Raw genomic sequence first — 57671 nt, 5'->3', positions numbered from 1 at the left:
GTCGGGAGCGATATCACTCGCCTGATGCAGGTAATTCTATCAGCTTCTCTAATTTCTGATGGATGAGGCTAGCGGGAATCGTCTCCATTTTCTGGTTTTCAGACATTTCCACCACCTGATTCATCCCATAGCCGCCAATTAACCCTGGATCGGTGGGACCGTATAAGGTGATATTTGGACGATCCAATGCCGCTGTCAGGTGACTCAGCCCGGTATCGACGGAGACAACAGCACTGGCCCCAGCGAGAACTTCAGCGACTTGCTGCAACGTGAGGCGCGGTAAGACATCAACATATGGGAACCCTTCAGCCAGCCGTAACGCACGTTGGTGCTCATGTTCCGCTCCCCAGGGGAGCTTGATGTGTAGTCCGCTTGATGCGAATAGCGCAATCAGTTCACGCCAGTGCGCTTCCGGCCAGTGTTTTTCATCCCGCGTCGTGGCATGGAGAAACACCAGATAGCGATTGGCGTCTGCGAGCGGTTGGGAGAGAAAACGCTGGGCAATTGCATAATCGCCGTGTTCGATCGGTTTCCGATAACCCAGACTGGCGGCAAATAATTCCCGAACACGCTCTACAGCGTGTTGTCGGCGGCTTATCGGATGGCGATAGTTATAAAACCAACTGGCTAGCGGCTCACGCGCGCTTTTGCAATCCAAACCGTGTTTCTTGCCGTTGGCGAGCCGCGTAACCAGCAGTGCGCTTTTAATGAGTCCCTGTGCATCAATCACCGCATCGTAGCGGTATTGGCGTAGTTGACGCTTAAATTCTGCACGTTCCTGACGTATCGGGGCACTGAACCAGTTTTTCCGCCAGCGGCGTATCGCCACCGGGATGACGCGGGAAACCGCCGGATGCCAACTTGGAATTTGTGCGAAACCTTCTTCAACGACCCAGTCGAACTGGATACCGGGAATAGCCTGCATCGCGTCGGTTAAGGCTGGTAACGTATGTAGTACATCGCCCATCGACGACGTTTTCACAATCAGTACTCTCATGCGCCTGCTCCCGGCACCCGGTTTTCTCTCTGAACGAGACTTCCTTTCGACGTTAGATACTTATCCAGTGCGCTAAGCACGCGTTCGGGCTGAATATCGATCAAACTTTGGTGATAACCTTGTTCGGCATCCCCTTTACGCACCCTGTGATAACCGGTAATCAGGCGAATCACTTCAGCCTGATGGGACAACGGCGGAGTAAAATCGGGGCTGCTCGGGCCATAAAGCGCGACAAGCGGACGATGAAGCGCCGCAGCGACGTGCATTAGCCCAGAGTCATTGCTTACGACGGCATGGCAGGCTGCAATCAAGACAACAGCCTGTTCCAGCGAGGTTTGCCCTGCCAGATTGGCACAGTGTTGGCGGGCATCTTCCGTCAACCCCTGAAGAATATCGTCACAGGCTGAACGGTCATTGGCGGAACCGAACAGTGCTATCTGATAACCGCGCTCAATCAGTGATTGTGCTAACGCAGCATAGTGATAATGCGGCCAGCGTTTGGCAGGGCCAAATTCGGCACCGGGGCAAAAACCGATGATGGGGTGTTCATCGCTGAGGTTAAAGGCTTGCGCCATGTCCGCAATTTCGGCCTGATTGACCTGTAACTGTGGCCAAAGTAACGGCTGCGGCAAATCCTCGGCACGATGAATACGGCTACGGTCATAAGCTAATGCGGCGTAGCGCTGAACCATCAGCGGAAATGCGGCTTTATCCAGCACGCGTAAGTCGTTCAGCAGTCCGTAACGCATTTCGCCGCGCCAGCCTGTGCGCTGTGGAATGTTGGCAAAGAACGGCACCAGCGCAGATTTGAAGGAGTTGGGTAGCACGTAAGCGCGGTCATAGCCCGTATCGCGCAGCGATACGCCAAGACGACGGCGTTCGCCCAGTTCAAGTGCGCCGTGACCTAGTGGCATGGCTAGCGCCTGATTGACTTCTGGCATCCGCGCCAGCAGAGGACGGCACCATGCCGGGGCCATCACGTCAATGACCGCTTCCGGGTGTTCAGCCTTCAACGTGCGATAAAGGCTGTGCGACATCATCATATCGCCGACCCAGGAAGGGCCGATGACCAAAATTTTCATACCGCTTATGAATCCTTATCCGATTAAACGGTACGGTTCAGCCAGGCCATGTATTCCGCTACGCCTTCGGCGACGGTTTTGAACGGCTTATCGTAGCCAGCGGCACGCAAATTGGTGAGATCGGCCTGTGTATAGGCCTGATAGCGGCCTTTCAGCTTCTCAGGGAATTCGATGTATTCCACGCCACCTTTATTATGGAAGGCCAGTGTGGCGTCGGCGACGGCTTGGAAGGATTCGGCACGGCCAGTGCCGCAGTTGAAGATGCCCGAAACACCGTTCTGCCAGAACCACAGGTTGACGGCGGCGACATCACCGACGTAGATGAAGTCACGTTTGAAGTTCTCGCTACCGGAGAACAGTTTCGGACTTTCACCCTGATTGATCTGGTTGTTCAGGTGGAATGCCACGCTCGCCATACTGCCTTTGTGGCCTTCGCGCGGTCCGTAGACGTTGAAATAACGGAAACCGCAGATCTGAGATTCCGCTTCCGGCAGAATCTCACGCACGTACTGATCGAACAGGAATTTGGAGTAGCCATAGACGTTTAGCGGCTGCTCGTATTGACGCGCTTCGATGAAGTTATCGTTACGACCGCCGTAGGTGGCGGCAGACGAGGCGTACAGGAACGGAATGTTGCGATCGAGGCAGTAGTGCAACACATCTTTGGAATACTGATAGTTGTTATCCATCATGTATTTGCCGTCCCACTCGGTGGTGGAAGAGCAAGCACCTTCATGGAATATGGCATCAATATCGCCCAGATCGTCGCCTGCAACGATGCTGGCGATGAAATCTTCCTTATCCACGTAATCTGCAATATCCAGATCGACCAGATTGACGAACTTGGTGCCGTCTTTCAGGTTATCGACAACCAGAATGTCCCGGTAGCCGATGTCATTCAGAGATTTTACGATATTGCTGCCGATAAAACCGGCACCGCCAGTAACGATAATCATGGATGCGACCTTTGTTAATCTTGCCGGTGAGGCACCGCGCCCCACACTGTTTATGACCGCTATAATAGCATTTCATTTTACCGCAAGCAGCCAGAGGTTAATTTATCCCGTGTTGTCCCCGTCTTTTTAAGATGATTCAGGCCGTGACGAAGCCAGCATTTTCGGACTGTTTACCCCGCATTTCTGCCCACATCCGCTAGCTTAAAAACCATAAAGCGATCTTTTTATGGGAGAGTAATGCTATGCCTGCTGCTTTTTATCAACAACTTACTACACAAATCATGGCCGCACGCATTGAGGGGGTATTCAAGGAGGAGCGTATTATTACCTCTGCTCAGCAGGCTGAAATCGAGGTGACGGACAGCGATCATCTGCTCAACTTCTGTGCCAATAATTATCTTGGCCTTGCGGATAGCCCTGAGCTGATTGCCGCGGCAAAAGCTGGGTTAGACAGCCATGGCTTCGGCATGGCATCGGTGCGTTTTATCTGCGGAACGCAGGATATCCACAAACAGCTGGAGCGCAATCTGGCGGATTTTCTGGGAATGGAGGACGCGATTCTCTATTCCTCCTGTTTTGATGCCAACGGCGGGCTGTTTGAAACGTTAATGGGCGCGGAGGATGCGATTATTTCCGATGCACTTAACCATGCCTCGATCATCGACGGTATTCGTCTATCGAAGGCGCGGCGCTACCGTTACGCCAATAATGATATGAGCCAACTGGAAGCGCAGCTGCAACTGGCCAGAGCGGAAGGGGCGAAACATATCATGATTGCCACCGATGGCGTTTTCTCGATGGACGGCGTGATTGCGGATTTACGAGGGATCTGTGATCTGGCAGATCGTTATGATGCGTTAGTGATGGTTGATGATTCCCATGCGGTGGGATTTGTGGGTGAACATGGGCGCGGGACGCATGAACATCGTGGGGTAATGGATCGTATCGATATCATTACTGGCACGTTAGGCAAGGCGTTGGGTGGCGCATCGGGCGGTTATACGGCAGGCAAACGTGAGGTGATCGACTGGCTACGCCAGCGCTCTCGCCCTTATTTGTTTTCCAACTCGCTCGCGCCTGCCATTGTCTCCGCATCGCTCAAGGTGCTGGATCTACTGGAACATGGCGGAGAGCGACGTGAGCGGTTGTGGGAAAATACCCGTCTGTTTCGTGAAAAGATGGCTGCCGCAGGGTTCACGCTGGCGGGGGCCGATCACGCCATTGTTCCCGTGATGCTGGGTGAGGCACAACTGGCGCAGGATTTTGCACAGGCGCTACAGCGGGAAGGCGTTTATGTTGCCGGCTTTTTCTATCCCGTTGTTCCCCTTGGTCAAGCGCGTATTCGTACCCAAATATCGGCTGCTCATACGCCGCAGCAAATCCAATTTGCCGTCGAGGCTTTTATCCGCGTGGGCAGACGTCTTGGTGTGATCATATGAGGATACCGTCATGAAAGCATTGGCAAAACTGCGACCAGAAGAAGGTATCTGGATGATGGATGCCCCCACGCCAGATCTCGGGCATAACGACATCATGATTAAAATCCGCAAAAGCGCGATCTGCGGAACGGATGTGCATATTTATAACTGGGACGAATGGTCGCAGAAGACTATTCCCGTACCAATGGTTGTTGGGCATGAATACGTGGGTGAAATTGTCGCTATTGGTCAGGAGGTTAACGGTTTTCATATTGGTGACCGGGTTTCTGGCGAGGGGCATATTACCTGTGGTTATTGCCGCAACTGTCGTGCCGGACGGCGTCATCTATGCCGCAACGCCATCGGCGTCGGGGTAAACCGTCCCGGTTCGTTTGCGGAATATCTGGTTATTCCTGCCTACAACGCATTTCGCATTCCCGACAATATTTCTGACGAGTTGGCCGCCATCTTCGATCCTTTCGGTAACGCCGTACATACCGCCCTTTCCTTCGATTTAGTCGGGGAAGATGTGTTGATTGCCGGAGCTGGGCCGATAGGAATAATGGCGGCAGCGGTGTGCCGTCATGTTGGCGCAAGGAATGTCGTGATTACGGATGTGAATGCGTACCGTCTGGCGCTGGCCAGTAAAATGGGAGCAACGCGCGCCGTCAATGTGGCAGAGGAAAGGCTGGCTGACGTGATGATTGAGCTGGGAATGACTGAGGGGTTTGATATTGGGTTAGAGATGTCGGGCGCGCCATCGGCCTTTCGCGCCATGTTAAAAGCGATGAATCACGGTGGGCGTATCGCCATGCTGGGCATTCCGCATGAACCGATGTCTATTGACTGGGGGGATGTGATTTTTAAGGGATTGTTTATCAAAGGCATCTACGGTCGGGAAATGTTCGAAACCTGGTACAAAATGTCGGCGCTGATTCAGTCCGGGCTGGATTTGTCACCGATTATCACCCACCGCTTTCACATTGATGAGTTTCAGAAAGGGTTCGATGCCATGCGATCGGGTCAGTCGGGTAAGGTTATTCTCAACTGGGACGCAAGATAACCCTGCCGTGGAGAACCCGATAGATAGCAAAAGGGAACGCGCGTCTGAAATTACGGCTGCTTGTGCGTTTCGGTGTCGGCAGGGGTAATCCAGGTCTGCCAGCGATGCTTGATAAACAGTACGGGTGCACTATCCCGGATGCTGCTGCTTACGAGTTTGAAGAAAACATCGTTCTTCACCGGTTCCGGTAGTTTTTTGACCTGACATTGCGGTATGCCGCGGAACGGATTACGCGGCTTGGTTGGCTGCTGTGGCTGAGGCTCATAATGCTGCGCAGGCTCATTCAGCAACTGGCTGGGGCGTACTAAGACGATATCGGCATCTAGCGTGGGCAGCATCTGCTGCAAGACGCGTATAGTTGAAGGATGCGGATGCCCGATAGCAATAGCGGAACCGCTGCGGCGAGCGATTTGCACCGCACGGGTAAACTGTTTACGAATCTCAGCTTCGTTTTGTGAATCATCCAGAAAAACTTTGCGTTTGATGACTTTGACGCCTGTTCCTGCCGCGGCCTGACTCGATTGGCTGCTGCCAATGGTCATACTATCGAGGAAATAGAGTTGGTAAGCGCTTAGCGCCTGCATGACTTTTTGCATACCGGGCAGGCTGGCGGTCATCGCGCTGCCCATATGGTTATTCAACCCCACTGCGTAAGGCACGTTATTGACCGACTGGCGAATGATGCGCTGAATTTCATCGCTGCCCATATCGGGGCGTAATGTGTCACGCTCCAATGGCTGCTTGCTCATCGGTGCCATCGGCAGATGGATCAGGACTTCTCGCCCTTGCTGGTGGGCTTTGGTCGCCATTTCACGGGCGTATGGCGCGTTGGGTAATACCGCGACAGAAATCGCCGTTGGCATTGCAAGAATCTGGTTTTCATTATGCGGGCGATAGCCGAAATCATCGATGACGATGGAAAGCTTGCCAGCTAGTGCCAAAGGAGACAACGCGAACAGACTCAATGCTAATAACGGTGCTTTGGTTAAATAAGACAAAACTATCTTCCCAGCCAAGGTTGTGGATTGACCGCCTGACCCTGACGACGGATTTCAAAATACAGCCCGGGCTGGCTTTGCCCGCCGCTGGTACCGACCAGCGCAATCGGCTGACCGGCTTTGACCTGAGCGCCAACGGAAACCAATGCGCTCTGGTTATAGCCATACAGGCTCATATCGCCTTTGCCATGCTGCACAACCACGACCAGTCCGTAGCCCTGTAGCCAGTCGGCCATCAGGACAGTACCGTCGGCAATGGCTTTCACTTCTGTCCCTTCCGGTGCAGTAATCACCAAGCCTTTCCAACGTAGCTCACCCTGTAGCGGCTCGCCGAAGCGATGCTCAATACGGCCGTTAACGGGCCATATGGCTTGACCAGAAGGTCGCCCTAAACCGCCAGTGCGCGCCATAAGTGAGCGTTCACCTTCAGTGGGTTTGTAACTGCTGCCGCTGCGTTTGGCTTGTTCTTCTTTGGCTCGAACTTTGGCAGCCTCGCGTGCTTCCCGTTCAGCACGGGCTTTCGCTTCTCGCTCGGCGCGAGCGATCTGATCGCGCAATCGGGTTTCATTCTGGCGCAATTCCGTTAGCTGTTGCTGATCTTTTTCCAGCGAACTTTCCAGCGTCGACAGCGTTTTCTTTCGATCGGACTGCGCCTGTTCCAGCGTTTGCTGTTGCTGCTGTTGGTCACTTAACAGCGTTTTTTGCTGCGCCTGTTTTTGTTCTAACTGACGCCGCTGATTTGCCAGTTCTATGCGAGTTTGCTGCAACTCGTTGATGGATTTCTGCCGTGCTTCATTCAGATAGCCGAAGTAGGCGAGGATGCGTTCGTTGCGCTGGCTTTCTTCTCCGCTCAGCATGAGTTGCAGTGCGCTGTGCTGACCTTGTCGGAAGGCGGCATCAAGCTGACGGGAAAGGAGCGTTTGTTGCTTATCCTGCTGAGATTGCAGTTTTGCGATAGAGGCGCTGAGGCTGGCTAATTCTTTATTCAGTGTGGACAGCGTATTGCGCGTTTCATGCAGTTGACGGCTTGCCTGAGAGATAGACTGCTCTTGCTTTTTCAACTGCTGGACTAATGTACTGCGCTGCTTTTGTTGCGCTTGAACGCTTTTTTCTTTTGCGGCGATATCTTGTTGCAGGGTCTTAAGCTGTGCCTGATTATCTTCCGCCTGGCCGAGCGCGGGCAACAGCAAAACGCCAACGCAGAGTGCGCTGACGCAGCGGGTGAGCAGCCTTTGTAATGCGGATAACTGGCGATCTGCGCTACATACCACTCGACTCTGTACAAATAACGCGTTTTTACTCATATCGATAAATTATTCCACGATGAACAGCGGCTTACCAGTTGTCTCTTGTCTGATTTCTATTTCCAGACGTGACAAGCATGGCACAAAGGCGCGTCTCTATGCGTATCAATATATAGATAAATGGAAAGCGCGCCGCAGATTCGATACGCTATGTTGGCTTACTGGCTGTAATTGCCGTATCGCGCAGGTATACTCAGGAACCTTATATTTTTGTTGCTTAACTGATCCGGGAGCCGTTACACCCCATGCAAGAGATTATGCCATTCGTTAGCAAGAACCCTATTTTGAGCATCGCCTGGGTTGCGCTGTTGGTTGCGGTAATTGTACTTACTGTGAAGAGTAAACTGTCGAACGTGAAAGAAGTGGTTCGCGGTGAAGCGATCCGACTGATTAATAAAGAAGATGCTGTCGTCGTTGATATCCGTAACCGCGATGACTATCGCCGTGGCCATATTGCCAGCGCATTTAACCTGTTGCCAGTCGACATTAAAAACGGCAGCGTAGGTGAACTTGAAAAACATAAGTCGCAGCCGATTATCGTGGTCTGCGCCAACGGCCTCTCTTCACGCGAAGCGGCCGAGAATTTGCACAAAGCCGGTTTTGAGCGTGTGCAGGTACTGAAAGATGGCCTGGCTGGCTGGAGCGGTGAGAATCTGCCTTTAGTCCGCGGCAAATAAAACGGTTTGTGGTAAAACTATCCGCATCGTGCCACGTGCAGTAAGTCATACACAGCGAAATGGCAACGATTTTGCAGGATAATCGACAGGCCGATTGCAGTACGACAATGACAGAAATGTGCTGACGTCCGCCTACTCATGACGACGGAAGACGTCAAGAAAATCTAACAAAAGGGTATTACTCAACATGTCTGAACAAAACAACACAGAAATGGCTTTCCAAATCCAGCGTATCTACACCAAAGATATCTCTTTTGAAGCGCCGAATGCGCCTCAGGTGTTCCAGCAGGAATGGCAGCCGGAAGTAAAACTGGATCTGGATACGGCCTCTAGCCAACTGGCTGATGACATCTATGAAGTTGTACTGCGTGTGACTGTAACGGCTTCTCTGGGTGAAGAAACTGCATTTCTGTGTGAAGTTCAGCAAGGTGGTATCTTTACCGTTGGCGGTATCGAAGGGACCCAACTGGCACATTGCCTGGGCGCATACTGCCCGAACATTCTGTTCCCTTACGCGCGTGAGTGCATCACCAGCCTGGTTTCTCGCGGTACTTTCCCGCAACTGAACCTGGCACCGGTTAACTTTGATGCGCTGTTCATGAATTACCTGCAACAGCAGACCGAAGGTGAAGGCGCTGCGCAGCATCAGGATGCCTGATGAACGCGTCTGACGCATCTATGACCGTCATCGGTGCCGGTTCATACGGCACCGCATTGGCCATTACGCTGGCGCGTAATGGCCATCGAGTTGTGCTATGGGGTCATAACCCTACGCACATTCAGGCGCTACAGGCCGCCCGCTGTAATCAGGCATTCCTGCCGGATGTACCTTTCCCCGATTCGCTACAGTTGGAAACGAATCTGGCGCGGGCGCTCGCTGCCAGCAGAGACGTGCTGGTTGTTGTGCCGAGCCATGTATTCGGTGATGTTCTGCGTCAATTGAAACCTCACTTGCGTGCCGATGCGCGTATCGTGTGGGCGACCAAAGGGCTGGAAGCGGAAACCGGGCGTCTGTTGCAAGATGTCGCACGCGAAGCGCTGGGCGAAACCATCCCGCTTGCGGTGGTATCCGGCCCGACCTTTGCCAAAGAATTAGCCGCTGGCATGCCGACGGCTATTGCTCTTGCAGCAACGGACAGTGAATTTGCTGATGACCTGCAACGGCTACTGCATTGTGGGAAGAGCTTCCGTGTTTACAGTAATCCAGATTTTATCGGCGTACAGTTAGGCGGAGCAGTGAAAAACGTCATTGCTATCGGTGCCGGGATGTCAGACGGCATTGGGTTTGGTGCTAATGCTCGTACCGCATTGATCACCCGTGGGCTGGCTGAAATGACCCGACTTGGCGCGGCGCTAGGCGCTGATCCTAGTACCTTTATGGGGATGGCTGGGCTTGGCGATTTGGTGCTGACCTGTACTGATAATCAGTCCCGCAACCGACGCTTCGGCATGATGTTGGGGCAAGGAATGGATGTACAGAGTGCGCAGGATAGTATTGGTCAGGTTGTTGAAGGGTATCGCAATACGAAAGAAGTTCTGGCACTAGCGCAGCGCTACGGCGTTGAAATGCCGATAACTGAGCAACTGTGGCAGGTTCTGTATTGTGGGAAAGACGCCAGAGAAGCGGCGCTGAGCCTGTTAGGGCGCACACGTAAAGACGAAACCGCCAAATTATAAAACACGTCGTTCTCTGCTGGGCTTCCTAATCCTGGAAGCTCATAGTATCTTCATTTTCTTGTACGTGAGCGGTGGGCTAACAAGCCTGTTGTTTGGAACTGATATACGTTGTGGTGTGTGGTCTCTCGGAGAGTAAGGCAATGTCGACAGAAGAACTGGAACTGGTCTGGACCAATATCAAAGCAGAAGCGCGCAGTCTCGCGGACTGTGAACCGATGTTGGCCAGCTTTTTTCACGCCACATTGCTGAAGCACGAGAACCTGGGTAGTGCGCTGAGCTACATGCTGGCGAATAAGTTAGCCAATTCGATTATGCCTGCGATTGCTATTCGTGAGGTGGTCGAAGAAGCCTATAGCGCCGACCCGCAGATGATTGTTTCTGCCGCTCGCGATATTCAGGCCGTCTGCCTGCGCGATCCCGCGGTGGATAAATATTCAACGCCTCTGCTCTACCTGAAAGGGTTTCATGCATTGCAGGCTTATCGCATTGGTCACTGGCTTTGGTCTCAGGATCGTAAAGCGTTGGCGGTCTATTTCCAGAATCAGATCTCAGTTTCTTTCGGTGTCGATATTCACCCAGCGGCGAGAATCGGTTGTGGGATCATGCTCGATCACGCAACAGGTATTGTGATCGGTGAAACGGCAGTGGTTGAAAATGATGTATCCATTCTGCAATCTGTGACGCTGGGCGGTACGGGTAAAACCAGTGGCGATCGTCACCCTAAAATTCGTGAAGGCGTCATGATTGGTGCAGGCGCTAAAATTCTGGGGAATATCGAGGTGGGATGTGGCGCAAAAATTGGTGCCGGTTCTGTCGTACTGCAATCTGTTCCTCCCCATACGACGGCGGCAGGGGTTCCGGCTCGTATCGTCGGTCGCCCGGAAAGCGATAAACCTGCCATGGATATGGATCAGTATTTCAACGGCATCAACCGTGGTTTTGAATATGGTGATGGCATCTAACCTGCTACGCCAGTGATTCACGCTATTCAATCTGAAGCGAGATACGGCGCTTAACCCCCACCAGAATATAAACCACCGACAAATAAGGTGGTTTTTTGTTATTTTGGCTAAGAAACATCTGAAAGCATCTCTGTATTCACCATCTATTTAGCCAAAGTTGCTGTTTATCCCTTCATAATAGGCGGCCTTGGTTTCCCGGTTATATAGGCAGATTACACAAACTGAGCTATATATTTTGGTAACTACAAAATAGTTTTGTTCGGATCACCTTTGTTTGAATGGAATCGTGACGCTGTTACAGAGAATCTTATATGTATTTGAAGCGAATTTTAATCACGTTAAGTTTGATTACACTACCCGTTGTTCCTTTTTTAAGCTACGCAGCAGAAAGCATAAATAATGTAGGGACAAATAATACGAGTAGCACAGCAAATCTCGCATCCACTGCGTCTGATTCCAGTGACTTGGTGTCGGATAAGCATGAGGAAAGCTGGTGGCAGAGAAGTAAAAACAATCTGTCTACTACCTGGAATTCGCCACAGAGCCACGATATTTACATTCCGACCATCACTTGGCATAACCGTTGGACGTACGATAAAGAAAAGACTGACAGATATAATGAAAGGCCATGGGGCGCGGGCTACGGTGTTTCCCGTTTAGATAAGGACGGGGACTGGCACGGGCTTTATATCATGGCGTTCAAAGACTCTTATAACAAATGGGAGCCTATTGGTGGCTATGGTTATGAAAAGCGTTGGCGGCCAACCAGCGATCAGGATTTTCAATTGGGCCTGGGCTTTACGGCGGGTTTCACGATGCGTGATAACTGGAACTATATTCCAATTCCCGTCTTGTTGCCTTTGGCATCAATAAGCTATAGCAAGCTCTCTTTCCAGGCGACTTACATCCCTGGAACATACAATAACGGCAATGTTTTCTTTGCCTGGTTCAGATGGCAGATTTAGTGGCCTTTTATTTTTTTTCGAGAATATTTTTTTCGTAAAAAAGAAAAACCTAATATAAAGTAGTATCGATGCCATATTTTTTGGGATCGTTACTACTTTATTATTATATTTTATAATTCCTATAACATATATTAATGGGAAAAGCTCGGAGCTCCCCTTAATGCTTCTCTAGCTATCTATATCGAATGATACTATTCGTGGTTTTATTATATGGAGAGTCTATTGAATATTTCATATTGACTAAACTATAATCATAAAATGATTTCAATTTTTTAGAATTAAATGTATAGCAGGCTGATATTTTTATTGATTTAACGTGATTTTTAGTAAGTTACTTGAGTAAGTAAGCGGTCTTTTTACGTCTATAGTTAATGTGTTTTCCATTGTTAAATTCGTAAACTTTAAGAATTTATGGATTAAATAATATAAAAGGATTTTATATGGCGAATAATATTTATTTAACATTAACGGGTAATCAACAGGGAAAAATATCTGCTGAGTGTGGCACTGTTGACTCGATTGGGAATAAATATCAGATAGGACATAGAGATCAAATCTTTGTGTTACAGTTTGATCACGCTATCAGCCGAAACCAAAATATTAGTCATCAACCTATAACCTTTTGTAAACCCATCGATAAATCTTCCCCACTCTTGGGAAATGCCATATCAAAAAACGAAAAACTCGAACTTTTATTCGACTTTTACCGTACGGCGAATACGGGTACACAGGAAAAATATTATTCTGTGAAACTCCTTGGAGCAGTTATAAGGAACATTACCGTTTCTTATCCGCATGCCTTGACCCATGCAGAGAATCAGCCAGAAGAAATGATATCTATTGCGTATCAAAGCATAGATTGGCAACACCATATTGCTGGAACTGGCGGTTATAGTTTATGGGAAGAGCAAGTGTACTAATATACAGGTAACGATTATGATAGGTGATGTTATCGTACGAAATAAATTTTGTGATATTTCTAAAGTTAGATTTAGAAAATGGGATGAAATTGATGTTATTTTTTGGAAGTTTGGTAAAAGCAATCCTGAAAGGAAGAGTGGCGGATATTATTTAAACGCATATAAAGATGCCTATATCCAGTACAACAAAGAAAGAATCATAAAATATGCTAACCAAGCTGGAATTCTTCCTGAGTTACTTGGTGGTGTTGCTTGGATTGAGTCAGGCGGAATGCCAGAGGAATATAAATTCCAGGTATTTGAGATAAAACGGCTTTTGAAACTAAAGTCATCTCCTGAAAATCAAACTTCTTTTGGTTCTGTTGCTATGCAAATTCAGGTAGCAGCTAGAACCTTGGGATTAAATCCTGATATTTTGACAACGCGCGATCAGCTGGAATTAGCAACTTGCCTGATGGAGGATGATTTTAACCTCTGGCTTGTTGCGCAGCACCTAAGAGATATGATCCTCTATGATTATCCGAGCGTTGCTGCACTTTATTTGACTGATGAACAATACATAATGGCGGGGATTCGTTATAACCGAGGTATACAAAGAAAGTTGAGTGAATTTATTCGTTTTATCGATGCTAAGCCAGAACGTAATTCTGCAGAATTCGACTACATTTCTTATGGGATACGACTACTACAAATTAGAAACCATATAAGAAAACTTCTGGAGCTTAGTACCTGAATGAACATAAGTAAGGAAAAGATCGTCGATGTTATCTCTATGGTAGGGTATTTTGTATTCGCCTATTTTGTGATGGGGTTACTCTCGATCAACAAATATGATTGGATGATTGAATCGGGAGACTCTGTCTGTAGCATTCCCCACCAATCTCTCAGTAACCGTATCTTACAAGCGGGTGTGTCGGCTCTATTGTTGATAATACCTTTATTTATTGCGTTAGTACGTAACATTTTCATAAAAAATCGCTATAAAATAACCTATTACATAGTTGGTATACTGTGCGTCATTCTGTATGGCGGATGGCTTTTCTTTGGTCGATTTTTTTTATGTTAATTGACTGACTCCGTCAAAATGCTCTGATCTCATTGTGATTAACGCTCATTTTAAAAAAAGTGTTCAATACCCTCATGAATATAATGGAATAACTATTTATCCTCAGGGGATAAATGTATGAGCACCCGATGCTTTCACTTGGTTATTATTTAATCTAATGTAAACCATATTGACTGAAATTCATTCAGCCATCTCCGCTACAATGGCGCTACTTTTTTCTCAGTGGATGCTGTCGTGCCATTACTCATTATCACCACTATTTTGTGGGCATTTTCATTCAGTCTGATTGGCGAATATCTGGCTGGTCAGGTTGATAGCTGGTTTTCTGCGATGTTCCGTCTGACGGCGGCGGCTGTGGTGTTTTTGCCATTCCTACGTTGGCGAGGTTACGCGCCACGCGTCATTTTTTTGTATATGTTAGTTGGTGCTTGCCAACTTGGTATCATGTACCTGTTTGTGTTCCAGGCTTACCTGTACCTGACCGTACCTGAGTTTTTGCTTTTCACGGTGATGACGCCGCTTTACGTCACGCTGATTTACGATTTGCTTGCCCGGCAGCACCTGCGCTGGGGCTACGCGATGAGTGCGCTGCTGGCGGTATTCGGGGCGGCAGTGATCCACTATCATGGCGTGAGTGAGCACTTTTGGTGGGGGTTCCTGCTGGTGCAGGTGGCTAACGTGTGTTTTGCCGCAGGTCAGGTTGGCTATAAGCGTCTGATGGAGGTTCATCCTGTGCCACAGCACTGCGCATTTTCCTGGTTTTATCTGGGGGCTGCGATCGTGACAATAGCCGCATGGCTGCTCTTCGGCAATATGGATAAATTACCCACCACAACCATGCAGTGGGGCGTGTTGGTCTGGCTGGGTATTGGCGCTTCTGGTCTTGGCTATTTTATGTGGAACTACGGCGCAACGCAGGTGGATGCCGGAACGCTCAGCATAATGAATAACTTTCACGTGCCAGCCGGTCTACTGGTCAACTTCGCCATCTGGCACAAAACGCCAGACTGGCTGAGCTTTATCGTAGGGACGGCGATCATTACGTCCTCACTGTGGGTACACCAGCATTGGGTCGTGAAGCGTCCTTTACGAACGGCAAATGATCACAAGCGTGCTGACGCGCCGAACGAATAAATGCATCAATGACCGGTTGGCGCTGTTCTCCGTCGCGGACGGCGGCGTACAACCGGCTCCAAAGCCCATCCCCCAACGATTTGGTCACAATCAACCCTTGGCGTTCAAAGCTTTCCACCACCCAGTGCGGTAACGCGGCGATGCCCATACGGGCGGCGACCATCTGAATCAACAGCAGTGTATTATCCACACTTTTCAGTGCAGGACTGATGCCTGCTGGTTGTAAAAAGTGACGCCAAACGTCCAACCGCTGCCGTTGTACCGGGTAGATCATCAGGGTTTCTGCGCTGAAATCTTCCGGTTCGATTTTTTCTTTTTGTGCCAGTGGATGTTCGGGAGCCAGCACTAGCCTGACTTCAAAATCAAACAGAGGTGAATAGTGCAGGCCACTGCGTGGCATGATGTCTGAAGTCATGACCAGATCCAGCTCGCCTTGCTGGAGCGCGGGCTGCGGATCAAACGTCACACCTGATTTAAAATCCATTACGACCTGCGGCCAATGTTGATGAAACTCGTCTAGCGCAGGCGTCAGCCACTGAATACAGCTATGGCACTCAATAGCCAGGCGCAGCGTGGTTTGGTGCGGTTCATGGCACGCCTGCAACGCCTGCTGAATTTGCGGTAACACCTGCTCTGCCAACTGCAACAAAATTTCTCCCTGAGGCGTAAAGCGCAGCGGCTGGCTTTTACGCACGAATAGCCTGAACCCAAGGCGCTGTTCCAGATCGCTGAACTGATGGGATAACGCCGATTGGGTTTGATGAAGTGCAGCGGCAGCGGCGGCTAACGATCCGGTATTGCGCAGTGCTTGCAGCGTTCGCAGGTGTTTAAATTCGATCATGAGAGTCCTTCACAGTGACAGTGAACAAATTGCGCTTGTGCTTACTACAGTACCTGCGGATTATGGATGTGTAAACATCTGGACGGCTAAATGAGGAATTAACGATGGCGATTGTGAATCACACACTGGGTTTTCCGCGCGTTGGACTACGCCGTGAACTGAAAAAAGCGCAGGAAAGCTATTGGGCAGGTAACGCGACACAGGAAGAGTTGCTGACCGTTGGACGTGAGCTGCGTGCGCGTCATTGGCAACAACAGAAGGATGCTGGCGTTGATCTGCTGCCAGTGGGTGATTTCGCCTGGTACGACCATGTACTGACGACGAGTCTGCTGCTGGGTAACGTACCAGCGCGTCATCAGAATGAAGATGGCTCGGTCGATCTGGACACGCTGTTCCGCATTGGTCGTGGACGTGCGCCAACTGGGCAACCTGCCGCGGCGGCAGAAATGACTAAGTGGTTTAACACCAATTATCACTACATGGTGCCGGAATTCACCAAAGGGCAGCAGTTCAAGCTGACCTGGACACAACTGCTGGATGAAGTTGATGAAGCGCTGGCGCTGGGCCATAAAATTAAGCCTGTGCTGTTAGGCCCGGTTACCTACCTGTGGTTAGGTAAAGTGAAAGGCGAACAGTTTGATCGTCTGTCACTGTTGCAGGATATTCTGCCGGTTTATCAGCAGGTGCTGGCTGAATTGGCAAAACGCGGCATTGAGTGGGTGCAGATCGATGAACCTGCGCTGGCGCTGGAACTGCCGCAAGAGTGGCTGGCCGCGTTTAAACCGGCTTACGATGCGCTGCAAGGTCAGGTGAAACTGCTGCTGACGACCTATTTCGATAGCGTTAGCCAGAATCTGGAAACCATCAAAGCGCTGCCAGTTCAGGGGCTGCATATCGATCTGGTTCACGGTAAGGATGATGCTGCTACGCTGAATGCCCAACTGCCTGCTAACTGGGTATTGTCTCTGGGTGTGATTAACGGTCGTAATGTATGGCGTGCTGACCTGAGCAGTTGGTTCGAGCGTTTGCAACCGCTGGTGGGGACGCGCGATCTGTGGCTGGGAAGTTCATGCTCACTGCTGCATAGCCCTATCGATCTGAGTGTGGAAGTGCGTCTGGATGATGAGGTGAAAAGCTGGTTTGCCTTTGCTATTCAGAAATGTGCGGAGCTGTCACTGCTGTCTCAGGCACTGAACAGCGGGAACGGTCAGGCACTAGAAGCCTACAGCGCGCCGATTCGCGCCCGCCGTACCTCGACCCGTGTGAATAACGCCGCTGTTGCACAGCGTCTGGCGGCCATCACCTCGCAGGACAGTCAGCGTAAGAACGCCTATTCAGTGCGTGCCGACGCTCAACGCGAGCGCTTTAATCTGCCAGCATGGCCAACAACCACGATTGGTTCTTTCCCGCAAACCACCGAAATTCGCGGCCTGCGTCTGGATTTCAAACAGGGTCGTCTGGATGGTAATAACTACCGTACTGGTATTGCCGAGCATATCAAGCAAGCCGTGGTTGAGCAGGAGAGTCTAGGTCTGGACGTACTGGTACACGGTGAAGCCGAACGTAACGACATGGTGGAATACTTCGGTGAGCATCTGGATGGGTTTGTCTTTACCCAGAATGGCTGGGTGCAGAGTTACGGTTCTCGCTGTGTGAAGCCGCCAGTCATCATTGGTGACGTGAGTCGCCCAGAAGCGATCACCGTTGAGTGGGCGAAATACGCACAGTCTCTGACTGACAAACCGATGAAAGGCATGCTGACAGGTCCGGTGACGATCCTGTGCTGGTCTTTCCCGCGTGAAGACGTCACTCGGGAAACCATCGCTAAGCAGATTGCGCTGGCGCTGCGTGATGAAGTAGCCGATTTGGAAGCCGCAGGCATTGGCATCATTCAGATTGACGAACCAGCGCTGCGTGAAGGTCTGCCTCTGCATCGTTCGGATTGGGATGCTTATCTGGCTTGGGCTGTGGATGCCTTCCGTCTGAATGCCGCTGTGGCGAAAGATGATACGCAGATCCATACCCACATGTGTTATTGCGAGTTCAACGACATCATGGATTCTATTGCCGCTCTGGATGCAGACGTGATTACGATTGAAACCTCTCGCTCCGATATGGAGTTGCTGGAGTCGTTTGAAGAGTTCGAATACCCGAATGAAATCGGTCCAGGCGTTTATGATATCCACTCTCCGAACGTACCGAGCGTGGAATGGATGGAAGCCCTGCTGAAGAAGGCGGCACAGCGTATTCCTGCTGAACGCCTGTGGGTAAACCCAGACTGTGGTCTGAAAACGCGTGGCTGGCCGGAAACGCGTCAGGCTCTGGCGAATATGGTTCAAGCAGCACAGCGTCTGCGTGAAACTCAGTAATGTTTAATTGCTGGTGAAATCGGGGAGGCGATGGCCTCCCCGATTTTTTTACCGCTGACTAATAGATAAAATACGTATTATTTCTTTTAACCCCGATTGTTTATTATTTCCTCGTCAATACTTCTCCCTTCCTGAAAAAAAATGCCGTTATCTTTATTTTAATAAAATCGCATTGCCTCCCATTTTTTCTGCATCGATGGGGCGGTTATTCGTCGAAAATGAATATTTTCATGTTGTTGGTATCTCTATTTTCGACGGCTTTAATCGATATCGTTATAAAGCTCAGAAATCTTGTGCCGATAAGGTAAACGGCATGGATGCAGCTCAGGATGTGAGGTTGTTTGTATTTTTTTATGTTTTATTTACGTTGAAAACACAACTGTAATTACTCTCTTATGGGTATTTTTATATACCCATAAAGCCTATTTATTTTTCCGAAAAACAATTATTTCCCCACTCTGCGACGTTATTAGACGATGACTGTGCGCAGTAATCATTATTATGTATTACCTAAAAGGAGTGAGATGTGAATTTAGCGAATTGGCGTATTGGCTATCGATTGGGTGGCGGATTTGCCATCTTGATTCTGATGTTGTTTACCGTGAGTATTTTTTCTCTGTCTAAACTGTCCGGCTTTCAGGATGGTGCCAGAGATATCGTCAAAGAGGTTTATCCACAAACGGTGGACGCGAATGACCTCATCGATAACGTTAATGGGCATTTTGTCGCTTATTTGCAGATGATGCTGGTATCCGGTAAGGAACAGCGTCAGGGGTATGTCGATCGGATCATGGCGTACCGCAAGGAGATTGGCCGCCTGCTTGATAATCTGGAACGCAATGTTTCAGGAGAACTTTCTCGTAAACAGGTAGGGACTATCCGTGTACTGCGTGCCGAGTTCATAAAATCCGGTGATAAAATTATTAGTGATGCGTTGGCGGGTAATAACGACGTCGCCGTAGAGGAATTCAATAGCAACCTGAATGTGATTCAACGCAAGTACCGTGATTCGGTGAAACAGTTGGTGAATTACCAAAATGATGCGATGGATAATTCTGTCGAGACCATGGCTGAGGTGTATAACAATACTCGCATGATTTTGCTGATTATTTTGGCTATGGGTGCTGTATTTGGGGCGCTGATTGCCTGGGCGATCACGCGTAGCGTAACCCGACCGATCGAGCAGGCTTTGCAAGTGGCAGACCGAGTGGCGCAGGGCGACCTGACCTCACGTATCACGGTGACCAACAAGGATGAAACTGGATTGCTGCTGCAATCGTTGGATCGTATGAACACCAGCCTGAGCTCGATTGTCGGTCAGGTGCGCGATGGTGCCGAAACGATTTCGACAGCGGCATCGCAAATTACGGCAGGGAATCAGGATCTGTCATCGCGCACTGAAGAACAGGCGAGTTCGCTGGAAGAAACGGCGGCTTCAATGGAACAGTTGGCGTCCACCATTAAAAACACCGCGGAAAATACCCAGCAGGCGACGGAGATTGCTAATAAGGCGACCGGTGCTGCCAAACAAAGCGGCGATGTCATGCTTTCTGTTACGCAGAAAATGCGCGGTATTCGTGATTCGTCTCAGCGTATGGCGGAGATCATCGGTGTGATTGATGGCATTGCGTTCCAGACCAATATTCTGGCACTTAATGCGGCAGTTGAAGCGGCGCGTGCGGGCGAACAAGGGCGTGGTTTTGCGGTAGTAGCGGGAGAAGTCCGTTCACTGGCACAGCGCAGTGCAACCGCCGCACGGGAGATCAAGGATTTGATCGATGACTCCGTGAGCAAAATTCGTGAAGGCATGGATCTTGTTGATACCGCTGAAGAAACGATGGGGGGATTAACGGCCCACGTGAGGGATGTACACGGCATCATCAGTGAGATTTCACAAGCCAGCCGTGAACAGAGCGACGGAATTAACCAGATGAATTTGGCGATTGGACAGATTGATACCACGACGCAGCAAAACGCCGCTCTGGTTGAAGAGTCTGCTTCTGCGGCATTGTCTCTGCAATCGCAGGCCTCGGTTCTGGCGGAAGCGGTAAGCGCGTTTAAAATACCATCGTATAGTCAGGGTAACGCTGGCTCTTATGCTCCGATGGCGATGAGCACACCAACGCTGTCTCTGGCGCTGGCAAGGAAAGAGTAAGTTTACCGCCATCAATTGGCGGTGTTGCAGTGCAACGTCTGCTTCATCAGGGGGGCAATTACCTCCCTGATTCCGCTACTTCTATATAGAGTAAATATAGTTTTTTCTCTTCTTATTCAGCTTGTTATCCTATTTTAATAAATATTCTCATCTCTTTATTTTTAATATCAAATATGTCTGACTATTCTTTTATGTAACTGAAAGGTTATTTATGTTAATTCTTGGTGGGTTAACCTGTGATTTTTCCGATCGAAACGTAGATTTTGATAGTTATAATCTATTTATTGTTTACTTTTGAATGATTTGAACGATCAAATTGTAAAGATAAGAAACAAGTTGCCGATAAAATGAATAACACAGGAACGGCTATGGATGCACGAATACGAAGAAGGACGCTCATCATCTCACCTCGATAATGTCTCTGCGGTCTTATTAATCGTATTTGTATCACTGTTAGATTTATTGCCACTTTTGCACCTCAACACCTGAGGGAAACTATTTGATTTTTGATCGCGCCTCTCTTGATGAGAGCGTGCGTAAAAATGCCTGCCTCAAGGTATCTCTGGCGTATCAGAGGGGAATGGATTTTTCCCCCCCTTCAGGTCGCCAGCCATTCTCCGCCCTGTGGTTTCATCAAGATGCGACATGTGCGCAATTGACATTGCTATGTATAACCTAAAAGGAGTGAGACATGAATTTAGCAAACTGGCGTATTGGCTATCGACTGGGAGCTGGATTTGCCATCCTGATTTTGATGTTGTTCGTCGTGAGCATTTTTTCTCTGTCCAAGCTATCTGGCTTTCAGGATGGTGCCAGAAGTATCGTGAAGGATGTTTATCCACAGACGGTGGATGCCAATAATCTCATCGATAATGTCACGAGTATCTTAGTGGCGTACCAACGACTGATGCTGGTTTCGGGCGAGGATAAAATCAAGGAAAACGTCGATCGTGTGAATGCGTTCCGTCAGGAAATTGGTCGTCTGCTGGATAAACTGGACAGCCAAACCGTTGAAGAGCGTTCGGTCACTCAGCTACGTACCATCCGCGCAATTCGCACTGAGTTTCTGAAATCTGGCGATAAAATCATTAGCGAAGTGGTGGCAGGCAATCGGGAAGCTGCGATTGAGGAATTCAATAACAACCTGAATGTGGTTCAGCGCCAATACCGTGACGCGGTGAATCAGTTAGTGGACTACCAAGATGATGCGATGGACACCTCCGTTGAAGCGATGGCTGAGGTATACAGCGAAACGCGTATTATTCTGCTGCTTATTCTGGCACTCAGTGCCGTATTGGGGGGCGTGATTGCCTGGTCGATCACGCGCAGCGTAACCCGGCCGATACAGCAGGCTTTGCAAGTGGCAGACAGAGTGGCACAGGGTGACCTGACCTCACGTATCACTGTTACCAGCAAAGATGAAACGGGACAACTGCTGCAATCGTTGGATCACATGAACACTAGCCTGAGTACGATTGTCGGGCAGGTACGTGACGGGGCGGAAACAATCTCGACGGCAGCTTCGCAGATCGCCGCAGGTAATCAGGATCTGTCATCACGCACTGAAGAGCAGGCCAGCTCACTGGAAGAAACGGCAGCATCGATGGAACAGCTGACCTCCACCATTAAAAATACGGCGGAAAACACGCAGCAGGCGACAGACATCGCGAATAAAGCCTCTGGTGCTGCGAAGCAAAGCGGTGACGTTATGGTTTCTGTGACGCAGAAAATGCGCGGCATTCGTGATTCATCCCAGCGTATGGCGGAGATCATTGGCGTCATTGATGGCATTGCGTTCCAGACCAATATTCTGGCGCTGAACGCGGCGGTTGAGGCGGCGCGTGCGGGCGAGCAAGGGCGTGGTTTTGCAGTGGTGGCGGGGGAAGTGCGTTCTCTGGCACAGCGCAGTGCGACAGCCGCACGTGAGATCAAGGATTTGATCGATGACTCCGTGAGCAAAATTCAGGAAGGCATGTCGCTGGTGGATACCGCCGAAGAAACGATGAGCGGCTTAACGGGCTATGTGCGCGATGTGAATGAGATTATCAGTGAAATCTCGCAGGCTAGTCGTGAACAGAGCGATGGGATTAACCAGATGAACCTGGCGGTTGGGCAAATTGATACCACGACCCAACAGAATGCGGCTCTGGTTGAAGAATCTGCCTCTGCGGCTCTTTCTCTGCAAGCACAGGCCTCTGTTCTGGCTGAATCGGTGAGCGCATTTAAACTTCTGTCGTATGGCAACGGCAAAACGGCTTCTTACGCATCGGCACCAACGCGTACGCCAACACTGTCCTTAGCGCCAGCAGCGTCGAAAGACCAGAGCAATAACGGCGACTGGACGACGTTCTAAGACTGGCTTGATAACATGTTAAACACAAACGCCACCGTTGTTCGGTGGCGTTTTAGATCGTAGATAAAAACGAAAATGTGTGATGGTGTTACGCCACACCGTTTTTCTGGAACCACGCCAGCATACGCTGCCAGCCGTCTTGTGCGGATTCTGCATGATAGCTAGGCCGATAATCGGCATGGAAAGCATGACCGGCATCGGGGTAGACGATGATATCTGCCGCCGCATTGGCCGCGCGTAACGCCTGCCGCATGATATCAACCTGTGCCAACGGAATCCCTTCGTCCTTCGCGCCATATAACCCCAGCACAGGGGCTTCCAATTCCGTTGCAATATCGACCGGATGTTTGGGGCTATTCAGCGTTTTCTCACCTGTAAACTTACCGTACCAGGCAACGCCCGCCTTGAGCTGCGGGTTGTGCGCGGCGTAGAGCCAGGTGATGCGTCCACCCCAACAGAAACCGGTGATCGCCAGTTTACTGGCATCGCCGCCCTGTTTAATCGCCCAGTTTGCCGTGTGATCAAGATCGGACAGCACCTGCGTATCAGGCACCTTATAAACCAGCTCGGTCAGGATTTGCTGAATGTCGTGATATTGGCTGGGGTCGCCCTGACGAAAATACAGCTCTGGCGCAATGGCCATATAGCCCAGTTTAGCCAGCCTGCGGCAAACGTCCTGAATGTGTTGATGAACGCCGAAAATCTCCTGCACCACCAGAATGATAGGAAGCGGCTTATCATGATTTGCTGGTCTGGCGATATACGCGGGCAACTGTTCACCCTGAGAAGAAATGGTGGTTTCACTGGCAATGATACCGACAGAATCCGTGGTAATGATGGAGGAGGTCTGCGGTTCTACTGCCGGGGATAGCCCCTGGGGAAGATGTTTGAAGGTGGTCTGTTCATCAGTCTTCATTACGCGCTCTCCTGTTATCGATGAATAGTTATGTCTACAGCGTGTTGAGATAGTCTTCGAAGCGTTTCCCTTTCTCTGGCCTGAAGTATAGGCCGATCTCTGCCACTGAAGTGATGTTATCGACCCTTAGATTGCGAAAGTCTGAGCGAGTTTCACACCATATCGTGAGTAACCACACGGCATCAAACAGGGTTAAACCGAGAGGGCGGGCGACTCTATCGCTCTTTCTTCCTTGCAGATCAACATAGGCAATACGTAGTTGAAGTTTGTTACGGATGGCGAGGCGAAGAAAGGCCAGGTGCTTAGTTGCCTTCTCATTTTCCTCGGTATGTCGGGAAACTGCCCTGAGAGGAAGCGACTTATAACTATCCGATTTTTTGACATCTATCACGGCGCTGATTTTTGCCGAAACGCGGCTGGCTGCTGCGGAGAGAATATCATCGCCTCGAGCACCGATCAGCCGCATTCCCAGCATAATGGCGTCCAGTTCATCAGGGTCAAAATTAAGTGGAGGAAGGAAGTAATCTTTTTCAAGTATGTAACCGAGTCCCGATTCACCACGAATAGGCGCACCGATGGTTTGTAGCGCCGCCATGTCCCTGTAGATCGTTCGGACTGATACATTTAACGCTTGAGCTAATATTTCCGCTGATACTGGGTGTATACGGCCGCGAAGATGATCAAGTAAAGAGAATAGCCGAATAGTTTTCATGAGAAGAGATTACACCACCCTGACAAGTTCTGTCAGGGTGGTGTAATACGATTCAGACTTCATATCATCATGATAACGGAGTTCATAATGGCTACCCCATGTTACGAAATCGTCACTTACACGGTGAAAACCCAGCAAGAGGCGGATTCAGCGCGCTTATCAGCACAACGTCTGCTAAAGCATTTCCCAGGATTTATCGACTGGATCGCATTTTCAGGCGTCGATATCTCCGCCGAACGTGTCGATCTTGTGGTGTGGAATAGTTTTGAAGAAGCACGGGCTGCGGCAAAAGCGGTTGAAAGCCAACCTGAATTTTCCAGTTTCAGATCTTCTGTCAGTGGGTTGCACAGTATGGGGCACTACACCGTGCAAATGGCGAACGCACCGTCAGTAAAAATAAGAGGCGGTGTCGAAATAGGACGATTTCGTCTAAAGCAGGGTATTCAGGAGAGTGACATGCGTCATGCTTATAATCAGATGGTAGAACGTCACCTTTCATTTCAGCCAGGCTGGAAAAGTCAGCATTTAGTCAGTCTGGATAATGGCATTTTTATTGATCTCGCCTTTGCCGACAATCAACAGTGCGCAGAAGCGATTTGTGCGTCTTGGCAGGGGCAAGCTCTATGTGATGCCTTCCTGGGAATGATTGAACCGGAGAGTATTGAGTTTGGTTCGTTGTCGTAACTGATGAGGTTAAAGAATCTACACTAGAAGGCAATTAATCGGCAAAAATGAATTTCCCATCTTATAAAAGGTGATTCAAGTCACATTTTTTATGTATGTTGATGTTTGTTTCTTTTTTATAGGTGATGCCCATCACTTAAAAGAACGTAATGATGCGCTAGAGTCTTTAATTGGACGGACGCTGACAGACTGCTACAAGCAGCATAGATAAGGCGTTCGGCGCGATTTCTCTGAATACCCAATTGATTGCCCGGGAGGCAGTTATGTCTACATCTGATGTGTTCCATCTTGGTCTGGTCAAGAACGATTTACAGGGTGCGACGCTGGCTATCGTGCCCGGCGATCCTGAGCGTGTCGAAAAAATTGCTCGCCTGATGGATAACCCGGTACATCTGGCATCACACCGTGAATTTACGTCCTGGCGTGCTGAGCTGGACGGCAAAGCGGTGATTGTCTGCTCGACAGGTATTGGTGGGCCGTCAACGTCAATCGCGGTAGAAGAACTGGCACAACTTGGCATTCGTACTTTCCTACGTGTGGGTACAACGGGGGCGATTCAGTCCGGCATCAACGTCGGTGATGTATTGGTTACCACCGCAGCCGTCCGTCTTGACGGTGCGAGCCTGCACTTTGCGCCGATGGAATTCCCAGCCGTTGCTGATTTTGGTTGTACCACTGCGTTGGTGGAAGCGGCGAAGGCGTCGGGTGCGGCATTGCACGTTGGCATCACGGCATCTTCCGATACGTTCTATCCTGGTCAGGAACGCTATGACACCTTTTCTGGACGCGTGGTACGTCGCTTCCGCGGTTCGATGGAAGAGTGGCAGAGCATGGGCGTACTGAACTATGAAATGGAATCTGCCACGCTGCTGACCATGTGTGCAAGTCAGGGGCTAAAAGCGGGCATGATCGCGGGAGTGATCGTGAACCGTACCCAGCAGGAAATTCCAGATGCGGCGACCATGAAGCTGGCCGAAACCACCGTCATCAAGGTGTTGCTGGATGCCACTCGCCGTTTGTTAGCGGCTGAATAAACACAAAAGTTGCTGTTATTTTGGGCTGGCCATCGCAGAGACCAGCCTTTATCCTAATCACTTGTTCTGGTTTATTGGGTTAACCTGCGACGCGCTCTGCGTGTGTAATACGGTTGCCTTGCTCGCCTTTCAACCTCGCAAGGAGATGTATGACCGAACCAACGTTGCTTCATCCCTCTTTATTACCGCTGGACGGCGGAATCAACTTCCGTGATTTAGGTGGTAATCGGGCTGCTGACGGGCGGCTTATCCGACACGGCAAACTTTTTCGCTCCGGCTCGCTGGATCTGTTGAGTCAGGCTGACTGTGAACATCTTGCTGGCGTGCCGATTTCTCATGTAGTGGATTATCGGGATGCCGATGAAATTGAGCAGAAGCCCGATATATTGTGGACGGGTGCCAATTATCACGCCTATCCGGCCAATCCATTACGCCACGAAGTGACAGCCAATCTGGATTCGCTGGGATCTGATGTGCTGGCGGCCTTTGATTCCCGAGCGTTTATGTTAGAGCTTTATCGCCGATTGCCTTTCAATAATTCTGCTTATAAAGAGCTGGTTTCGCTGCTATTACGGCCGGATGAGGGCGGGCTGGTACAGCACTGCGCAGTGGGTAAAGATCGCACGGGTATCGGTTCGGCGCTGGTGATGTTTGCGCTGGGGGCAGATGAGCAAACCGTGATGGAAGATTACCTGCTTACGGACACGACGCTGACGCCATTCCGCCAGAAGTTGCTGACGCATTTGTCGGAAACGCTGAATGAGAAAGCGCTTGGGCAGTTCTCTTATGTGCTGTCGGTGCAGGAAGAGTTCATCGTGACGGCGTTGCAGGCTATCTATGAACGACACGGTTCGATCGATAGTTGGCTTGAGGTGGAATACGGTCTGGATAATCGTGCGAGAAATTATTTGCAGGATAAATACTTAGCGTGAAGTTTTCGTTTTAGGCCGGTCAAGTGACCGGCCTTTGTTTCCACTTCTGTTTAGCTTTTGCTGCTTGGGTAATTAGCCCGTATTACGCATACCTGCTGCGACACCAGCGATAGTTACCATCAACGCCAGCTCCAAATCGGCATCCGGTTGTTCCTGCTGACGTGAACGATGCAACAGTTCGGCCTGCAACACGTTCAGGGGATCGGTATAAACGTTACGCAGTGCGATTGACTCGGCAATCCATGGCAGATCCGCCATCAGGTGATCGTCGTTGGAGATCGCCAGCACGATATTGATGTCGGCGGCTAACTGGTCGCGCAGTTGCTTCCCTAACGGCCACAGCTTCTCTTCTACCAAGCGCTGATCGTAATACTCCGCCAGCCACAGGTCAGCCTTGGCGAACACCATCTCCAGCATACCGATCCGTGTCGAGAAGAACGGCCAGTCGCGGCACATGGTTTCCAACTGCTCCTGTTTGCCGTTATCTACCACTTTCTGTAGCCCAGCTCCGGCACCAAGCCATGCTGGCAGCATCAGACGGTTCTGCGTCCAGGCGAAAATCCACGGGATCGCACGCAGGCTTTCCACACCGCCGTTCGGACGACGCTTAGCCGGACGTGACCCTAGCGGCAGTTTACCCAGCTCCAGCTCCGGCGTAGCGGCGCGGAAGTAAGGAACGAAATCCGGGTTCTCACGAACGTATCCGCGGTACATATCGCAGGACACGCGGGACAGTTCATCCATCACTTCGTGCCATTCCTGTTTGGGTTCTGGCGGTGGCAGCAGGTTCGCTTCCAGAATTGCACCGGTATACAACGCCAGGCTGCTGATGGTGACTTCTGGCAGGCCGTATTTAAAGCGGATCATCTCGCCCTGTTCCGTCACGCGCAGGCCACCTTTCAGGCTGCCCGGCGGTTGTGACAACAGCGCAGCGTGAGCTGGTGCGCCACCGCGACCGATGGAGCCACCGCGTCCGTGGAACAGCGTCAGTGCGATGCCCGCTTTTTCACAGGTTTTGATCAGCGCGTCTTGCGCACGGTACTGTGCCCAGGATGCAGCCATCACGCCCGCGTCTTTCGCGGAGTCGGAATAACCGATCATGACCATCTGCTTGCCCTGAATAACGCCGCGATACCAGTCGATGCTCAGCAACTGTGTCATGACATCATCGGCGTTGTTCAGGTCGTCCAGTGTTTCAAACAGCGGTGCGACGGGCAGGGCAAACGGGCAACCCGCTTCTTTGAGCAGCAACTGAACGGCCAGTACGTCGGAAGGCGTGCGCGCCATTGAAATAACGTAAGCGGCAATCGAACCCTGTGGGGCTTTTGCGATCACCCGACAGGTATCCAACACTTCCTTAGTATCCGCACTCGGTTCCCAGTAACGCGGCAGCAGTGGGCGTTTGGAGCTGAGTTCGCGGATCAGGAAGGCCTGCTTATCAGATTCTGACCAGCTTTCGTAGTCACCCAGGCCCAGATAGCGGGTAATTTCAGCTATCGCGTCGGTGTGGCGGGTGCTCTCCTGACGGACATCGATGCGCACCAACGGTACGCCGAAGCAGCGTACGCGACGCAGCGTATCCAACAGGCGACCATCGGCGATGATGCCCATGCCACAGGCTTTCAGCGACTGATAGCAGGCGTGGAGTGGTTCCCACAGCTGCTCGTTGGTAATCAGTAAGTCTTTAGGTGGCAGACGTTCCTCACCCGTCAGGCGCGCTTCCAGATAGCTCAGCGTACTGCTCAACTGCGAACGCAGTGACTTCATGATGGCGCGGTACGGTTCCTGTACCTCGCTACCACCGGCACGCTCCAGCAGCTCCGGCGTACATTCGGACATCGACAGTTCGGAAACCAGTACCTGAATATCGCGTAGGAACAGATCGGCGGCTTTCCAGCGGCTGAGTAACAGCACATGGCGAGTGACTTCTGCTGTGACGTTTGGGTTACCGTCGCGGTCGCCGCCCATCCAGGAGGTAAAGCGTACGGGGACGGCATCAACCGGCAGACGGTAGCCGAAAGCCTGTTCCAGCTGTTCATCCAGTTCACGTAAAAACGCAGGCACACCTTCCCACAGGCTGTTTTCTACCACGGCGAAGCCCCATTTGGCTTCATCTACCGGCGTCGGGCGAATTTTGCGGATCTCATCGGTATGCCAGGACTGTGCGATCAACTGGCGCAGACGGCGCATGATCTGATTACGTTCATAATCAGCCAGATCGTTATGGTCGAGCTGCTTGAGGCAGGTATTCACTTCCACCAGTTTGTGGATCAGCGTCCGGCGGGTGATCTCGGTCGGGTGTGCGGTCAGCACCAGCTCGATCGACAGCGATTCCACGGCGTCACGGATATCTCGTTCGGTCAGATTTTTACTTTCTTTCAGGCGCTCAAAAGCGCTTGAAAGCTGTGCCGGGTTACTCGCCGCTTCACCGTGTGGTGAGATCGTATGGTATTGCTCAGCGGTATTGGTCAGGTTAAGGAACTGGCTGAATGCGCGAGCAACGGGCAACAGTTCATCGTTAGACAGGTTTTGCAGTGTGGTCAGCAACTCCTGACGATGTTTTTCATTACCTGCGCGGGATGACTTTGACAACTTGCGGATTGTTTCGACTTTATCAAGGATGTTTTCACCCAGTGCTTCCTTGATGGTATCGCCGAGTAGTTTGCCGAGCATACTGACGTTACTGCGCATTGCGGAATATTGTTCGTTCATAGTTACCCTGACCCATCCCTACCATTTTTGTAAGTTTATTTCACTTGACATATTTTGACGCACTGCCTCCATCTAGCCACGATAAGGCGAGTTCGTCAATTGACGATTCTTTCTTCTCCTTATTCTTTGTACTTGCATTGGTAAGGGCTTGGCAATTTGTGAAATTTAATTACAGAGGCGCGGATATTAGGGTTACTAATCAGAGAGGAAAGAGGGCGGGGCGCAGCGGCCCCGCGAGTGTGATTATGACTGCTTGGCGGCTCTGACAACCAGAATGTAGGTCAGAGTAAAAGAAAGCACGATAGCGATAGCCATGCCGGAAACGGCGTAGCTAAAGTACGGGCCGATATAGGCTGGCAGGCTGAAAATACTCGACAGAATGTAGCCATACAGCCGCACACCAAAGTACGCGATAAAGGCCGAGGCGATGGAACTGGCGACGGTGGCGGAGATAAACGCTTTTTTATACTTGGTCAGTACGCCGAAGAGTGCAGGTTCGGTAATACCGAGCAGCGCGGAAACCCCCGCAGACAGCACGACAGATTTGTCCTGACGGGTTTTGGCATGAAAGTAGATGGCAAATGTTGCGCCTGCAATCGCCATGTTGGCCATACACATCATTGGCATCAGCATATCAAAACCCTGATTGCTGAAATTTTGCAGTGCAATGGGCGTCATTGCGTGATGCATACCAGTCAGGATAGCGACAGGCCGAATCGCACCGACCACGAAACCAGCAAAGATAGACGACACATCGAACAGGCTCTGAATAAACAGTGCCAGCAGTTTGCCGAGATAGATCCCGAATGGCCCGATAACGGTGAGGGACACCAGCGCGGCGATAAACAGCGTCAGCGTTGGAGTAAATACAGTTTTCAGCACCGAAGGCATGATGTGGTCGACCCAACGGTGGATATAGCTCAGCGCCAACACGGAGAAAATGACCGGAATGACGCTGGCAGAGTAGTTGAACACCGAAATAGGCAGTACACCCATGAAGTAAAAAGCGCTGACTGCATCAGGGCTATGGTTGGCTAGTGCTTTCGCCGCTTCCATTAACGACGGGTACATCAGGCAGGCTGCGACAGCCGCTGCCAGATATTCGTTCGTTTTAAATATCCTGGCCGCTGAGATGGCGAGGAAGAAGGGTAAGAAATAGAACACGCCGCTGGCGATCAGATCGATAACGATCACGGTATCGGTTTTGGCAGACACGATTTTCAAGGCGATTAGCCCAGCGAGTAACCCTTTGATCATCCCCGCACCCGCAATGGCGGGCACGATCGGACCAAATACGCCAGAAACCGTATCCATGAACAGCGAAACCAGCCCTTTTTTCTGCTTCTGCACGTCTGGCTGCGCTGGCGCCGTGGAGGAAAGTGCTGTTGCGGGAGAAAGCTGTGCGCTCAGCAGTTCGTAATACTCGTTGACCTGTGGCCCGATAATAATCTGAAATTGCTCACTTTGGTGTTGAGCACCTAATATTCCTGGCAGATTCTTGATGGCCTCAGTTTGCACTTTACTTTCATCAATTAAATCAAACCGAAGCCGCGTCATGCAGTGCCAGACTTTATTAATATTTTCGTTTCCACCAACCAGTTTAATGATTGACTGAATAACGTCATTTTTTCCCATGGAATAAACCCCCAACATGACCTTATGTTATTTTTGGCCGAATTATTTCCTCAGATAGTAAAATCTTAAAAAATAAAAAACAAACCAATAAAACATGAGATTCATCACATGATTAGCCTGTAAGGGGGTATTTGTTGCCATTATTCAATAATTGGTCTGGTTTTTTTATCAATTCGATGACTTTTTCAAACCAAAATAATTCTTTTAAAGAATAGGTTTACAATAAAAGAAAAAATAAGTAGAAAACAAAAAAGAAACTGATTTTAGACTGTGTTTTTATCGGGTTTGACTATTCCGGTAATCGCACCGGAGGGTATTTTTGTGTTGCCGACAATAATTACTGATATTGAATGTCTTGTTACCCGCCCCGACCGCCATAATTTAGTGACGGTAGTGGTTCACACGGATAAAGGCGTTACGGGTTATGGGTGTGCGACCTTCCAGCAGCGCCCGCTCGCCGTAAAGGCGATGGTGGACGAGTACCTCAAACCGCTTTTAGTGGGAAGGGATGCTAACCATATCGAAGATCTGTGGCACATGATGATGGTCAATGCCTATTGGCGTAACGGGCCAGTTATCAACAATGCGGTTGCAGGCGTCGATATGGCGCTGTGGGACATCAAGGGCAAGCTGGCGGATATGCCGCTCTATCACCTGTTTGGTGGGAAATCTCGCGATGCAATCGCGGCCTACAGCCACGCTGCTAGCGATACGTTGGAGGGGCTCTATCAGGAAGTGGAACGGCTTTATACGCAGGGCTACCGCCATATCCGCTGTCAGTTAGGATTCTATGGTGGTAATCCCGATGCGCTGCATAGCACGAGGCAGCCAACGGAGGGAGCCTATTACGATCAAGATCAGTATATGGCTAACACGCTCGCTATGTTCCGTGCCTTGCGGGAGAAATACGGCGATCGTTTTCACATCTTGCATGATGTCCATGAGCGTCTGTTCCCGAATCAGGCCGTGCAGTTCGCCAAAGCAGTGGAAGTTTATCGCCCTTATTTTATCGAAGATATTTTGCCGCCTGCGCAAAACGAGTGGTTGGCGCAGATCCGCAGCCAGAGCGCTGTGCCGCTGGCGACTGGGGAGCTATTTAATAATCCTGCCGAGTGGCAGAATCTGGTGATTAATCGGCAGATTGATTTTATTCGCTGCCATGTTTCACAGATTGGCGGGATTACGCCAGCGCTGAAGCTGGGCGCTTTCTGTCAGAACTTTGGCGTTCGGTTGGCGTGGCACTGTCCGCCGGACATGACACCTATCGGCGCGGCGGTTAATATTCACCTCAATATCCACCTGCACAATGCTGCCATTCAGGAATTTGTCGCTTACCCAGAAAATACCCGCAAGGTCTTCCCGCAGGCGGTAGAGCCGGAGAATGGCTATTTGTATCCGATTGAGCGTCCCGGTATTGGCGTTGGTATCGATCTGGATGCGGCGCGGCAGTTCCCCGTGGTATATCGTCCGCACGAGTGGACGCAGAGTCGCCTGCCTGATGGCACGATGCATACGCCCTGAATCAGCGTTACGGTGATTGGCGGAAGGCCAGATTATCGAGGTTTAAGGGGATGACGTAGGTGCAGGTATAGTCTATGTCGATGATATCGCTCGATTCGTACACGCGACCGCCCTGTAAAATTCCGCGATTAAGAATATGCATTGCCGCCGTGCCTTTCTTGCAGCCCAACAGCTCAGCCTGCGCTTTGGTGACGTTAACCGCCTGATAGTGTGTCAGGTAGTGTGAAATCGAATAGCCCTTGCTGAGCACATACTGCTGAATAGAGCCTTCGATAATCTTCTGACTCATATCAGGGAAGTCTGCGGCAGGCATTTTCGATATTTCGATCTGCACCTTGCGATTATCGACATACCGTAATCGACTGAATTCCCAAATGAATGCATTTTCGCTGATAGCAAATACTTGCTGCTCCTCCCGGTTCGGCAGGCGTTTATGTAGGCTAAGCAGGCGGGATGAGATCTGAGTAAATTTCTTTTCGGTAATCGAGTTATAAACCAGCGGGTTGCTGCGCACGCCCTGATTAATGAAATTACCGGAGCCTTGCACCATATGGATTGCGCCGATACTGGCGAGCTTTTCCAGCGCCTGACGAATAGTAAAGCGTGACACGCCGTATTCTTCCGCCAACTGGCGTTCTGGTGGCAGCTTTTCCGGCAGCGGATCGGTGTGCTGATAGATTTTGCTTAGTAAATCCTGCGCGATGAAATCTTTCTTTTTCATGGGCGGTCTCAAAATGGCCTTGCCAGCGTGGCTGACAAGGCCGCTTGCGTTGGATCAGTGGTGGCAGAAGTGGTGAATAACCTGCGAGATCAGTTCCCGCGTCGGTTTGATAAACGCAGTATCGATATATTCATCCGGCTGGTGCGCCTGTTCGATCGATCCCGGCCCCAGAACTAGCGTTGGGCACAGCGTCTGAATAAATGGCGCTTCGGTGCAGTAGTTCACGATTTCCGTTTTCGTCCCCAGCAGATTTTCCACAACTGATACCAGACGGTGATCCGGCGGACATTCATAGCCAGGAATCGGCGGATGCAGTTCGCTGATGGTCAACCGACCCGGCCAGCGCTGGCTGACGGGCTCAAGCGCTTCAGACAGTAGTCCGTCCAGATCGTTAAGCGTAATACCCGGCAGTGGGCGAATATCCATATGCAATTCACAGCAGCCGCAGATGCGGTTAGCGGCATCACCACCGTGAATGTGTCCGAGGTTCATGGTCGGGTGAGGAATGTGGAAAATCGGGTTGTGATAGCGTTCCTGTAGGGTGTTACGCAGCACCAGCAGATGGGAAATTGCCTCGTGCATCAGTTCAATGGCGTTCACGCCGCGTGAAGGATCGCTGGAATGGCCGGACTGCCCCTGAATACGAATCGCGTTGGACATATGGCCTTTGTGCGCACGCACTGGTTGCAGCGAAGTGGGTTCGCCGATGATGGCGCAGTCTGGGCGAATCTGCGTGGATTCGGAGAAATACTTAGCGCCAGCCATCGTCGTTTCTTCATCCGCCGTCGCCAGCACATAGAGCGGTTTCGTGAGCTTGGTGGGATCAATATCGCGCAGGGCATCCAGAATAAAGGCAAAGAACCCTTTCATATCCGCGGTACCCAGACCGTATAGCTTGTTGTCGTGCTCGGTCAGCGTGAAAGGGTCGCGCGTCCATCGGCCATCATCAAACGGCACGGTGTCGGTGTGTCCTGCCAACAATAAGCCACCTTTTCCTTCACCAATCCGCGCCAGCATATTAAATTTATTGAGGGTGCCGGGGACCGGTTGGACTTCCACATGGAAGCCGAGATCGCCAAACCAGCCTGCCAGCAGGTTGATTAAGGTATGATTACTTTGATCGAGCGCGCTGTCGGTGGCACTGATGGACGGTGTGGCGATCAATGCCCGATATAGCTCAATAAAAGGGGGTAAATTCATCTTCACTGTTGACAGCCTCTGGTTAGGATAGTATCAATATTCATGCATTTATTTTGAATAAAAATACAATATTGCTCGGCGAAAGGAAACCCAAAGGTACGACGATGGCGATTCGTCACTTTCACTGAGTTTCGCGGGTGAACAGCGTACCGACGCTGGTGAGCCCGGTTACCTGTTCCATAGATAAATAAGAAGGTATACGGATCCCATGCTGAATACGCTGATTGTTGGTGCAAGTGGTTATACCGGCGCTGAGCTTGCGCTCTACCTGAACCGTCACCCACAGATGAACATAACCGCTTTGATGGTTTCTGCGCAAAGTGTCGATGCAGGAAAATTGATTTCTGATTTACATCCGCAGCTCAAAGGCATCATCGATGTACCGGTAAAACCGCTGACCGATGCGGAAGAAGCGGCGAAAGGCGTGGATGTCGTTTTTTTAGCGACCGACCACAAAGTTAGCCACGATCTGGCCCCTGTTTTTCTGGCGGCAGGCTGCACTGTTTTTGATTTGTCCGGCGCGTTTCGCGTACAGGATGCAGAATTTTATCGTCGCTATTATGGCTTCGAACATCAACACCCTGACTGGCTGGCAAAAGCGGTTTACGGGCTGGCGGAATGGCGTGCTGAAAGCGTAAAACAGGCACAGCTGATTGCCGTACCGGGTTGTTATCCGACGGCTGCGCAGCTGGCGCTGAAGCCGCTGTTGGACGCGCAACTGCTGAACTCAGCCCAGTGGCCAGTGATTAATGCCGTTAGCGGCGTGAGCGGGGCGGGGCGCAAAGCGTCGCTGACCAGCAGTTTCTGTGAAGTCAGCCTGCAACCGTACGGCATTTTCAACCACCGCCATGAGCCTGAAATTTCAACACATCTCGGTACGCCAGTGATCTTCACGCCGCATTTAGGCAACTTTGCCCGTGGCATTCTGGAAACCATCACCTGTCGCCTGCAACCGGGAGTAATCCAGCAGGATGTCGCTGAAGCCTATCACAACGCCTATCACGATAAGCCGCTGGTTCGTCTGTATGATAAGGGTGTCCCGGCGCTGAAATCCGTTGTCGGCCTGCCGTTCTGTGATATTGGTTTCGCCGTTGACGGTGAGCACCTCATCGTGGTGGCAACCGAAGATAACCTGCTGAAAGGCGCGGCGGCACAGGCTGTGCAATGCATGAACATTCGTTTTGGTTTCCCTGAAACCCAATCGTTAATTTAATGACTACTGGTCCCGACATTTCGAGGCGCAAAGCATAATGAATCCGTTAATTATCAAGTTAGGTGGCGTTTTACTGGATAGCGAAGAAGCGCTGGAGCGTCTGTTCACCGCGCTGGTGGCTTACCGTCAGGAGCATCAGCGTCCGCTGGTTATTGTGCACGGCGGTGGCTGTCTGGTGGACGAGTTGATGAAGAAACTGTCGTTGCCTGTTGTGAAGAAAAACGGCCTGCGCGTCACGCCAGCCGATCAGATTGACATCATTACCGGTGCGCTGGCGGGGTCAGCCAACAAAACGCTGCTGTCATGGGCGAAGAAGCATGACATCAACGCCGTTGGCCTGTGCCTGGGCGATGGCGGTAGTACGACAGTCACGCAGTTAGACGAAGCGCTGGGTTTTGTGGGTAAAGCGGAAGCGGGCTCACCTGCGCTGCTGAACACGCTGCTGTCTGCGGGTTATCTGCCTGTCGTTAGCTCCATCGGTATTACGGCGCAGGGTGACCTGATGAACGTCAACGCCGATCAGGCGGCAACGGCGCTGGCGCAAACGCTGGGCGCGGATTTAATTCTGCTGTCTGATGTTAGCGGTATTCTGGACGGTAAAGGTCAGCGTATTGCCGAAATGACGGCAGAGAAAGCCGAGCAGCTGATCGCCCAGGGCATCATCACTGACGGTATGATTGTTAAGGTCAACGCCGCGTTGGATGCCGCTCGTGCGCTGGGCCGCCCGGTTGATATCGCCAGCTGGCGTCATGCCGAGCAGTTACCTGCGCTGTTCAACGGCGTGGCGATTGGTACGCGTATTCTGGCGTAAGTCGTTTCTGGGTATGGCATGATGCGATACCAACATGAATTACATTTTTGGGAGTAAGGGTTATGGCTTTGTGGGGCGGTCGGTTTAGTCAGGCAGCAGATCAGCGTTTTAAACAATTTAATGACTCACTGCGGTTTGATTACCGTCTGGCGGAGCAGGACATCGTTGGCTCGATCGGCTGGTCTAAAGCGCTGGTGACGGTCAATGTGCTCAGCGCGCAGGAACAGCAACAGCTGGAACAGGCGTTGAATGCGCTGCTGGTTGAGGTGCAAGCCGATCCTGAGATGATCCTGCAAAGCGATGCAGAAGACATTCACAGTTGGGTTGAGCTGCGCCTGATCGAGAAAGTGGGCGATTTAGGTAAAAAGCTGCATACCGGTCGTAGCCGTAACGATCAGGTCGCAACCGACCTGAAATTGTGGTGCAAGGCGCAGATTGCAGAGCTGCTGCTGTCAGTACGCCAGCTGCGTCAGGCGCTGGTCACGACGGCAGAAGCGAATCAGGATGCCGTGATGCCAGGTTACACCCACTTGCAGCGCGCGCAGCCAGTGACGTTTGCACATTGGTGTCTGGCTTACCACGAGATGCTGGCGCGTGATGAAAGCCGTCTGGAAGATACGCTAAAGCGTCTGGATGTCAGCCCGCTGGGCTGTGGCGCACTGGCGGGAACGGCTTACCCTATCGACCGTGAGCAACTGGCTGGCTGGCTGGGATTCGCCTCCGCCACGCGCAACAGTCTGGACACGGTTTCCGATCGCGATCATGTGTTGGAACTGCTGTCCGATGCCTCGATCGGCATGATCCACCTGTCGCGTTTTGCCGAAGATCTGATCTTCTTCAACAGCGGTGAAGCGGCGTTTGTCGAGCTATCTGATCGTGTGACATCCGGTTCCTCTCTGATGCCACAGAAGAAAAATCCAGATGCACTGGAGCTGATTCGCGGTAAATGCGGTCGCGTACAGGGGGCATTGACCGGCATGATGATGACGCTTAAAGGCTTGCCTCTGGCGTATAACAAAGACATGCAGGAAGACAAGGAAGGGCTGTTTGACGCGCTGGATACCTGGCACGATTGCCTGATGATGGCGGGTCTGGTGCTGGAAGGCATTCAGGTTAAACGTCCGCGCTGTAAAGAAGCCGCCGAGCAAGGCTACGCCAACTCTACAGAGCTGGCAGACTATCTGGTCGCGAAAGGCGTTCCGTTCCGTGAAGCGCACCATATCGTGGGTGAAGCGGTGGTTGAAGCCATTCGTCAGGGCAAAGCGTTGGAAGCATTGCCACTGGCCGATCTGCAAAAATTCAGCGCTGTGATTGGTGAGGATGTCTACCCGATTCTGGCGTTGCAATCTTGCCTGGATAAGCGTGCAGCACAGGGTGGCGTGTCACCGCAGCAGGTCGCTAAAGCGATTAGTGATGCGAAGCAGCGCCTAGGCTAAGCATTACTGGAATAGGTCTAAGCTATACCTTCCATTCCCCCCAACGTGGTGTTTCACGTTGAGGGGAATTTCAGTGTTACCGATCTGATTCTTCTGCAAATTATCGTATGTCCATACTCATCTGGAATGCGGATCGCATTTTTCTGCTCAACCTACTCCCCATCAGAATTGTTTCTGGACATCCATACAGTATCATTTTACCTTGACCGACAGCGTGAAAGGCCTGCGGAGGCAATGTGGATATCAGTATATTTTATGGTCTAGGCGGTGGTGCGGTGGGTCTGCTGATCGGGTGGTTAATTGCTAGCTTGATTCATCAGCAGAAGCTATCGCAGCATGACACCGAACAGCGGTTGCTGGCGCAGACATTGCAGCAGGCTCAACAGTCACTCAGTGAACAGCAGCAGACAAAGCAGCAGGACGAGCAAAGACTGCGGCAAAATGAGCTGGAACTGCGCACGGTTCACGCTCAGCTCTCCGCCAGCCATGAAAAACTGCAACAGCTTGGCGAACTCCGCACTGAATGCGTGCAGTTAAATCAGGAATTGAGGACGCTACGTGAAATAAATAGCGCACAGGAGGCCGAACTGCGGGAAGTCACCATTCGACTAGAAGAAACCCGGATGGCGGCGGAAGAGAAGCAGCGGCTGCTGGCAAGCAGCGAACAGCGATTGACGACGCAGTTTGAGAATCTGGCGAACCGCATTTTCGAACACAGCGGCCGCAAGGTGGATGAGCAAAATAAACAGAGTCTGGATAAGTTGCTGATGCCGCTGCGTGACCAGCTTGATGGATTTCGCCGTCAGGTGCAGGACAGCTTTGGTGCGGAAGCGCGCGAGCGTCACACGTTGGCGCATGAAATCCGTAATCTGCAACAGCTGAACGCGCAGATGGCACATGAAGCCATCAACCTGACGAAAGCGCTGAAAGGTGACAATAAGACGCAGGGTAACTGGGGCGAAGTGGTGTTAAGCCGCGTGCTGGAAGCCTCCGGTCTGCGTGAAGGATATGAATATCAAACACAGGTCAGCGTGCAGACGGGAACAAATAGCCGTTTGCAACCCGATGTCATCGTGCGTTTACCGCAGGGTAAAGATGTCGTGATCGATGCCAAGATGTCGCTGGTGGCCTATGAACGCTATTTCAATAGTGATGATGATGTAGAACGTAGTACGGCGCTGAACGAACACCTGCTCTCCGTTCGCAGCCATATTCGGCAGTTGAGCAGCAAAGATTACCAGCAGCTTCCGGGGCTGCGTTCGCTAGACTATGTGCTGATGTTTATTCCGGTCGAACCCGCTTTCCTGGTCGCTATCGATCGTCAGCCTGAATTGATCAACGAGGCGCTAAAGCACAATATTATGCTGGTCAGCCCAACTACGCTGCTGGTGGCACTACGCACTATCAATAATTTATGGCGCTATGAACAACAGAGCCGCAATGCACAGCACATCGCTGAAAAAGCATCGAGGCTGTACGATAAGTTGCGGCTGTTCGTCGACGATATGGAAGCGATGGGACAGAGTCTGGATAAAGCACAGAGCACTTATCGTCAGGCGATGAATAAACTTTCGTCTGGGCGTGGTAACCTTATTGGCCAGGCTGAGGGATTTCGCGCGCTGGGTGTAGAAATTAAACGCACGATCAGCCCATCATTGGCAGAAAGAGCAACGGCCCATGAGCACACCGAAAGCGATGAGCTAACGGATTCCATCACTCCCGACGTTGTTTCCCCGACCGTAAGAACGGAAGGTGAAGAAGGGCAGCCAACGCACAAGCAGCTTGAAGTATAACGGTGATAAATAGGTATGGATTTCGCGGGCTTGGCACCCATGCTATGCGAAATTAGTGCAGTGGGGTTTTTATCCGGGTCTGGTACACTCTTACCATTAATGGGTAGACCCAAAATTTGACTGAAATAGTAGGCGGATAAGATGGCAAGTGAGCAGGAGAATACGGCCGACTTTGGTTTCCGGACTGTCGCCAGAGATGAAAAAGAAGTCATGGTGGCTGAGGTTTTTCATTCTGTAGCAGCAAAGTATGACCTGATGAATGACCTGATGTCTTTTGGTATCCACCGTGTCTGGAAGCGTTTTACTATCGAATGTAGTGGAGTAAGACGTAACCAGCGTGTTCTGGATCTTGCCGGAGGGACTGGGGATTTAACCGCCAAGTTCTCCCGTATGGTTGGTGAAAGTGGTGAAGTCGTTCTGGCGGACATCAATGCATCCATGTTGAAGGTGGGCCGCGAGAAACTGCGCAACAAAGGCATTATCGACAACATCAACTACGTGCAGGCTAATGCCGAAGCGCTGCCGTTCCCTGATGACTTCTTCGACTGCATTACTATCTCTTTTGGTCTTCGCAACGTGACGGACAAAAACAAAGCGCTGCGCTCCATGTACCGCGTTCTGAAGCCCGGTGGTCGGCTGCTGGTGTTGGAGTTTTCCAAGCCGGTAATTAAACAACTGAGCACCGTTTACGATGCGTATTCATTTCACATCCTGCCGAGGATTGGTGAAGCCGTGGCAAGCGATGCTGGAAGCTACCGCTATCTGGCGGAATCCATCCGTATGCACCCCGATCAGGAAACGCTGAAAGGGATGATGAGCGATGCCGGTTTTGACAGCGTTAACTATTTCAACCTCACAGGTGGAATCGTTGCACTGCATCGTGGGTTTAAATTCTGATTGGAAATGCCAATGCTGATAACGTCTTTTCTGACTGCTACGCTGGAAACCGCGCTGAATCAGCTGCTTTTTCACGATACTGTTTCTTGCGATCGAAGCATGAAGTCTGCCCGTCAGCGCTTACAGGGGAAAACACTCCAGATCGAGCTGGCTGAACTGAATGTACCCTTGGTGCTGGTGTTTAACGAACAGCGGCTGGATGTTGTCAGCCAGTGGGGCGAGTTGGCTGATTGCCGCCTGAAAACACGTGTTCCGGTTCTGATGAAATTACGCGATCGTCAACAGCTATCATCGTTGATGCGCAGCGGTGAACTGATTATTGAGGGCGATATTCAAGTCGTTCAACAGTTCATCGTACTGTGCGATCTTGCGGAGTTCGATCCGGCGGAATGGCTATCTCCTTATCTGGGCGATATTGTTGCTCAGGGTCTTAGCCAGACGGCGCAGAAAACATTGAGCTTCCTGAGAAGGTCACTACATCAGCAGCAACATTTCCTGTCCGAGACGTTAACGGAAGAGTGGCGACTTGCTCCGGGAAAACTGGAAAATGCCTGGTTCCATGAGGAAATTGTTGCGCTGGATAAATCCGTTGATACGTTGTCCGAACGGCTGGCGAAACTGGAGGCTTTACGATGACGCCCAGTGAATTACGCCGCCTCTACAGCATTGTGCGTGTGCTGTTGAGCTACGGTCTGGACGAACTCATTCCTAAAATGCGTCTGACGTTTCCACTGCGTGTGGGTCGTCGCATGCTGTTCTGGTTACCTAATCGCCACCGCAACATGCCTTTAGGGGAACGCCTGCGTTTAGCACTTCAGGAACTGGGACCTGTATGGATTAAGTTTGGGCAAATGATGTCGACGCGCCGCGACCTGTTCCCACCTGCTATCGCCGATCAGCTCGCGATGTTGCAGGATAAGGTTGAGCCGTTCGATGGCAAACTGGCGCGTGAGCAAATTGAGCTATCGATGGGCGGAATCCCTCTTGAAGAGTGGTTTGACGATTTTGACATTAAACCGCTAGCCTCTGCCTCAATTGCGCAAGTTCATACCGCATGCCTAAAAAGCACGGGAAAAGAGATTGTTATTAAGGTTATCCGCCCGGATATTCTGCCTGTCATCAAGGCGGATATGCGCCTGATGAAACGGCTGGCTGGCTGGCTACCCCGTCTGTTGCCGGATGGTCGCCGCCTGCGTCCGCGCGAAGTGGTACTGGAATACGAGAAAACGTTGCTTGATGAACTGAATTTGCTGCGAGAAGCGGCAAACGCCATTCAACTGCGGCGTAATTTTGAGAACAGCCCGATGCTGTATGTGCCGGAAATTTATTCGGATTATTGCAGTGAAAGCATGTTGGTCATGGAACGTATCTACGGTATTCCTGTTTCTGATGTCGATGCGCTGAAAGCCAATGGCACGGATATGAAGCTACTGGCAGAACGTGGCGTTCAGGTTTTCTTCACGCAGGTATTTCGCGACAGTTTCTTCCACGCGGATATGCACCCCGGCAATATCTTTATCAGCTACGAACACCCAGAAGACCCGCAATACATCGGTATTGATTGCGGTATCGTCGGTTCGTTGAATAAAGAAGATAAGCGCTATCTGGCCGAAAATTTTATTGCCTTCTTTAACCGTGATTATCGCAAAGTCGCCGAACTGCATGTGGATTCGGGCTGGGTGCCTGTTGACACCAATGTCGCAGATTTTGAGTTTGCTATTCGTACGGTCTGCGAGCCCATTTTCGAGAAGCCGTTGGCGGAAATTTCATTCGGCCATGTATTATTGAATTTGTTTAATACGGCACGTCGCTTCAATATGGAAGTGCAGCCTCAACTGGTGTTGCTGCAAAAAACGTTGCTGTACATTGAAGGCGTTGGTCGACAGCTTTATCCGCAGCTCGACTTGTGGAAAACCGCCAAGCCGTTTCTTGAGAGCTGGTTGAAGCAACAGGTCGGTTTACCTGCGGTTTTCCGGGCGCTAAAAGAAAAGGCACCGTTCTGGGCTGAGAAATTGCCTGAAATCCCTGAGCTATTTTATGACGGACTTCGTCAGCATAAGATGTTAAAACAAAGCGTCGATAAGCTGTCACATGAGTTGAGAACGCAGCAGGCTCGTCAAGGACAGTCACGATATCTTTTGGGTATTGGCGCAACGCTGCTAATCAGTGGTACGTTGTTACTGATCAGCCGTGTTGAAGCCGATATGGTTCCTGCGGGGTTGATGGCAGCAGGAATTGTCGCCTGGATTATCGGTTGGCGTCGAACTCGTTGAAGCAGATCATGATGCTCGTCAGAATTACCCGATATAATAACGAGAATTCTGTCGTTCCCCTTTTTGAAAAGAGGTAAATGTTATGGGTGGTATTAGTCTCTGGAACCTGTTGATTATCGCAGTTATTGTCATTTTGCTGTTCGGAACCAACAAGCTGAGAACACTGGGTTCAGATCTGGGTGCATCCATCAAAGGTTTTAAAAAAGCGATGGGTGACGATCAGCCGTCTACTAATGCAGACAAAACGCAGCCAGATGCTGATTTCTCTACTAAATCTATCGCTGATAACCAATCAGACGCCAAGCAGGGCGATACAAAGAGCCAGCATAAAGAGCAGGTGTAATCTGTGTTCGATATCGGTTTTGGTGAATTGTTACTGGTGATGGTTCTCGGCCTGATCGTCCTTGGGCCGGAGCGTTTGCCTGTTGCAGTTAGAACGGTTGCAAGTTGGATTAGAACGCTGCGTTCATTGGCGTCTACGGTTCAGAATGAGTTGTCCCAGGAGTTGAAGCTCCAGGAGTTTCAGGAAAGCCTGAAAAAAGTCGAAAAAGCCAGTTTGCAGAATCTGTCGCCTGAGCTGAAAGCCTCAATGGATGAACTCAAAGAGGCGGCGGAAGCGATGAAACGTGGCTATACCGAGACGTCGTCTTCGCAAAAATTAGATGATCCCAAAAAACCAGATGATGGTAGTGCGACGGTGGAACCGCAGAGTAATGCCCCGTTAAACGATCCTGAAGCGGCCTACGATGGGGTGATTGAAGCGGAAACCGCAATACATCCGGCAGACAGCCAACAGAAGCCCGAGAGCGCAGCTGTTGCTGAGAATCATAGCGATGGTCGCAACGCCACAAGTGATGGCGCTGTCGGTAATGATAATGTCAAACCTGAGCAGTCACAGTCTTCCACTGTTTCTGCCCGTCAACCGAGTGATAGTCGTTAGTTTATGGCCGATGAAGATACTCAACCGCTAATTAGTCACCTGATTGAGCTACGCAAGCGGCTACTGAACAGTATTATCTGTGTGCTGGCGGTGTTTGTTGTGTTGGTGTTCTTTGCCAATGACATTTACCAAATAGTTTCTGCCCCGCTCATCAAGCAATTGCCTGCGGGTGCCAGCATGATTGCGACGGATGTCGCCTCGCCTTTCTTTACGCCGATAAAACTGACGATGATTGTCTCAGTGTTTGTCGCCGCACCGCTGGTGCTCTATCAGGTATGGGCATTTGTGGCTCCAGCTCTGTATAAACACGAACGTCGCTTAATGATGCCGTTGCTGGTATCCAGCAGCTTGCTGTTTTATTCGGGCATGGCGTTTGCGTACTTTGTCGTGTTTCCGCTGGCGTTTGGTTTTTTCGCGAAAACCGCGCCCGTTGGCGTGTTGATTGCGACCGACATCAATAACTACCTCGATTTTGTTATGGCGCTATTCATGGCGTTTGGCGTATCGTTTGAGGTGCCTGTTGCCATTGTGCTGCTCTGCTGGAGTGGTGTGGTGACGCCAGAAGACCTGAAGAAAAAGCGGCCTTATATTTTGGTGGGCGCATTCGTTGTCGGGATGTTGCTGACGCCGCCGGACGTTTTCTCACAGACGCTACTGGCGATTCCTATGTATCTGCTGTTTGAAATTGGTGTGTTCTTCGCGCGGTTTTATGTTGGCAAAGGCCGACGGACTGAAACGGAAGAGCCATCGCAGTAACTAACGGTTTCCTGCGGCAGGACGGTAAAATGGCCTCTCTTTGAGAGGTCTTATTTTTTTATTTGCCAGAGTGAGAGTCATGTTTGATATCGGTGTCAATCTAACCAGTTCCCAGTTTGAAAAAGACAGGGAGCAGGTCGTCATCCGAGCAAAGCAAACGGGTGTCAGTGGCATCTTGATCACGGGAACCAACGCCCAGGAAAGCTATCAGGCGATGACACTGGCGCAAGCCTATCCCGATTACTGTTGGTCAACGGCAGGTGTTCATCCGCATGAGGCCAGCCAATGGAATAGCGCTATCGCCGAGCAGATTCACCAAATGGCAAACGCTGCCTGCGTGGTTGCCATTGGCGAGTGTGGGTTGGACTTCAATCGTAACTTTTCTACTCCAGAGGAGCAGGAACGGGCATTCAGCGAACAGCTAGCGATAGCTGCTGAGCTGTCCATACCGGTTTTTCTTCATTGCCGCGACGCACATCCCCGCTTTGTTTCCCTGTTGACGCCATGGCTGAATCAGTTACCTGCCGCCGTGATTCACTGTTTTACCGGTAATCGCCATGAGTTAGATGAGTGTCTGGCTGCGGGACTGATGATCGGCATCACTGGCTGGGTTTGTGATGAGCGTCGTGGACTTGAGCTACGCGCCTTATTGCCGCACATTCCTGCCGATCGGCTGTTGGTTGAAACCGACGCACCTTATCTGTTACCTCGGGATTTACGCCCTAAACCGGCATCCCGCCGTAACGAACCCTGTTATCTGCCTCATATTATTCGCCAAATTGCGGAGTGGCGTGGAGAAGATGCCACATGGCTGGGACAGACAACAGATGAAAATGCCCGTCGGGTTTTCCGACTGGCCTGATTCAGGAGAATAATGACATGAGCAATGCTTTTCCCGGCACTTTCCCCGGCCGACGTATGCGTCGCATTCGCCGCCATGATTTCAGCCGTCGCCTTGTTGCTGAGAATCAACTGACAGTGAATGATTTGATTTATCCCGTTTTCGTGATGGAAGGGACAAATCATCGTCAGGAAGTTCCCTCAATGCCGGGGGTATACCGGATGACTATTGACGTGCTTCTGAAAGAAGCCGAAGAGATCGCTAAGCTTGGCGTTCCGGTACTGTCGCTGTTCCCCGTTATTGAAGCGGATAAGAAATCACTCTATGCAGAAGAATCCTATAACCCAGATGGCCTGGTTCCTCGCACGATCCGTGCGTTGAAAGACGCCGTTCCTGAGCTGGGTCTGCTGACGGATGTCGCGCTCGACCCCTATACTACGCACGGGCAGGACGGGATTATTGATGAAGATGGTTATGTGATTAATGACGTCACCAAGGAGATTTTGGTGCGTCAGGCGCTGTCTCATGCTGAAGCTGGAGCAGAAATTATTGCGCCTAGCGACATGATGGATGGCCGCATTGGCGCTATTCGCGACATGTTTGAAGCGCAAAATCTGATCAATACCCAGATCATGGCCTATTCCGCTAAGTATGCATCGTGCTATTACGGGCCTTTCCGTGATGCCGTAGGCTCAGCGGGTAATCTGAAAGGTGGTAACAAGAAAACCTATCAGATGGATCCGGCCAACAGCGATGAAGCCTTGCAGGAGATCGCACAGGATTTACAGGAAGGTGCGGATATGGTGATGGTCAAACCGGGAATGCCGTATCTGGACGTGGTTCGTCGCGTCAAGGATACGTTCGGCGTTCCGACGTTTGCTTATCAGGTATCTGGCGAGTATGCGATGCATATGGCGGCGATTCAGAATGGCTGGTTGCAGGAACAACCGGTGGTAATGGAGTCTCTGCTGTGCTTTAAACGTGCGGGTGCAGATGGTGTGCTGACCTACTTTGCCAAGCGTGTTGCACAGTGGCTGCACGATCAGCATATGCAACGCTAAGTCTGTTCTCATCCGGCGCGGTGTAAACGCGCCGGGTAGCGCAAAGAAGCAGGCTAGGTTTTGCGAAACTCGCGATTATCGATACTCTGCCTGACCTGTTTGTTCAACATATTTAGCAATAACATCGAGCGGGCTTCGCCGTCAGGTTCGGTGTAGATAGCCTGAAGGCCAGAGAAAATACCGTCAGTAATGACCACGCTATCGCCAGGCTGTGGCGTCAGTGGATCAAGGATTACCTGCATGGGACGAAGTGACAACTCATCGATAACCTGTTGCGGAATAGTCGCTGGCAGTGCACCAAATCGCACAAAGTTACTCACTCCGCGCGTTGCACTGATGGTGGTCGTGTGGATGCGCTCGGGATCGAACTCCACAAACAGGTAGTTTGGGAATAGTGGTTCACACACTTCAGTTCGTTTACCACGAACGATTTTATCCAGCGTGATCATCGGGCTCACGCAGGTAACCTCCTGACGTTCCAGGTGCTCTTTCGCTCGCAGCAGTTGACCGCGTTTACAATACAGTAAGTACCAAGCTTCCATAATTTCGCAGACTTATGATTCCGACGATCAAGCATAACAAAAGCGAGCACAGATAAAAAATTTTCGGCAGATATTTTTGTTACCACGTTCTGGCTGTTGGATTCTTGATGGTGATTAGATTCTTGCCATAAATAGGCGCTGCGGGAAGCGACAGGTTGGCGAAGAGACTTTATAATAGCCACAACGATAGACTGCCCCCGATGAATAGCATGAAATACCGTGACTTACGCGAATTCCTTTCGCTGCTGGAAGAGAGAGGGGAGTTGAAACGCATTACTCAGCCCATCGATCCCTACCTTGAAATGACGGAAATTGCCGACCGAACGCTGCGTGCGGAAGGTCCAGCCCTCCTGTTTGAAAACCCCAAAGGCTATGACATGCCGGTGCTGTGCAATTTATTTGGCACGCCGAAACGTGTTGCATTGGGAATGGGGCAGGAAGAAGTCAGTGCATTGCGAGACGTGGGCAAACTGCTGGCATTTTTGAAAGAGCCAGAGCCACCTAAAGGGTTCCGCGATCTGGTAGATAAAATGCCGAAGTTCCGTCAGGTACTGAATATGCCGACGAAACGGCTGTCTTCGGCACCGTGTCAGGAACAGGTTTGGCAAGGTGATGATGTTGATCTGCGTCGGATTCCAGTGATGCAGTGCTGGCCAGAAGATGCCGCGCCGCTCATTACCTGGGGGCTTACCGTGACGCGGGGGCCACACAAAGAGCGGCAGAATCTGGGGATCTATCGTCAGCAGGTGCTAGGCAAAAACAAACTGATCATGCGCTGGCTATCTCATCGCGGCGGCGCACTGGATTTTCAGGAGTGGTGTCAGGAAAATCCGGGGCAGCGTTTTCCAGTGGCTGTTGCGCTCGGTGCTGACCCTGCGACGATTCTCGGTGCGGTGACGCCCGTGCCTGACACGCTGTCGGAATATGCTTTTGCGGGTTTACTGCGTGGGCATAAGACTGAAGTGGTGAAGTGTTTGTCGAACGATTTGGAAGTCCCCGCCAGTGCGGAAATTGTTCTTGAAGGCTACATTGAACCAGGAGAAATGGCGGCTGAAGGACCTTATGGCGACCATACTGGCTATTACAATGAAGTCGATCACTTCCCGGTATTTACCGTCACGCATATTACTCAACGTCAGAATGCCATTTATCACTCGACTTACACGGGGCGGCCGCCGGATGAGCCCGCGGTGCTGGGCGTGGCGTTGAACGAAGTTTTCGTACCGATCCTGCAAAAGCAGTTTCCTGAGATTGTCGATTTTTATTTGCCACCAGAGGGTTGCTCTTACCGTCTGGCGGTCGTTACCATGAAGAAACAGTACGCGGGTCATGCTAAACGCGTCATGATGGGCGTCTGGTCTTTTTTACGCCAGTTCATGTATACGAAATTTGTTATTGTCTGCGATGATGACGTTAACGCGCGCGACTGGAAAGACGTGATATGGGCGATCACTACGCGCATGGATCCGGCACGCGATACGGTATTAGTAGAAAATACACCGATAGACTATCTTGATTTCGCCTCGCCGGTTTCTGGCCTGGGCTCCAAAATGGGTCTGGACGCCACCAATAAATGGCCTGGTGAAACGCAGCGTGAGTGGGGACACCCCATCAAGAAAGATCCGCAGGTTTGTGCCCGCATTGATGAGATATGGGACGAATTGGCCATTTTTAGTGACAGAGAGCCCCGGCGTTAACGGCTGCCGCTCTGTTCTCAGTTTTGCTTTTATGACCCTATAGAGGGAATGCATGACAACATTGAGCTGTAAAGTGACTTCGGTCGAAGCCATAACCGATACGGTCTATCGCGTTCGTTTATTACCTGAAGCGCCTTTTTCCTTTCGGGCTGGCCAGTATTTGATGGTGGTGATGGGCGATCGGGATAAACGTCCTTTCTCACTGGCATCGACCCCGATGGATAAAAACTTTATCGAGTTGCATATTGGGGCGTCCGAACTGAATCTTTACGCGATGGCGGTGATGGAACGTATTCACAAAGAAAAAGCCCTGACGGTCGATATCCCGCATGGCGAAGCTTGGTTACGGGAAGAGAGTACGCGTCCACTGGTATTGATTGCGGGTGGAACCGGATTTTCGTACGTGCGTTCTATTCTGTTGACCGCGCTGGCTCAGCAACCCGATCGTGACATCTCCATTTACTGGGGCGGGCGTGAATCCCAGCATCTGTATGATTTAACCGAGCTTGAAGGTTTTGCTGCCAAGCACGCGAATCTGCGAGTGGTGCCCGTCGTCGAACAGCCAGAAGAAGGATGGGATGGCAGAACAGGTACCGTTCTGAGCGCAGTATTGCAAGATTATGGCTCACTGGCAGAGCAGGATATTTACATTGCCGGACGCTTTGAAATGGCGAAAATTGCACGTGAACGTTTTTGTAACGAGCGCGGTGCGTTGACAGCCCATATGTTCAGCGACGCGTTTTCGTTTATTTGATACAGTCGTCGTCAGTAAGAAATTATAAGAAATAAACAGTAAAAATCCCACGGTCGTGGGATTTTGTGTTTCTACTCATACTGCTTGCAGAGCCTGGTTATGTTCAGGTTCGCTCAAATACGGTCGCAATACCCTGTCCCAGGCCGATGCACATTGTCGCTATGCCAAATTGAACGTCGCGGCTTTCCATCAGATTGATCAAGGTGGTGGAGATGCGTGCCCCCGAGCAGCCGAGCGGGTGACCCAGCGCGATGGCTCCGCCGTTGAGGTTGACCTTTTCATCGAGCTGTTCCAGTAGACCCAGATCTTTAATGCAGGGCAGCGTTTGGGCGGCGAATGCCTCATTCAGTTCAAAGATACCAATGTCGGCCAGACTTAAGCCTGCTCGCTTCAGCGCCAGTTTTGTTGCTGGGACAGGGCCATAGCCCATAATCGATGGATCGCAGCCCACCACGGCCATCGCTCGAATGCGGGCTCTCACCGGTAAACCTAATGATACCGCGCGGGATTCGCTCATGATTAACATGGCCGAAGCGCCATCGGACAACGCGGAGGATGATCCGGCTGTCACCGTGCCGTTAATCGGATCGAATGCTGGTTTGAGAGCAGCAAGGCTATCGACGGTGGTCTCTGGGCGAATCACTTCATCATAATCGAAGCGTTGCAGCGCGCCGTCTGTATCATGGCCAGCCGTGGGGACAATTTCATGACGAAATGCGCCAGATTGGGTGGCGTGATAGGCACGTTGGTGTGAGCGGGCGGCGAATTGATCCTGCATCTCACGGCTAATATTATGCATACGCGCCAGCATTTCGGCCGTCAGCCCCATCATTCCCGCGGCTTTAGCTACGGTGCGGCTCAGTCCCGGATGAAAATCTACGCCATGATTCATCGGCACATGTCCCATATGCTCAACGCCGCCGATTAAACAGACATTCGCGTCACCAACCATAATCGCACGGGCGGCATCGTGGAGCGCCTGCATAGAAGAACCACAAAGTCGGTTAACTGTCGTAGCGGGTACGCTCACCGGGATTTCTGCCAGTAATGCCGCATTGCGGGCCACATTGAAACCTTGCTCCAGTGTTTGCTGTACACATCCCCAATAGATATCGTCGATCTCATGGGCGTCTAGCGCTGCGTTACGGCTCAATAGGCTACGCATCAGGTGCGCGGACAGGTCTTCGGCTCTCACCTGACGGAAAGCTCCGCCTTTGGATCGCCCCATCGGCGTGCGTACGGCATCAACAATCACTACCTTTTCCATATTTCCTGTCCTCATGCCAGTTGACCTTGGGAAACGTCCGCGTGTGGAGCGACTGATGGGTAATAACCTTCATGGTTTCTGGCTTTTTGTTGTAAGCCGTCAGGCACCTGATAGATTGCGCCGAGGTGCATCAACTGCTGTGCCATCTCGATATAACGCTCGCTGCCCAATGTATCCAGATAGCGGCAGGCTCCGCCGTGGAAGGGAGGGAAACCCAATCCGTATACCAATGCCATGTCCGCTTCGGCAGGGCTGGCGACGATACCTTCTTCCAGACAGCGCGCGACTTCATTAATCAGTGGGATCATCATTCGAGCGATAATCTCTTCTGCGCTGAACGTTTTTTTCGGCTGACTGATGTCTTTTAGGAGCATATCTACGGCGTCATCTTGTTCTTTACGCTGTTTCCCCTTGCTATCGGTTTGATAGCGATAGAAGCCCTGACCATTTTTCTGCCCAAAGCGTTGATGTTCAAATAACACGTCAATCGCATCGCGATAGTCTTTTGCCATCCTCTGTGGAAAGCCTTCTGCCATTACTGCCTGAGCATGGTGTGCGGTATCAATGCCGACAACATCGAGCAGATAGGCTGGACCCATCGGCCACCCGAATTTCTTCTCCATGACGCTATCGATCTCGCGGAAATCGGCACCGTCTCTGAGCAGTAAGCTGAATGCTGCAAAGTAGGGGAACAGGACGCGATTCACGAAGAATCCCGGGCAGTCGTTCACGACAATCGGTGTCTTGCCCATCTTGCTGGCGTAAGCCACCACGCTGGCGATGGTGCTGTCACTGGTTTTGGGGCCGCGAATAATTTCGACCAGTGGCATGCGGTGTACTGGGTTGAAGAAGTGCATGCCACAGAAATTTTGCGGTCGTTTTAACGACGCCGCCAGTGCGGCAATTGGAATCGTTGAGGTATTGGAAGCCAGAATAGTATTCTCGCTAACATGCGATTCAGTTTCTGCTAATACGCTGGCTTTGATTTTCGGGTTCTCTACGACGGCCTCAACCACGATATCGGTACGCTCGAACCCAGCGTAATCCAACGTTGGGTGAATGCTGGCCAGAATCGTCGCCATTTTCATTCCGTCTAGCTTGCCTCGCTCCATTTGTTTATTCAGGAGTTTGGCTGCCTCATTCATCCCCAGTGCGAGCGGTTTCTCGTTGATGTCTTTCATCATAATCGGCACGCCTTTGAACGCAGACTGATAGGCAATCCCGCCACCCATAATGCCCGCCCCCAGTACAGCGGCCTGCTTTGGCACGGATGTATTGCCAATCAGCTTCTTCGCTTTGCTTTTAACATATTGATCGTTTAGGAAAATACCGACGAGGGCGCGAGCTTCATTTGAACGCGCCAACTGAACGAAGTGCTGCGTTTCGAGCTGCAATGCGTCATCTCGCGTCATGGTTGCGGCGGATTCGATGGTTTTTACCGCTAACATGGGTGCTGGATAATGTTTCCCGGCGGTTTGTAGCACCATCGCTTTGGCGGTGGTAAAGCTCATCATGGCTTCAATTTTATTGAGTTTCAGCGCCTCAAGTTTCGGACGTCGATAAGCCTGCCAGTCCAATTCGCCACTTATGGCCTGTTTTAGCATCTTGATGGCGGCGGAAATCAGCTTTTCATTGGTGACAACAGCCTGCACTAGCCCCACTTTTAAAGCATCGGCTGCGCTGACGTCTTTACCTGCGGCGATAATCTCCAGCGCACTATCAGCACCCAGCAGGCGCGGTAGCCTGACCGTGCCGCCAAAGCCCGGCATGATCCCTAGTTTAGTCTCGGGTAACCCGATTCGGGCATCCGGTGTTGCTAAACGAAAATCGGTCGCTAGTACGCATTCACATCCGCCTCCCAGCGCATAGCTATTAATTGCGGAAAGCGTGGGAACGGGTAAATCCTCAAGGCGGTTGAAAATACGATTGGCGAAGATAAGCCACTCATGCAGCTTTTCTGCTGGCGCAGCAAAAAGAGAGAGGAATTCCGTGATATCGGCACCGACAATAAATGCAGGTTTGTCAGAACGTAACAGTAGGCCCTTCAGGTTCGGCTGCTCCGCCAGAACGTCCAGCGCTTTACCCAGGCTGGCAACCGTACGGGTATCTAGTGTGTTTACGGAGCCTGGGGCAGAAAATACCAGCTCGGCAATGCCGTCCTCAAGCCAGTTAAGGTAGAGGGATTCACCTTGATAAAGCATGTTTATCTCCGCTGTTTGTGTGAGTGATCTGGTATGACCAGATAATCGAATTGTGGTTATAATGTTAATTTTTTGCAAACGAGAGATTAATTTTTTGCCGAATCGATCACAAAGCACTGGACGCTGCCCTTGTGTGATGCCTGTGTTAAAATGGAGGGATCATGTCGTGACGTACAAGGATACTCATGGAAAAGCTGGCTTCTTTATATCATCACCATCTGGCGACGCTGCAAACGCGTGCCCAGGCGGTTTTAGCGCGCCATCAGCTTGACGCATTACTGATTCACTCTGGTGAGCTGTTGACCGTTTTTCTGGACGATCACGACTATCCTTTTAAAGTTAATCCGCAGTTTAAAGCGTGGGTGCCGGTCACACAGGTGCCGAACTGTTGGCTATGGATTGACGGCGTTAATCCGCCGAAGCTGTGGTTCTACTCGCCAGTTGATTACTGGCATAACGTTGCTCCGGTTCCCGAGAGCTTCTGGACCGAAGAGATTGATATTACTGTGCTCCGGAATGCTGATGATATCGGGCAACTGCTTCCATCGCAGCGTGAGCGTGTTGCCTATATCGGTTATGCACCACAACGTGCGCAGGATTTGGGAATTCGGGCGGACAATATCAACCCTCAGGGCGTGTTGGATTATCTGCACTATCATCGCGCTTACAAAACAGACTACGAGTTGGCCTGCATGCGTGAAGCACAGAAGACGGCGGTTATCGGCCATCGTGCAGCGCATGAAGCGTTTCTTTCTGGCATGAGCGAGTTCGATATTAATCTGGCGTATCTGACAGCCACCGGCCATCGGGATATCGATGTGCCTTACGGTAATATTATCGCGATAAATGAACATGCGGCGGTATTGCACTATACCCAGTTGGATCATCAGGTGCCTTCCGATGTCCGCAGCTTTCTGATTGATGCGGGTGCTGAATATAACGGATATGCCGCTGACCTCACGCGAACCTATTTCGCACAGAGCGATGGGGTTTTTGCTCAACTGATTAAAGATCTCAACCAGGAAATGCTCGCGCTGATTGATACCATTCAGGCGGGAGTGCGCTATACCGATTACCACATTCAGATGCATCAGCGGATTGCGAAGCTGCTGAAATCACATCAGTTGGTGCGAAACATCAGCGAAGAAGCCATGGTGGAGCAGGGGCTTACGTCGCTTTTCCTGCCGCACGGTCTTGGTCACCCGCTGGGCTTGCAGGTGCATGATGTTGCCGGGTTTATGCAAGACGATCGCGGTACACATCTGGCGGCTCCGACGCAGCATCCTTATCTGCGTTGTACTCGAGTACTTGAACCTGGCATGGTCATGACGATCGAACCGGGCATCTATTTCATTGAATCCCTGCTTGCTCCGTGGCGCGAGGGTGAATTTAGTCAACACGTTGACTGGCAAAAAATCGATGCGCTGAAACCGTTTGGTGGGATTCGTATCGAGGATAATATTGTCATTCATGAAGGGCGTGTGGAAAACATGACGCGCGACCTGAATCTGGCCTGATGCAAGCGTATCCCATTCCTACTGCGTCCGTGAGCTTCAGTGAGGAAATCAAGAAAAGTCGCTTTACTACGATCCTGGCGGCAACGCCGGGAATCGAAGCGGCAAAAGCGTTTATCCAGCACGTCAGGGAAGAACATACCTCGGCGGGGCATCACTGCTGGGCGTTTGTTGCGGGGGCGCCTGACGATTCCCAGCAGCTTGGCTTTTCCGATGATGGCGAGCCATCCGGCACGGCGGGTAAACCGATGCTGTCACAGTTGATGGGAAGCGGTATCGGTGAGATTACTGCTGTAGTGGTGCGTTACTATGGCGGAATTCCGCTAGGCACTGGCGGGTTAGTGAAAGCTTATGGCGGTGGTGTCCAGCAAGCGCTGAAGCTGATATCGCGGCAAGAGAAAGTCTTGCAAAAAGAGTATGGCTTACAATGTGGCTATGCGCTGTTGCCCCAGGTGGAATCGCTGATCTTTCAGCTTGGCGGAAAAGTGCTGCATAGCGAGTATGGCGTGGAAGTCGTATTGCGGTTCTCTATCCCTGTCAGGAGAACCGAGGAAGCGGCAACGAAATTGCGTGATTTAAGTCGCGGTGCGTTGCATTTATTGCCGATTCCATAATAATTCCAGCGCTTTTTTATGAATCATTAAGGAATTCCCTGCGATGCACTTGCGCGCCATAACTCGTATTGTCGGCCAGTTGGTTATCCTTTTTTCCGGGACGATGGTTATTCCTGGACTGGTGGCGTTAATTTACCGCGATGGCGCAGGCCGAGCGTTTACGCAGACATTTATTGTCGCGTTGGCCATTGGCATCATGCTGTGGCTACCAAACCGTAAACAGAAGCATGAACTGAAATCTCGAGAAGGGTTCCTAATCGTTGTCCTCTTCTGGACGGTACTGGGAAGCGTCGGAGCTCTACCTTTCCTGTTTGCTGAACACCCTAATTTGGGTTTAACGGATGCTTTTTTCGAATCGTTCTCTGGGTTAACGACAACGGGGGCGACCACGCTGGTCGGGCTAGATTCATTGCCTAAAGCCATCTTGTTTTACCGACAAATGCTGCAATGGTTTGGTGGGATGGGGATCATCGTACTCGCCGTTGCCATCCTGCCGATTCTTGGGGTCGGTGGGATGCAGCTGTATCGTGCGGAGATGCCTGGGCCATTGAAGGAAAACAAAATGCGTCCGCGTATTGCCGATACGGCGAAAACGCTGTGGCTGATTTATCTCTTACTCACCATTGCCTGTGCCGTCTCGTTATGGCTGGCTGGCATGCCGGTATTTGACGCGATTGGGCACAGCTTCTCTACTGTGTCGGTCGGAGGATTCTCTACCCACGATGCCAGTATCGGTTACTTCAATAGTCCAACGATTAACACCATTATCGCGATATTCCTGCTGATTTCCGGCTGTAACTTTGGCTTGCACTTTGCTCTGCTGAGCGGCCGCAGCCTAAAGGTATACTGGCGTGACCCGGAATTCCGTATGTTCATTTTTGTTCAACTGTCGCTGGTGGCCGTATGTACGATTGTCCTGTGGTTCCACCACGTCTATAGCAGCGGAATGCAGACGATCAACCAGGCATTTTTCCAGGTTGTCTCCATGGCGACAACGGCAGGGTTTACGACGGATAGCATTGCATCGTGGCCACTGTTTTTGCCGGTTTTGCTTCTGTGTTCTGCGTTTATTGGCGGGTGCGCGGGGTCAACCGGCGGTGGTCTGAAAGTGATTCGTATCCTGCTACTGTTTCTACAAGGATCGCGTGAGCTTAAGCGTTTAGTACATCCGAATGCGGTTTACACCATTAAATTGGGTCACCGAGCGTTGCCGGAGCGCATTCTTGAAGCGGTATGGGGATTTTTTTCCGCGTATGCGCTGGTTTTTATTGTCAGCATGCTGGCCGTCATTGCGACAGGTGTTGATGATTTCTCCGCGTTTGCTGCGGTCGCTGCCACATTAAATAATCTGGGGCCGGGATTGGGCGTCGTCGCTGAGAATTTTACGTCGATGAATGATACGGCGAAATGGATTCTGATACTGACAATGCTGTTTGGTCGTTTAGAAGTCTTCACGCTTTTAGTGCTATTTACGCCAACCTTCTGGCGGGAATAGTACCCATAAGGATAAAGAATAATGAAAGCTTTGATCGTGTTTTCGAGTCGGGATGGGCAAACAAGAGCGATTGCCTCCTATATTGCGAATACGCTGAAAGGGATCCTGGAGTGTGATGTTGTCAACGTACTCAATGCAAATGATATCGATCTGGGTCAATACGATCAGGTTCTGATTGGGGCGTCGATTCGGTACGGACGTTTTCATCCAGCGGTAAATCAATTTATCCATAAGCATCTGGCTTCTCTGCAACAACGACCTAGCGCATTCTTCTCAGTAAACCTTACTGCACGTAAACCAGAAAAGCGCACGATACAAACCAATGCCTACACGCGTAAATTCCTGCTGAGTTCCCCTTGGCAGCCAGATCTGTGTTGTGTGTTTGCGGGAGCTCTGCGTTATCCGCGCTATCGTTGGTTCGATCGGGTAATGATTCAACTAATTATGCGTATGACGGGCGGTGAAACGGATAGCACTAAAGAAGTTGAATATACGGACTGGCAGCAGGTTGCCCGTTTCGCACAGGATTTTGCTCAATTAGCGGTGAAAAATCCGGCATAAC

51 protein-coding genes are annotated in these 57671 nt (G+C 50.9%); 36 read left to right on the top strand and 15 right to left on the bottom strand.

The genetic code is table 11. The annotated features are described in order from the left end of the window. Window positions 1-13: 13 nt before the first annotated feature. The 3 genes from rfaC to rfaD are packed head-to-tail and all read right to left on the bottom strand — an operon-like array spanning window position 14 to window position 3035. Complete coding sequence (gene rfaC, locus CLR69_RS20105) at window positions 14-997, bottom strand: lipopolysaccharide heptosyltransferase RfaC (protein WP_129709095.1); 984 nt, start codon at window positions 995-997, stop codon at window positions 14-16. Then, complete coding sequence (rfaF, locus tag CLR69_RS20100; RefSeq protein WP_129713129.1) at window positions 994-2079, bottom strand: ADP-heptose--LPS heptosyltransferase RfaF; 1086 nt, start codon at window positions 2077-2079, stop codon at window positions 994-996. The genes rfaC and rfaF overlap by 4 nt, the downstream gene beginning before the upstream one ends. A 23-nt stretch (window positions 2080-2102) precedes the next feature. Then, a complete protein-coding gene (gene rfaD, locus CLR69_RS20095) occupies window positions 2103-3035 on the bottom strand; it encodes an ADP-glyceromanno-heptose 6-epimerase (RefSeq protein WP_129709089.1) in 933 nt (310 codons plus the stop codon). A 242-nt stretch (window positions 3036-3277) separates the two neighbouring features. Here rfaD and CLR69_RS20090 point away from each other — a divergent pair, with 242 nt between their 5' ends. Further along, the gene (locus tag CLR69_RS20090) at window positions 3278-4474 is read left to right on the top strand and encodes a glycine C-acetyltransferase (protein WP_129713130.1); all 1197 of its coding nucleotides are present in this window, start codon (window positions 3278-3280) and stop codon (window positions 4472-4474) included. Window positions 4475-4484: 10 nt separating this feature from the next. Continuing rightward, window positions 4485-5516 carry an L-threonine 3-dehydrogenase gene (tdh, locus tag CLR69_RS20085; RefSeq protein ID WP_129713131.1) on the top strand — a complete coding sequence of 344 codons (1032 nt, stop codon included), beginning with the start codon at window positions 4485-4487 and terminating at the stop codon, window positions 5514-5516. A gap of 50 nt (window positions 5517-5566) precedes the next feature. Here the strand turns inward: tdh and CLR69_RS20080 are convergent, their stop codons facing one another. Together CLR69_RS20080 and envC are read right to left on the bottom strand one after the other, a co-directional pair. Continuing rightward, the gene (locus tag CLR69_RS20080; RefSeq protein ID WP_129713132.1) at window positions 5567-6514 is read right to left on the bottom strand and encodes a divergent polysaccharide deacetylase family protein; all 948 of its coding nucleotides are present in this window, start codon (window positions 6512-6514) and stop codon (window positions 5567-5569) included. 2 nt (window positions 6515-6516) lie between these two features. Continuing rightward, window positions 6517-7818: a murein hydrolase activator EnvC gene (gene envC / locus CLR69_RS20075; RefSeq protein WP_129713133.1), complete on the bottom strand. Its 1302-nt coding sequence runs from the start codon at window positions 7816-7818 to the stop codon at window positions 6517-6519. A 245-nt stretch (window positions 7819-8063) separates the two neighbouring features. On the opposite strand from envC, the gene CLR69_RS20070 reads away from it, so the two are divergent. The 9 genes from CLR69_RS20070 to CLR69_RS20025 all read left to right on the top strand — a co-directional run bounded on the left by CLR69_RS20070 (window position 8064) and on the right by CLR69_RS20025 (window position 15219). Then, window positions 8064-8495 (top strand): rhodanese-like domain-containing protein, encoded by a 432-nt coding sequence (locus CLR69_RS20070; RefSeq protein WP_129709072.1) that lies wholly within the window; start codon window positions 8064-8066, stop codon window positions 8493-8495. 187 nt (window positions 8496-8682) lie between these two features. Continuing rightward, window positions 8683-9153, top strand: a complete 471-nt coding sequence (gene secB / locus CLR69_RS20065) for a protein-export chaperone SecB (RefSeq protein ID WP_014913761.1) — start codon at window positions 8683-8685, stop codon at window positions 9151-9153. Then, on the top strand, window positions 9153-10172 hold the full coding sequence (gpsA, locus tag CLR69_RS20060; RefSeq protein WP_129709069.1) for an NAD(P)H-dependent glycerol-3-phosphate dehydrogenase: 1020 nt from the start codon (window positions 9153-9155) through the stop codon (window positions 10170-10172). The genes secB and gpsA overlap by 1 nt, the downstream gene beginning before the upstream one ends. 140 nt (window positions 10173-10312) lie before the next feature. After that, a complete protein-coding gene (gene cysE, locus CLR69_RS20055) occupies window positions 10313-11134 on the top strand; it encodes a serine O-acetyltransferase (RefSeq protein ID WP_129709065.1) in 822 nt (273 codons plus the stop codon). A 311-nt stretch (window positions 11135-11445) separates the two neighbouring features. After that, on the top strand, window positions 11446-12099 hold the full coding sequence (gene pagP, locus CLR69_RS20045; RefSeq protein ID WP_129709062.1) for a lipid IV(A) palmitoyltransferase PagP: 654 nt from the start codon (window positions 11446-11448) through the stop codon (window positions 12097-12099). 440 nt (window positions 12100-12539) lie between these two features. Beyond that, the gene (locus CLR69_RS20040; RefSeq protein WP_129713134.1) at window positions 12540-13019 is read left to right on the top strand and encodes an Hcp family type VI secretion system effector; all 480 of its coding nucleotides are present in this window, start codon (window positions 12540-12542) and stop codon (window positions 13017-13019) included. 16 nt (window positions 13020-13035) lie between these two features. After that, on the top strand, window positions 13036-13752 hold the full coding sequence (locus CLR69_RS20035; RefSeq protein WP_129713135.1) for a hypothetical protein: 717 nt from the start codon (window positions 13036-13038) through the stop codon (window positions 13750-13752). Next, window positions 13753-14085 (top strand): YjeO family protein, encoded by a 333-nt coding sequence (locus CLR69_RS20030; RefSeq protein ID WP_129709053.1) that lies wholly within the window; start codon window positions 13753-13755, stop codon window positions 14083-14085. A 234-nt stretch (window positions 14086-14319) separates the two neighbouring features. After that, window positions 14320-15219 carry a carboxylate/amino acid/amine transporter gene (locus CLR69_RS20025; protein WP_129713136.1) on the top strand — a complete coding sequence of 300 codons (900 nt, stop codon included), beginning with the start codon at window positions 14320-14322 and terminating at the stop codon, window positions 15217-15219. On the opposite strand, the gene metR is transcribed toward CLR69_RS20025, so the two are convergent. Then, complete coding sequence (gene metR, locus CLR69_RS20020) at window positions 15125-16060, bottom strand: HTH-type transcriptional regulator MetR (RefSeq protein ID WP_129709047.1); 936 nt, start codon at window positions 16058-16060, stop codon at window positions 15125-15127. The two genes, CLR69_RS20025 and metR, sit on opposite strands and share 95 nt — an antisense overlap. A gap of 104 nt (window positions 16061-16164) precedes the next feature. On the opposite strand from metR, the gene metE reads away from it, so the two are divergent. The 3 genes from metE (at window position 16165) to CLR69_RS20005 (ending at window position 22937) form a co-directional block, all read left to right on the top strand. Next, window positions 16165-18429: a 5-methyltetrahydropteroyltriglutamate--homocysteine S-methyltransferase gene (gene metE, locus CLR69_RS20015; RefSeq protein WP_129713137.1), complete on the top strand. Its 2265-nt coding sequence runs from the start codon at window positions 16165-16167 to the stop codon at window positions 18427-18429. Window positions 18430-18955: 526 nt separating this feature from the next. Next, window positions 18956-20584: a methyl-accepting chemotaxis protein gene (locus tag CLR69_RS20010; RefSeq protein WP_129713138.1), complete on the top strand. Its 1629-nt coding sequence runs from the start codon at window positions 18956-18958 to the stop codon at window positions 20582-20584. 691 nt (window positions 20585-21275) lie between these two features. Then, window positions 21276-22937 (top strand): methyl-accepting chemotaxis protein, encoded by a 1662-nt coding sequence (locus tag CLR69_RS20005; protein ID WP_129713139.1) that lies wholly within the window; start codon window positions 21276-21278, stop codon window positions 22935-22937. Window positions 22938-23025: 88 nt separating this feature from the next. On the opposite strand, the gene CLR69_RS20000 is transcribed toward CLR69_RS20005, so the two are convergent. Together CLR69_RS20000 and CLR69_RS19995 are read right to left on the bottom strand one after the other, a co-directional pair. Then, window positions 23026-23853 (bottom strand): dienelactone hydrolase family protein, encoded by an 828-nt coding sequence (locus CLR69_RS20000; RefSeq protein WP_129709035.1) that lies wholly within the window; start codon window positions 23851-23853, stop codon window positions 23026-23028. Between the two features lie 34 nt (window positions 23854-23887). Further along, a complete protein-coding gene (locus CLR69_RS19995; RefSeq protein ID WP_129713140.1) occupies window positions 23888-24565 on the bottom strand; it encodes a helix-turn-helix transcriptional regulator in 678 nt (225 codons plus the stop codon). A gap of 87 nt (window positions 24566-24652) precedes the next feature. Between CLR69_RS19995 and CLR69_RS19990 the strand changes: the two genes are divergently transcribed. The 3 genes from CLR69_RS19990 to CLR69_RS19980 all read left to right on the top strand — a co-directional run bounded on the left by CLR69_RS19990 (window position 24653) and on the right by CLR69_RS19980 (window position 27215). Further along, complete coding sequence (locus CLR69_RS19990; protein ID WP_129709029.1) at window positions 24653-25249, top strand: hypothetical protein; 597 nt, start codon at window positions 24653-24655, stop codon at window positions 25247-25249. A 263-nt stretch (window positions 25250-25512) separates the two neighbouring features. After that, window positions 25513-26283, top strand: a complete 771-nt coding sequence (udp, locus tag CLR69_RS19985; protein WP_010283777.1) for a uridine phosphorylase — start codon at window positions 25513-25515, stop codon at window positions 26281-26283. A 149-nt stretch (window positions 26284-26432) separates the two neighbouring features. Beyond that, window positions 26433-27215, top strand: coding sequence for a tyrosine-protein phosphatase (locus tag CLR69_RS19980; protein WP_129713141.1), 783 nt, complete (start codon window positions 26433-26435; stop codon window positions 27213-27215). A 72-nt stretch (window positions 27216-27287) separates the two neighbouring features. Here the strand turns inward: CLR69_RS19980 and ppc are convergent, their stop codons facing one another. Continuing rightward, the gene (gene ppc, locus CLR69_RS19975; RefSeq protein WP_129713142.1) at window positions 27288-29927 is read right to left on the bottom strand and encodes a phosphoenolpyruvate carboxylase; all 2640 of its coding nucleotides are present in this window, start codon (window positions 29925-29927) and stop codon (window positions 27288-27290) included. 243 nt (window positions 29928-30170) lie between these two features. Continuing rightward, window positions 30171-31562, bottom strand: a complete 1392-nt coding sequence (locus CLR69_RS19970; protein ID WP_129713143.1) for a PTS transporter subunit EIIC — start codon at window positions 31560-31562, stop codon at window positions 30171-30173. A gap of 321 nt (window positions 31563-31883) precedes the next feature. Between CLR69_RS19970 and CLR69_RS19965 the strand changes: the two genes are divergently transcribed. Next, window positions 31884-33083 (top strand): starvation-sensing protein RspA, encoded by a 1200-nt coding sequence (locus CLR69_RS19965; RefSeq protein ID WP_129713144.1) that lies wholly within the window; start codon window positions 31884-31886, stop codon window positions 33081-33083. Window positions 33084-33090: 7 nt separating this feature from the next. Here the strand turns inward: CLR69_RS19965 and CLR69_RS19960 are convergent, their stop codons facing one another. Together CLR69_RS19960 and argE are read right to left on the bottom strand one after the other, a co-directional pair. Then, the gene (locus CLR69_RS19960; protein WP_129709016.1) at window positions 33091-33804 is read right to left on the bottom strand and encodes a GntR family transcriptional regulator; all 714 of its coding nucleotides are present in this window, start codon (window positions 33802-33804) and stop codon (window positions 33091-33093) included. A gap of 54 nt (window positions 33805-33858) precedes the next feature. After that, window positions 33859-35010: an acetylornithine deacetylase gene (argE, locus tag CLR69_RS19955; RefSeq protein WP_131535112.1), complete on the bottom strand. Its 1152-nt coding sequence runs from the start codon at window positions 35008-35010 to the stop codon at window positions 33859-33861. A 202-nt stretch (window positions 35011-35212) separates the two neighbouring features. Between argE and argC the strand changes: the two genes are divergently transcribed. The 12 genes from argC (at window position 35213) to hemB (ending at window position 47025) form a co-directional block, all read left to right on the top strand. Then, window positions 35213-36217 carry an N-acetyl-gamma-glutamyl-phosphate reductase gene (gene argC, locus CLR69_RS19950; protein ID WP_129713145.1) on the top strand — a complete coding sequence of 335 codons (1005 nt, stop codon included), beginning with the start codon at window positions 35213-35215 and terminating at the stop codon, window positions 36215-36217. Window positions 36218-36254: 37 nt separating this feature from the next. Next, complete coding sequence (gene argB, locus CLR69_RS19945) at window positions 36255-37028, top strand: acetylglutamate kinase (protein WP_015731434.1); 774 nt, start codon at window positions 36255-36257, stop codon at window positions 37026-37028. A gap of 62 nt (window positions 37029-37090) precedes the next feature. Continuing rightward, window positions 37091-38464 (top strand): argininosuccinate lyase, encoded by a 1374-nt coding sequence (gene argH / locus CLR69_RS19940; protein WP_129709010.1) that lies wholly within the window; start codon window positions 37091-37093, stop codon window positions 38462-38464. Window positions 38465-38700: 236 nt separating this feature from the next. Continuing rightward, on the top strand, window positions 38701-40257 hold the full coding sequence (rmuC, locus tag CLR69_RS19935) for a DNA recombination protein RmuC (protein WP_129713146.1): 1557 nt from the start codon (window positions 38701-38703) through the stop codon (window positions 40255-40257). A 141-nt stretch (window positions 40258-40398) separates the two neighbouring features. Further along, window positions 40399-41154, top strand: a complete 756-nt coding sequence (gene ubiE / locus CLR69_RS19930) for a bifunctional demethylmenaquinone methyltransferase/2-methoxy-6-polyprenyl-1,4-benzoquinol methylase UbiE (protein WP_129709004.1) — start codon at window positions 40399-40401, stop codon at window positions 41152-41154. Window positions 41155-41166: 12 nt separating this feature from the next. Beyond that, window positions 41167-41790, top strand: coding sequence for a ubiquinone biosynthesis protein UbiJ (gene ubiJ, locus CLR69_RS19925; protein ID WP_129709001.1), 624 nt, complete (start codon window positions 41167-41169; stop codon window positions 41788-41790). Continuing rightward, the gene (gene ubiB / locus CLR69_RS19920; RefSeq protein WP_129708998.1) at window positions 41787-43427 is read left to right on the top strand and encodes a ubiquinone biosynthesis regulatory protein kinase UbiB; all 1641 of its coding nucleotides are present in this window, start codon (window positions 41787-41789) and stop codon (window positions 43425-43427) included. The genes ubiJ and ubiB overlap by 4 nt, the downstream gene beginning before the upstream one ends. Before the next feature lie 82 nt (window positions 43428-43509). After that, window positions 43510-43770, top strand: coding sequence for a Sec-independent protein translocase subunit TatA (tatA, locus tag CLR69_RS19915; protein ID WP_039325379.1), 261 nt, complete (start codon window positions 43510-43512; stop codon window positions 43768-43770). Window positions 43771-43773: 3 nt separating this feature from the next. Further along, on the top strand, window positions 43774-44367 hold the full coding sequence (gene tatB, locus CLR69_RS19910) for a Sec-independent protein translocase protein TatB (RefSeq protein ID WP_129713147.1): 594 nt from the start codon (window positions 43774-43776) through the stop codon (window positions 44365-44367). Between the two features lie 3 nt (window positions 44368-44370). Further along, window positions 44371-45123, top strand: coding sequence for a Sec-independent protein translocase subunit TatC (gene tatC / locus CLR69_RS19905; RefSeq protein WP_129708989.1), 753 nt, complete (start codon window positions 44371-44373; stop codon window positions 45121-45123). Between the two features lie 79 nt (window positions 45124-45202). Then, window positions 45203-45985, top strand: coding sequence for a 3'-5' ssDNA/RNA exonuclease TatD (tatD, locus tag CLR69_RS19900; protein WP_129713148.1), 783 nt, complete (start codon window positions 45203-45205; stop codon window positions 45983-45985). A 17-nt stretch (window positions 45986-46002) separates the two neighbouring features. Further along, on the top strand, window positions 46003-47025 hold the full coding sequence (hemB, locus tag CLR69_RS19895) for a porphobilinogen synthase (protein ID WP_129708981.1): 1023 nt from the start codon (window positions 46003-46005) through the stop codon (window positions 47023-47025). 53 nt (window positions 47026-47078) lie between these two features. Here the strand turns inward: hemB and rfaH are convergent, their stop codons facing one another. Beyond that, window positions 47079-47567, bottom strand: a complete 489-nt coding sequence (gene rfaH, locus CLR69_RS19890; RefSeq protein WP_129708978.1) for a transcription/translation regulatory transformer protein RfaH — start codon at window positions 47565-47567, stop codon at window positions 47079-47081. Window positions 47568-47767: 200 nt separating this feature from the next. Here rfaH and ubiD point away from each other — a divergent pair, with 200 nt between their 5' ends. Continuing rightward, complete coding sequence (ubiD, locus tag CLR69_RS19885) at window positions 47768-49264, top strand: 4-hydroxy-3-polyprenylbenzoate decarboxylase (protein ID WP_129713149.1); 1497 nt, start codon at window positions 47768-47770, stop codon at window positions 49262-49264. 52 nt (window positions 49265-49316) lie between these two features. Beyond that, window positions 49317-50018: an NAD(P)H-flavin reductase gene (gene fre, locus CLR69_RS19880; RefSeq protein WP_048258282.1), complete on the top strand. Its 702-nt coding sequence runs from the start codon at window positions 49317-49319 to the stop codon at window positions 50016-50018. A 103-nt stretch (window positions 50019-50121) separates the two neighbouring features. Here the strand turns inward: fre and fadA are convergent, their stop codons facing one another. Together fadA and fadB are read right to left on the bottom strand one after the other, a co-directional pair. Next, window positions 50122-51285, bottom strand: a complete 1164-nt coding sequence (fadA, locus tag CLR69_RS19875; protein ID WP_129713150.1) for an acetyl-CoA C-acyltransferase FadA — start codon at window positions 51283-51285, stop codon at window positions 50122-50124. Between the two features lie 11 nt (window positions 51286-51296). Then, a complete protein-coding gene (gene fadB / locus CLR69_RS19870; RefSeq protein ID WP_129713151.1) occupies window positions 51297-53486 on the bottom strand; it encodes a fatty acid oxidation complex subunit alpha FadB in 2190 nt (729 codons plus the stop codon). A 185-nt stretch (window positions 53487-53671) separates the two neighbouring features. Between fadB and pepQ the strand changes: the two genes are divergently transcribed. Genes pepQ through hemG form a run of 4 tightly spaced genes read left to right on the top strand, consistent with a single transcriptional unit; the run spans window position 53672 to window position 57670 of the window. Beyond that, window positions 53672-55003, top strand: coding sequence for a Xaa-Pro dipeptidase (gene pepQ, locus CLR69_RS19865; RefSeq protein WP_129713152.1), 1332 nt, complete (start codon window positions 53672-53674; stop codon window positions 55001-55003). Further along, on the top strand, window positions 55003-55614 hold the full coding sequence (locus CLR69_RS19860) for an IMPACT family protein (RefSeq protein ID WP_129713153.1): 612 nt from the start codon (window positions 55003-55005) through the stop codon (window positions 55612-55614). Before pepQ ends, CLR69_RS19860 begins: the two co-directional genes overlap by 1 nt. A gap of 43 nt (window positions 55615-55657) precedes the next feature. Then, window positions 55658-57109, top strand: a complete 1452-nt coding sequence (gene trkH / locus CLR69_RS19855) for a Trk system potassium transporter TrkH (RefSeq protein WP_129708957.1) — start codon at window positions 55658-55660, stop codon at window positions 57107-57109. Window positions 57110-57130: 21 nt separating this feature from the next. Further along, window positions 57131-57670: a menaquinone-dependent protoporphyrinogen IX dehydrogenase gene (gene hemG, locus CLR69_RS19850; protein WP_129708954.1), complete on the top strand. Its 540-nt coding sequence runs from the start codon at window positions 57131-57133 to the stop codon at window positions 57668-57670. Window position 57671 lies beyond the last annotated feature (1 nt).

Source organism: Pectobacterium zantedeschiae (assembly GCF_004137795.1).
Taxonomy (GTDB): Bacteria; Pseudomonadota; Gammaproteobacteria; order Enterobacterales; family Enterobacteriaceae; genus Pectobacterium; species Pectobacterium zantedeschiae.
The sequence above is the reverse complement of the archived record's forward strand: the minus strand, read 5'-3'. Positions and strand labels throughout refer to the sequence as shown.

Coding starts and splice junctions, on each gene's coding strand:
- ubiJ (WP_129709001.1), top strand. CDS start 41,167: ATGCTGATAACGTCTTTTCTGACTGCTACGCTGGAAACCGCGCTGAAT.
- ubiE (WP_129709004.1), top strand. CDS start 40,399: ATGGCAAGTGAGCAGGAGAATACGGCCGACTTTGGTTTCCGGACTGTC.
- argB (WP_015731434.1), top strand. CDS start 36,255: ATGAATCCGTTAATTATCAAGTTAGGTGGCGTTTTACTGGATAGCGAA.
- udp (WP_010283777.1), top strand. CDS start 25,513: ATGTCTACATCTGATGTGTTCCATCTTGGTCTGGTCAAGAACGATTTA.
- CLR69_RS20040 (WP_129713134.1), top strand. CDS start 12,540: ATGGCGAATAATATTTATTTAACATTAACGGGTAATCAACAGGGAAAA.
- pagP (WP_129709062.1), top strand. CDS start 11,446: ATGTATTTGAAGCGAATTTTAATCACGTTAAGTTTGATTACACTACCC.
- tatD (WP_129713148.1), top strand. CDS start 45,203: ATGTTTGATATCGGTGTCAATCTAACCAGTTCCCAGTTTGAAAAAGAC.
- fadB (WP_129713151.1), bottom strand. CDS start 53,486: ATGCTTTATCAAGGTGAATCCCTCTACCTTAACTGGCTTGAGGACGGC.
- tatA (WP_039325379.1), top strand. CDS start 43,510: ATGGGTGGTATTAGTCTCTGGAACCTGTTGATTATCGCAGTTATTGTC.
- CLR69_RS19970 (WP_129713143.1), bottom strand. CDS start 31,562: ATGGGAAAAAATGACGTTATTCAGTCAATCATTAAACTGGTTGGTGGA.
- argC (WP_129713145.1), top strand. CDS start 35,213: ATGCTGAATACGCTGATTGTTGGTGCAAGTGGTTATACCGGCGCTGAG.
- hemG (WP_129708954.1), top strand. CDS start 57,131: ATGAAAGCTTTGATCGTGTTTTCGAGTCGGGATGGGCAAACAAGAGCG.
- CLR69_RS19995 (WP_129713140.1), bottom strand. CDS start 24,565: ATGAAAACTATTCGGCTATTCTCTTTACTTGATCATCTTCGCGGCCGT.
- secB (WP_014913761.1), top strand. CDS start 8,683: ATGTCTGAACAAAACAACACAGAAATGGCTTTCCAAATCCAGCGTATC.
- CLR69_RS19860 (WP_129713153.1), top strand. CDS start 55,003: ATGCAAGCGTATCCCATTCCTACTGCGTCCGTGAGCTTCAGTGAGGAA.
- envC (WP_129713133.1), bottom strand. CDS start 7,818: ATGAGTAAAAACGCGTTATTTGTACAGAGTCGAGTGGTATGTAGCGCA.
- rfaD (WP_129709089.1), bottom strand. CDS start 3,035: ATGATTATCGTTACTGGCGGTGCCGGTTTTATCGGCAGCAATATCGTA.
- CLR69_RS19980 (WP_129713141.1), top strand. CDS start 26,433: ATGACCGAACCAACGTTGCTTCATCCCTCTTTATTACCGCTGGACGGC.
- cysE (WP_129709065.1), top strand. CDS start 10,313: ATGTCGACAGAAGAACTGGAACTGGTCTGGACCAATATCAAAGCAGAA.
- CLR69_RS20035 (WP_129713135.1), top strand. CDS start 13,036: ATGATAGGTGATGTTATCGTACGAAATAAATTTTGTGATATTTCTAAA.
- tdh (WP_129713131.1), top strand. CDS start 4,485: ATGAAAGCATTGGCAAAACTGCGACCAGAAGAAGGTATCTGGATGATG.
- fadA (WP_129713150.1), bottom strand. CDS start 51,285: ATGGAAAAGGTAGTGATTGTTGATGCCGTACGCACGCCGATGGGGCGA.
- hemB (WP_129708981.1), top strand. CDS start 46,003: ATGAGCAATGCTTTTCCCGGCACTTTCCCCGGCCGACGTATGCGTCGC.
- CLR69_RS19990 (WP_129709029.1), top strand. CDS start 24,653: ATGGCTACCCCATGTTACGAAATCGTCACTTACACGGTGAAAACCCAG.
- pepQ (WP_129713152.1), top strand. CDS start 53,672: ATGGAAAAGCTGGCTTCTTTATATCATCACCATCTGGCGACGCTGCAA.
- CLR69_RS20030 (WP_129709053.1), top strand. CDS start 13,753: ATGAACATAAGTAAGGAAAAGATCGTCGATGTTATCTCTATGGTAGGG.
- argH (WP_129709010.1), top strand. CDS start 37,091: ATGGCTTTGTGGGGCGGTCGGTTTAGTCAGGCAGCAGATCAGCGTTTT.
- rfaF (WP_129713129.1), bottom strand. CDS start 2,079: ATGAAAATTTTGGTCATCGGCCCTTCCTGGGTCGGCGATATGATGATG.
- CLR69_RS19960 (WP_129709016.1), bottom strand. CDS start 33,804: ATGAAAAAGAAAGATTTCATCGCGCAGGATTTACTAAGCAAAATCTAT.
- ubiD (WP_129713149.1), top strand. CDS start 47,768: ATGAATAGCATGAAATACCGTGACTTACGCGAATTCCTTTCGCTGCTG.
- gpsA (WP_129709069.1), top strand. CDS start 9,153: ATGAACGCGTCTGACGCATCTATGACCGTCATCGGTGCCGGTTCATAC.
- tatC (WP_129708989.1), top strand. CDS start 44,371: ATGGCCGATGAAGATACTCAACCGCTAATTAGTCACCTGATTGAGCTA.
- ubiB (WP_129708998.1), top strand. CDS start 41,787: ATGACGCCCAGTGAATTACGCCGCCTCTACAGCATTGTGCGTGTGCTG.
- CLR69_RS20000 (WP_129709035.1), bottom strand. CDS start 23,853: ATGAAGACTGATGAACAGACCACCTTCAAACATCTTCCCCAGGGGCTA.
- rfaH (WP_129708978.1), bottom strand. CDS start 47,567: ATGGAAGCTTGGTACTTACTGTATTGTAAACGCGGTCAACTGCTGCGA.
- ppc (WP_129713142.1), bottom strand. CDS start 29,927: ATGAACGAACAATATTCCGCAATGCGCAGTAACGTCAGTATGCTCGGC.
- CLR69_RS20005 (WP_129713139.1), top strand. CDS start 21,276: ATGAATTTAGCAAACTGGCGTATTGGCTATCGACTGGGAGCTGGATTT.
- metE (WP_129713137.1), top strand. CDS start 16,165: ATGGCGATTGTGAATCACACACTGGGTTTTCCGCGCGTTGGACTACGC.
- CLR69_RS20090 (WP_129713130.1), top strand. CDS start 3,278: ATGCCTGCTGCTTTTTATCAACAACTTACTACACAAATCATGGCCGCA.
- metR (WP_129709047.1), bottom strand. CDS start 16,060: ATGATCGAATTTAAACACCTGCGAACGCTGCAAGCACTGCGCAATACC.
- trkH (WP_129708957.1), top strand. CDS start 55,658: ATGCACTTGCGCGCCATAACTCGTATTGTCGGCCAGTTGGTTATCCTT.
- rfaC (WP_129709095.1), bottom strand. CDS start 997: ATGAGAGTACTGATTGTGAAAACGTCGTCGATGGGCGATGTACTACAT.
- CLR69_RS20070 (WP_129709072.1), top strand. CDS start 8,064: ATGCAAGAGATTATGCCATTCGTTAGCAAGAACCCTATTTTGAGCATC.
- fre (WP_048258282.1), top strand. CDS start 49,317: ATGACAACATTGAGCTGTAAAGTGACTTCGGTCGAAGCCATAACCGAT.